Consider the following 56,465-nt stretch of genomic DNA (forward strand, 5'->3'; position numbering starts at 1 on the left):
TTCGCGATGGCCTTCGGCCACCCTTGACCGACCGTCCCGCCACGGAATGCCAAAGACTGTCGGGAAGCCCCCAGGGAAACGGCCGGGAGGGAAGGGCAGGCAGGGGGGTTCATCAGGGATGCGCGAGCCCTCCCCGCCTGGCCAGACCCGACACACGGGCCCATGTCCATCGGTTTCCGGGCCGGGTGCCGCCAGACCACACGAAACGGCGACCAGACCGCCCGGCCATGACATCAGGACGGCACACGCGTCAGATCGCTACGCGCTTCACTCGGCAAAGCGTCCGACGACCGTCTGGGGCTGGACATAGGCCGCCCAAGACGGCCGGTTTGTCTGCTTGGCGTGCGACTGACGACCGGCAGAGCCCTCCAAGCACCCAGAAAGGCCACCAAGGGCCACCGAGGACCGCCGATGGGTCCCGAAGGACCGCCGATGGGCCCTGGTGGGCGCCGAAGAGGTCCCGAAGGGCCCCTTCGGGACCTTCCCGCACCCGAGAGACGTCCTGCCGGACTCTGAGGACGACTTTGTCGTCCTCAGAGTCCGGCAGGGCGCGCCAGCACCTCTTCAGGGCCCGTCCAGCGCCCCAAATGGGACAAACAATCCGTGCTCGCTGGGACAGACAACCCGCGCTCGCGTGGGGGAGAGAGCCCCCTGGACCGTGGGCGGCTTATGTCCAGCCCCAGACGGCCGCCGGACGCCAAGCCGAGTGAAGCGCGTAGCGATCCGGCGCGTCTGCCGTCCCGAAGTCGTGGCTGGACGATCCGGTCGCCGTTTCGTGCGGTCTGGCACGGCCCGCGCCATAGGCCGACAGGCTTCTGGGGCCGGATTGGAGGTCTGGCCGGAGATGGGTCGCACATCTCTGATCCGCCCGCCCCTCCCTCACTTCCCCCGTGACCGTTCTTTTGGGGGTTTCCCGACAGTCTTTGGCATTCCGTGGCGGGACGGGCTGTCAAGGGTGGCCGAAGGCCATCGCGAAGCGACGCGACCGAAGGGAGCGCCCTTGACAGCCCGGCCCGACACGGAAGGACAGTGAGACTGACGGGAAACCCCCATACCCTCCCTGATCCGGGCCGAGTGGGACCCCTCACCCCCGCAGCAGGCGCCCCTTCGCCAGGGTGAACTCCTCCGGGGTCAGGAGGCCCTGGCGGGCCAGGTCGGAGAGTTGGGTCAGCTCGGCCACCAGGGTGGGCCCGACCGCGGGCGGGGGGTGCGGGGGTTCCGCCTCCGTCGGGGGCTCGGCCCGGCCCCCGCCCTCCGGCGCGCCGGGCCCTTCCGGCTCCCGATCCGCCCCCGCCTCGCCCCTGACCCCTTCCTCCAGCGCCGCCTCCAGTTCCTCCGCCACGCTCTCCTCCCCCAGGCCGTTCTCCCGCAAGCCGCCCTCCCCCGCGCCCTCCCCCGCGCCACCCTCCCCCGCGTCTTCCGCCGTCGCCCACTCCGCCGCGCCCGCCGCCCGGCGGAGCAGGCCGCGGAGGAGGGGGTGGCCCGGTGGGCGGGCCGCGGGGGAGACCGTCACGCCGACCGGTTGGATGAACATCACGCCACCTCCACCCGGTCCGCCGGGATCCGGACCGACCCCACGATCCGTCCGCCGGCCGCCCGTACGGCCACCGCCGCGTCCTGCGCCCACACGTGCTCCACCACCAGGAGCAGCGCGCAGCTGCCCCGGTCCAGGAGTTCCGCCGCCTCCCGTACGTCCTCCGGGCCGATCAGCCGTGCCACGTCGCGGCCCGCCAGGAGGCCCCGTAGCTCGACGAACTCGTCGAACTCCGCCGCCATCACCTCGCCCCCGGCCGTCTTCGTCGTGACGAGGCCGTCGATCAGCCGGACCACCCCGGTCTTGCGCAGCCCCATCACGGCCTCGACGGCCGGTACCCGCAGTTGTTCCTCCGGGAAGGCCAGGACGATGAATTCCACAGGTCCCATGCGCCGGGGCTCCCTACTCCTGACCGTTTATGACGACTCTTCGGCACACTATGACATAAGCGGACATACCAGCCCTACCCTTGCTATGTTTCCCCGTATGACCGCTCTGACGGCGAAGGTGACGGAGCCCGCTCCGCCCCCGCCCCCCGATGCCCGTGCCCCCAAGGGCCGGGGCATCGAGCTGACGCTGCTCGCCGGTGCGGTCCTGATCTCCGTGCTGGGCCACCTCTACGTCGGCCTCGCGGACACCGGCCACTTCCCCCGGCCCGGCGGCCGTTACGCCGCGGGCCTCGGCGGCGCCGCCCTGCTCGCGCACCTCGCCGTCCGGTTCCGGGCCTCCTACGCCGATCCCCTCCTGCTCCCGATCGCCGTGCTGCTCAACGGCCTCGGCCTGGTCCTCATCCAGCGGCTCGACCTCGCGACGCCCGGCGAGAGCGGCGCGGGCGACCAGTTGCGCTGGTCGGCACTCGGGGTGGTGCTGTTCGTCCTCGTCGTCGCGGGGCTGCGCGACCACCGCGCGCTCCAGAAGTACGCCTACCTCTCGGTCGCCGCCGCGCTCGCCCTGATGCTCGTCCCCGTCCTCTTCCCGGCCGTCAACGGCGCCCACATCTGGATCCGCTTCGCGGGACTGTCCTTCCAGCCGGGGGAGTTCGCCAAGATCCTGCTCGCCGTCTTCTTCGCCGCCTACCTCGCCGCGAACCGCACCGCGCTCGCCCTGACCGGCCGCCGGATCTTCTGGAAGCTGCGCCTCCTGCCCGGCCGGGTCCTCGGTCCCATTCTGGCGATCTGGCTGCTCAGCGTGGGCGTGCTGGTCCTGGAGCGGGACCTCGGCACCTCGCTCCTCTTCTTCGGCCTCTTCGTGATCATGCTGTTCACCGCCACCGGACGGATCGGCTGGATCGCCATCGGGCTGGTCCTCGCGGCCCTCGGCGCCTATGCCGTCGGGACCCTGGAACCGCACGTGCACAGCCGCGTCGACGACTGGCTGAATCCTTTCGCCTCCATCGAGCGGGGCGAGGGCCCCGGCCAGCTCGCGCAGTCCCTCTTCTCCTTCGCCGCCGGCGGCCTCCTCGGCGCCGGCCTCGGCCACGGCCAGTCCTTCCTCATCGGCTTCGCCGCCAAGTCGGACTTCGTCCTCGCCACCGCCGGCGAGGAGCTCGGCCTCGTCGGTCTCACCGCGATCCTGCTGCTCTACGGGCTCCTCGTATCCCGGGGCTTCCGCGCCGGACTCGCCCTGCGCGACCCCTTCGGGCGGCTGCTCGCCACCGGGCTGGCCTCGATCGTCGCCCTCCAGGTCTTCGTCATCGCGGGCGGCGTGACCGGCCTGATCCCGCTGACCGGCATGGCCATGCCCTTCCTGGCCCAGGGCGGCTCCTCCGTCGTCACCAACTGGATCATCGTCGCGCTGCTGGTCCGGCTCAGCGACAACGCCCGCCGCCCCCGCCCCGCCGAGTCCGAGCGGGAGGGACCCGGATGATCCGCTACATCCGCTGGTGCGCGTACTTCTGCGCCCTGCTGCTCGCCGCCCTGCTGGTCAACGTCGCCCGGGTGCAGGTCTGGGAGGCCGCCGCCTACGGTGCGAACCCGGCCAACAAGCGGCCCGCCGTCCAGCGCTACGCCGAACCGCGCGGGCGGATCCTGGTCGACGGCAAGCCCGTCACCGGCTCCCGCGACAGCGGCCAGCTCCTGCGCTACGAGCGCACGTACGCCGACGGCCCGCTCTACGCCCCCGTCACCGGCTTCTCCTCCCAGACGTACGGCACCAGCTTCGTCGAGCGCGCCGAGGACGCCGTGCTGTCCGGCACCGATCCGGCACTGTCCGCCTTCCCCCTCTGGTACGAGCTCTCGCGCGGGCGCCCCGGCGGCGGCGACGCCGCCACCACCCTGCGCGCCGCCGTACAGGGGGCCGCGTACCGGGGGCTGGGCGGCAAGCGGGGCGCGGTGGCGGCCGTGGAACCGGCGACGGGCCGGATCCTGGCGCTGGTGAGCAGCCCCTCCTACGACCCCGGCCTGCTCTCCGGTACCGGTGCGAAGGTCAAGGCGGCGTGGCGGCGGCTGAACGCGGACCCGGCCAAGCCCATGCTGAACCGGGCGCTGCGCGAGACCTACCCGCCCGGCTCCACCTTCAAGATCGTGACGGCGGCCGCGGCCCTGGACTCCGGCGTGGTCACCGACGTGGACGCGCCCACCGAGACCCCCGACCCGTATCCCCTCCCCGGTACGAACACCCTGCTCCCGAACGCCGGCACGGGCTGCCAGGACGCCTCGATGGCGGAGGCGGTGCAGTTCTCCTGCAACACGGTGATGGCCAAGATCGGGGTGCGGGTGGGCCTGCGCCGCATGGCGGAGGCGGCGGACCGGTTCGGGTTCAACGACGACGGGCTGCGGGTCCCCTCCTGGGTCTCGCGGTCGAACTTCGACACCGACATGAGCCCGGACCAGCTGGCGCTCTCCTCGATCGGGCAGTTCAACACCAAGGCCACCCCGCTCCAGATGGCGATGGTCGCGGCGGCGGTCGCCAACGGCGGCGAGATCAAGACCCCTTACCTGGTGGACCGCACCACCCGGCACGACGGCTCGCAGGTACGGGGCACCGCCCAGCACGTCCTGAGCCGCGCGATGAGCCCGGCCACGGCGCTGCGGATGCAGGAGCTGATGGTGAAGGTCGTCGAGAACGGCACGGGGCGCAACGCCGCCATCAAGGGCGCGCAGGTCGGGGGCAAGACCGGCACGGCGCAGCACGGCGTCGGCAACGCCGGTACCCCGTACGCCTGGTTCATCTCGTGGGCGCGGGCGAAGGGCGCTCCGCAGCCGGCGGTGGCGGTGGCCGTGGTGGTCGAAGACGCCTCGGCGGTCCGGGGGGACATCAGCGGCAACGGCGCCGCGGCGCCGATCGCGCGGGCGGTGATGGAGGCCGCCCTGTCCACCCGCTGAAACACCGTGGCGGCGCGCGGGGCCGGGCTGCTAGCCCTGGGGCATGACCTACGACCTCGGCGGCAACGCCGCCCACGAGCTGGCCCAGGTGAACATATCCCGTCTCAAGTACCCCTTGGACTCACCGGAACTGAAGGACTTCGTCGACGGGCTCGAACCCGTCAACGCCGCGGCGGAGGCCGCCGACGGCTTCGTGTGGCGGCTCCAGGGGGAGGAGGGCGACGCGACGGAGGTACGGATCTTCGGCGACGAGTGGATCATCGTCAACATGTCCGTGTGGCGGAACACCGACGCCCTCACCGCCTTCATGTACCAGGGACGGCACCGGGAGCTGATGTCCCGCAGGCGGGAGTGGTTCGAGCACGTCACGGAGGCCATGACGGCCCTGTGGTGGGTCCCGGCGGGGCAGCGCCCCACGGTCGCGGACGCCGAGGAGCGACTGCTGAGCCTGCGCGAACACGGGGCGACTCCGTACGCGTTCACCCTGCGCACGTCCTTCCCGCGCCCGGACGCGGTCTAGTGCTGTGGCCGGAAGGGTTCACCGGGTCACGGCACTAGCCGACGGCGCTCTCGCCGCCCTCCCGGATGGCGGCCGTCACCTCCGCCACGCGCTCCCGTTCCTCGGCCGCGAAGCGTTCGCGGTCGAGGGACTCGGCCAGCTCCTCGTCCTGGCTCATCAGCAGGTCCAGATTGGAATCGCCCATGTCGAAGACCCCCATGTCCAGGTAGGCCTTCTGGAGCCGCTCGCCCCACAGTCCGATGTCCTTGACGCAGGGCACGATCCGGCTGAACAGCAGTTTGCGGAACAGGTGCAGGAACTCCGACCGCTCGCTGTACTCCTCCGCCTCCCGCCTGGGTATGCCGAAGTTCTCCAGGACCTCCACCCCGCGCAGGCGGTCGCGCATCAGGTAGCAGCCCTCGATCACGAACTCCTCGCGCTCGCGCAGTTCGGCGTCGGTCAGCTGCCGGTAGTAGTCGCGCAGGGCCATCCGCCCGAAGGCCACGTGGCGGGCCTCGTCCTGCATCACGTAGGCCAGGATCTGTTTGGGCAGCGGCTTGTCGGTGGTGTCGCGGATCATGCCGAACGCGGCCAGTGCCAGGCCCTCGATGAGCACCTGCATGCCCAGGTAGGGCATGTCCCAGCGGGAGTCGCGCAGGGTGTCCCCGAGCAGCCCCTGGAGGCTGTCGTTGACCGGGTAGAGCATTCCGACCTTCTCGTGCAGGAAGCGCCCGAAGATCTCGGCGTGCCGGGCCTCGTCCATGGTCTGGGTGGCCGAGTAGAACTTCGCGTCCAGGTCCGGCACCGATTCCACGATGCGCGCCGCGCACACCATGGCGCCCTGCTCGCCGTGCAGGAACTGGCTGAAGTTCCACGCGCTGTAGTGCCGGCGCAGTTCGCCCTTGTCCCGGTCGGTCATCCTGGCCCAGTGGCGGGTGCCGTAGAGGGTCAGCACCTCGTCGGGGGTGCCGAGGGGGTCGTGCGGGTCCACCTCGATGCCCCAGTCGATGCGCTTGGCGCCGTCCCACTGCTTGTCCTTGCCCTTCTGGTAGAGCGCGAGGAGGCGTTCGCGGCCCCCGTCGTACTCCCAGCTGAAGCGGGCCGAACCGGTGGCGGGGACCTGCCAGACGCCCTCGCCCGGGGCTTTGGTGTAGAGCTCGTGCGTCGACACTGACGCCTCCTCGACTGCCGTACCGGATGCGGTGGTTGGCAGCGTCACACGTTGGTAGACGCGCGGTCAACAAGTCGTGCGCGGGGGATTGACGCCCTTGCTGACAGGCAGTCTCATAAGAGGTGACCGCAGGTAACCCGACCGCGAGGTGCCCGAAGCCATGACGACAGTGACGGAACGAGCCGCGCTGAGGGACGCCCTCGGCCTGCTCAAGGACCGCGAGCAGATCGCCGAAAGACTGCTCGAATCCTCCGCGAAGCACTCCTTCGACCCGGACCGCGAACTCGACTGGGACGCCCCGCCGATCGAGGGCAAGTACTACTGGCCCCCCGAGCTGCTCTCCCTCTACGACACCCCGCTGTGGAAGAAGATGGGCGAGGAGCAGCGCATCGACCTCTCCCGCCACGAGGCCGCCGCCCTCGGCTCCCTCGGCATCTGGTTCGAGATCATCCTCATGCAGCTGCTGGTCCGCCACATCTACGACAAGTCCCTGACCAGCAACCACGTCCGCTACGCACTCACCGAGATCGCCGACGAGTGCCGCCACTCCATGATGTTCGCCCGCATGATCCGCGAGAGCGGCACCCCGGCCTACCCCGTATCCCGGGTCAACCACAACCTCGCCCGCATCCTCAAGACGGTGTCCACCACGCCCGGTTCCTTCGCCTGCACCCTCCTCGGCGAGGAGATCCTCGACTGGATGCAGCGCCTCACCTTCCCCGACGAGCGGATCCAGCCCCTGGTGCGCGGAGTCACCCGGATCCACGTCATCGAGGAGGCCCGCCACGTCCGCTACGCCCGCGAGGAACTGCGCCGCCAGATGCTGACCGCCCCGCGCTGGGAGCAGGAACTCACCCGGATCAGCTGCGGAGAGGCCGCCCGCGTCTTCTCCCTGGCCTTCGTCAACCCCCAGGTCTACGACAACATCGGCCTGGACCGGCGCGAAGCCGTCGCCCAGGTCAAGGCCAGCGGACACCGCCGGGAGGTCATGCAGACCGGCGCCAAGCGGCTCACCGACTTCCTCGACGACATCGGCGTCCTGCGCGGGGTCGGCCGCCGGCTGTGGAAGAGCTCCGGCCTCCTGGCCTGAGGGGTGTCGTCGTCTACCCTGCGTGCATGACCGTACGCGCGTACCGCAGGCTGAGCGTCGAGGAGCGGCGGGCCCAACTCCTCGACGCGGCCCTGTCGCTGTTCGCGCACCGGGCACCGGAAGAGGTCTCCCTCGACGACGTCGCCGAAGCCGCCGGGGTCTCCCGGCCGCTGGTCTACCGGTACTTCCCGGGCGGCAAGCAGCAGCTCTACGAGGCCGCCCTGCGCTCCGCCGCCGACGTCCTCGAACTCTGCTTCGCGGAACCCCAGCAGGGCCCCCTCACCCAGCGGCTCTCCCGCGCCCTCGACCGCTACCTCGCCTTCGTCGACGAACACCACACCGGCTTCTCCGCCCTCCTCCAGGGCGGCAGCGTCGTCGAGACCTCCCGCACCAGTGCCACCGTCGACGGCATCCGCCGCGCGGCCGCCGACCAGATCCTCGTCCACCTCGGCGCACCCGCCCCCGGGCCGCGGCTGCGGATGATGGTCCGCACGTGGATCACCGCCGTCGAGGCGGCCTCGCTGATCTGGATCGACGAGGGCCGGCAGCCGGACGCTGGCGAGCTGCGCGACTGGCTCCTGGACCAGTTCATCGCCCTCCTGACGGCCACCGCCGCCACCGACCCCGAAACCGCGGCGGCGGCCCGGGCCGCCCTGGCCCTGGAGTCGTCCGACGGGCCCGTCGGGGTCCTCGCCCGCCGCGTGATCCCGGTGGTCTCCGAGGCGGCCCACCTGCTGTGACACTGGTGGGGTGAGAAGCGAACCGACCCCCTTCGAGGGCGGCCCGATGGACGGCCGGGTCCTCCCGATCCTCCTCGGCCCGACCGGCCACCCCCCGAAGTGGTACGAGATCCCGGTCCCCGCCCCGGACGGCGGCCCCCCGACGGTCCTGCTGTACGAACGGGTCCCGTCGGGCTACACGAAGCGGCTGGGCCTCCAGAAGGGCTGGAAGTACGCCTTCGCCCCGACGGGCCGCAAACCGAAGCTCCGCTGGCCCTGGACCAAAACCCCGAAGCCGTAACCCTGCGGGGCTGCAGGTGTGCGGGCCGGCCCCCGGCGCCCGTCCACCGGCGGGACCGCAAGCCCCTGGGGCTCCGCCCCGGACCCCGCGCCTCAATCGCCGGCGGGGCGGGATTGTGCCGGCGGTGGCCATCCGCCTGCGGGCCGGTTGCCGGGGGCCAGCCCCCGGACCCCCGCGCCTCAAACGCCGGCGGGGCTGAGTTTTGGCTGCGGAGGCTGGATTTGCCGACCGCAGCCGTTCGGGTGCAAGCCCGTTGCCGGGGGCCGGCCCCCGGACCCCACGCCTCGAACGCCGGCGAGGCTGAGTTTGCCTGCGAGGGCTGGACTTGGCTGCGAGGCCTGGGTTCGGCTGCGAGCGCTGGATCTCGCAGCCGGGCTGAGTGCGGCTGCACGGCCGGCAGACACGCACGAGGCGGGCGGCGAAGCGGCCGGGGGCGGGGACGGGGTGGGGTGTTGGCCGGGACGTAAAACGTGATTTGTTGGCGCGCGGTGCCCATACGCACCGCAGCTCCGGACAGGGCGCCATAAATCATGCAGTCCCGGACGACACCCCACCCCGGCACCGACCCCGGCCACCCCCGACCCCGGCCCCCCGGTACCCGCCCGGCCAGGGCTACGGCAACCTCAGTACCGCCAGCGCCCCGCCCCCCTCCGCCCCCCGGAACTCCAGCCCCGCGCCGATCGCCTCCGCCTGCCCCACCGCGATCGTCAGCCCCAGACCGTGCCCCTTCCCCCCGCTCCGGAACCGCTGCGGCCCGTGCGCGAGCAGGTAGTCCGGATACCCGTCCCCGTGGTCCCGTACGGTCACCACCGGCCCGTCCACCGTCACCACCACCGGCCCCCGCCCGTGCTTGTGCGCGTTCACGACCAGGTTCCCCAGCACCCGCTCCAGCCGCCGCCGGTCCGTCTCCACGTGCGCGTCCCTGACGACGACGACCTCCGTGTCCGTCCCCGACGCCCGCACCACCCTCCGCGCCAGCCGCGCCAGCTGGTGCAGGTCCGTGTCCACCCGCTCGCTCCCCGAGTCCAGCCTGGAGATCTCCAGCAGGTCCTCGGTCAGCTGCCGCATCGTCCGCACCCGCTCCCGCACCAGCTGCGTCGGCCGCCCCTCCGGCAGCAGCTCCGACGCTGCCTGCAGCCCGGTCAGCGGCGTACGCAGCTCGTGCGCGACATCGGCCGTGAACCGCTGCTCGCTCAGCAGCTTCGCCTGGAGCGTGCCCGCCATCGTGTCCAGCGCCCCGGCCACCGTGGAGACCTCGTCCTGATGGCGCGAGGGGTCGGTCGTGCGCCGGTCGCCGACCCGCGCGTCCAGGTCGCCGCCGGTGATCCGCCGGGCGACCGTCGCCGTCTGGTGCAACCTGCGCGTGACCCGGGTCACGGCGAAGGCCCCCACCAGCAGCGTTCCGCCGATGGCCAGCATCGAAGAGCCGATGATGGCGTTGTCCAGCCCCCGGATCGTCCGTGCGCTCTGCCCGTAGTCGATCGAGGTGGCCAGCGCCCGCCCGTCCGCCGGGGCGGCGGCCCACATCACGGGCTCCCCCAGGCGGTCCGCGACGACGGTCGCCCGCTGCCCGCTCACCGCCAGGGCCCGCAGCTCCGGCGGCAGCCCCCGCGGATCGATCCCCGCATCGGGTGGCAGGGCCTCGCCCGCCTCGTAGGCGCGGGCGGCGTCGTGCAGCTTGGCCAGCGCCTTGTCCCGGGCGGTCGCGACGGTCTGCCGGGTCACCTCGGCGTGCACGAGCAGTCCCAGCACGGCCGCCAGCGAGCAGCACATCACCACGATGAAGCACGTCGACTTCCAGGTGAGCGTGGCCGTCCAGGCGGGCAGCAGCCGCCTCACGGCGTGCCCCCGGGGCCCGTACCGGCCCCCGTACCCGCCGTCGCGGACGGCCGGGGCGACGGCGCCGCGGCCACCCGTACGATCTGCTCCCGCGTCGGCAGCATCGTCTTCTGCTTCTCGTCCCAGGACCAGGCGGTGATCAGCTCGTACCCCGGGTTGCCGCTCGGCGCCCGCAGGATCACGTCGCGTCCGGCCAGTTCGACGGCGATGACGGTCTGGGTGGTCGCCATGATGCGGTTGAGCCGGCCGTCGGGGTCGGCCGTGTAGACGCGTACGGACATCATCTTGTCCGGGAACTCGATGCCCACCACGACCTCGTCCTTGCCGTTCCCCGTGAGGTCCCGGTAGTACGGCCGGCGCACCGGACACCGACCCGGCTCCTGGCCCGGGGTCCCGCACGCCCTGATCGCCGCGGCGGTCTCCGCGGGCATCCCGTCGGCCCCGGTCACCGTCCCCGGCCGCGCCCGCAGCTCCGCCTGGACCAGAGCCACCGGGTCGACGGCGCGCACGTCCTGGTCGACGACCCGCGGCAGGCCCTGTACGTACTCCGGCGGCGCGCCCCCGGGATCGGCGGGCGGCACCGCGGCGCCCACCCGCTCCGGCCACAGGTGTACGGGTCCGCTCGCCGTCGGGGTGGGCCCGGCGGCCGCGAGCCCACCGGTGTTCCCGCAGCCCGCGAGCAGCGGCAGCGGCAGCAGGAGCCCGCACAGGGCGGCACCCGCGCGCGACGGCGGTATTCGCACGGTGACGGGCCCTCCTCTGCGTTGCGTACGATCGACTGCGGTCGAAGCAACCTTATGCAGAGGTACGTCCCTTTTGCCGCCCTGTCCGCGGTACGGACTCCCCGGCGGCCGCACCCGGCGACACCGCGTCGGCCACCCGTCGGCCGCGATCAGCGGTGACCGGCGGTGACCGGCGGCGACCGGTGGAACCCGGTGGAACCCGGTGGTCCGGCCCCGCTCAGCCGTCCGTCCGCCCCCGCCGCAGCATCGCGAAGCCCAGCCCGGCCGCTCCCACGGCCGCGATCCCGCCGCCCGCGGCGAGCAGCAGCGCGCCGTCGCCGGGCCCGTCGGCCAGCGTGTTCAGCCGCAGGGTCTGCGCGGTCCCGGTGCCCGTGCCGGTACCCGTACCGCCCCTCCCGTCGCCGTCCTCGACGGAGGCGGGCAGCACCCGGCCGGCACCCCCACCGCTCCCGTGCCGGGTCCCGGTCTTGTGCCCGTCGCCGGCCACCGCGTGGGAGCCGTCCTGCGGGCGGGTCTCGCCGACCCAGGAGGACAGCCGCCCGTCGGGCAGCAGCGCGGCGTGCAGCTCGCCGGACCCGCCGACGCCGGTGGTTCCGTCCCGGCTGGTCAGCGTGGCCACCGTGGTGCCCGAGCGCATGATGTCGGCCTGGTACGCGTCCTTGGCGAGGCGGTACACCTTCGCGGTCGAGCGGCCGTCCGCCAGGGAGATGCTCTTGACCAGCGTCCGCTGCGCCCCGGACGCGGCCGGCCTTCCCTCGGCGAGCGCCGTGGCCGCGGGCAGCGCCAGCAGACCGGCGACACATGCGGTCACGGCGGCGGCGCGAACGGTCGAGCGGCGGCTGACGGTGCTCACGGGGATCCTTCGGCGTCGGTCAGGGAGGCCCGGAGGGTCCGGGCGCCATAAAAATAGGCGCCGGCCGTTGCGGGGGAGCGCTGTTCTTGTAACAGGCAGGCCGCAAGGAGCCGACGGAGCTGTTACACAACGGAGGGATTGCCGTGGGCCGCCCCGGCTGCTCCCATGGACGGCGGGGGTGAGGCCGATGAGCGGACTCAAGGTGCTTCCGAGCGGCCGGCCCGGCCGCGGCCGGCTCTACGTCAACGGTTCCGACGGCCACGCGGTGGCCTGGTACGACCGGCGGACCAACCGGATCAGCGTCCTCGCGGACGACCAGCGCGCGGCGGTCCTGGCCGCCCTGCGCCCGTACTTGAGCGGCGACTGGACCATCGGGCCGCCGCCGGTCCCCACTCCTGCCGAACTGCTCCGGCTCACCCTCCCGCCCGACCGGGACCTGGCTCCGAACCGCCCCGGCGAGACCCTGCTCGGCGAGCTCGCGTACGGATCGCCCGGCAGCCGGGCCCGGCACCGGATGCGGCAGGAACTCCAGGCGCGGCAGCGGATCGGGGCGGAGTTCGACGCCCTGGAGGAAGAGGACTGGCGGGCCCTGCACGACGTCCCGCTGCAGGGCCTCGGGATGCTGGACCACCTGCTCATCGGGCCCCCGGGCGTGTTCGCCGTCCGCACGGTCCCCGGGCGCCGCCAGCGCGCCCAAGTCGGCGACCTGCTGCTGACGGTGGGCCGCGCCGAGCCGCGTCCGGACCCCCGCTGGATCCGCAGGGCGGCGGCCCGCGCGGCCCGGGCGCTGACCGCCCAGGTCACTCCCGTCCTGGCCCTCGCGGACGCCTCCCGGGTCGACGTGGCCCCGACGGTCCGGGACATCCTCGTCCTCCAGCCCGCCACCGCGGCCGCCGTCCTGACGGCCGCCCCCGCCACCCTCAAACTCCCGGACGTGGAGGCCCTCTTCACCCTGGCCCGCACCCACCCGACCTGGTCCACCCCTTAGGCCGGGCCTCCCTAGGCCGGGCCTCCCGAGTCCGGGCCTCCCGAGTCCGGGCCTCGCGAGTCCGGGCCTCGCGAGTCCGGGCCTCGCGGGCCGACCTCCTCAGGCCGGGCCTCGCGGGCCGGGCTCCTCGGGCCGGACTCCTCGGGCCGGACCTCTGGGGCCGACCTCCTCAGGCCGGACCTCTCGGGCCTCCTCGGGCCGGACCCCTCAGGCCGAACTCCGCTTGCGGGGCGCCGCCTTCTTCGCGGCGGCGCCCGCGCCCGTGCCGGAGGCCGAAGCCCTGCCGGTCCCGGCCGACTTGGCGGCCGAAGCCGATTTCGTGGCCGAAGCCGATTTCGCGGTGGAGGTGGACTTGGCCGTCCGGGTCCGGGATCCGGACCCCGCGCCACCCCCGGACCCGGCCGCGGCGGCGCCCTTGGCCGTGGCGGTGCTCTTTTTCCCCCCGCCCCCGGACTTCGCCCCGGCCGCCGTCCTCTTCGCCGCGCCCGTCGACGCCGTCGACTTCTTCCCGCCCACCGCCTTGGGCGCGGGAGCGCTCGCCGCCGGCGCCCTGCGGCCGCGGATCGGCGTCACCTCCGCCGGAGCCCCGGACTCCGCGGACTCCGCGGAGTCCCCGGAGCCCCCGGCCCGGGAGGCCCTGGCCGCCCGTACGCTGCTCTCCAGCGCCGCCATCAGGTCGATGACCTGGCCGCCGGCCGGCTCCACCACCGCCTCCGTCGGCTCGAACCCCTCGCCCGTCTTCGCCGCGAGCATGGCCTCCACGGCCTCGCGGTAGTCGTCGTGCAGCGAGGCGATCTCGACCTCGCCCAGGGTGGCCATCAGGGCGTCGGCCAGGTCGAGTTCGGCCTCCCGTACGGTCACCGACGCCTCGGGGGCCACACCCTCCGGCTGCCGGATCTCGTCCGGCCACAGCAGCCCGTGCATGGCGATCACTTCGTCGACGACCCGCAGCATGCCGAGCCGCTCCCGCCCCCGCAGCGCGTACTTCGCGATCGCCACCTTCCGGCTCCGCTTCAGCGCCTCCCGCAGCAGCGTGTACGGCTTCGCCGCCGTGGCGCCGTTCGCCGCGAGGTAGTAGGCGGCGTCCATCTGCAACGGATCGATCTCCTCGGCCGGCACGAACGACACGATCTCGATCGTCTTCGCGGTCGGGATCGGCAGCCGCGCCAGGTCCTCGTCCGTGATCGGCACGATCGACCCGTCGGCCTCCTCGTAGCCCTTGCCGATCTCGGCGGCCGGCACCTCCTCGCCGTCGAGTTCGCACACCTTGCGGTAGCGGACCCGGCCCCCGTCGCTCACATGGATCTGACGGAAGGAGATCGAGTGGCTCTCGGTGGCGTTGACGAGCTTGATCGGAATGCTGACCAAGCCGAAGGAGATCGCCCCGTTCCAAATGGATCGCACGGTTCCTCCTGATTCGTGGCAGTCTCATCGTATGACGCCGATCACCATGGTGGAGGGGCGTCGCATCGCGCTCAGCAACCTGGACAAGGTCCTGTACCCGCGGACCGGCTTCACCAAGGGCGAGGTGCTGCACTACTACGCCACGGTCGCGGACTCCCTCCTCGCGCACATCCGCGACCGCCCGGTCTCCTTCCTGCGCTATCCCGACGGTCCGGACGGACAGCTCTTCTTCACCAAGAACCCGCCGCCCGGTACGCCCGCCTGGGTGAGGACCACCCCCGTGCCCCGCTCCGAGGACGAACGGGCCGAGCAGGTGGTCGTCCGGGACCTGCCCACCCTCATGTGGGCCGCCAACCTCGTCGTGGAGTTCCACACCCCCCAGTGGACGGCCGGCCGGCCCGCCGTCGCCGACCGGATCGTCTTCGACCTCGACCCCGGCCCGCCCGCCACCGTCGTCGAGTGCTGCGCCGCCGCCCGCTGGCTGCGCGGGCGCCTCGCCGCCGACGGGCTCGACGCCTACGCCAAGACCTCCGGCTCCAAGGGCCTGCACCTGGCCGTCCCGATCGAGCCGACCCCGTCCGCGCGCGTGTCCGCGTACGCCAAGACCCTCGCCCAGGAGGCCGAGGCGGCCCTCCCCGGCCTGGTCGTGCACCGGATGGCCAAGGCCCTGCGCCCCGGGAAGGTGTTCGTCGACCACAGCCAGAACGCCGCCGCCAAGACCACCGCCGCCCCCTACACCCTGCGCGCGCGGGAGCTGCCCACCGTCTCGGCACCCGTCTCCTGGGAGGAGGTCGAGGGCTGCCGGAACGCCCCCGACCTGGTGTTCCTCGCCGACGACATGGCCCCCCGGCTGGCCCGCGACGGCGACCTGCTGGCCCCCCTGACCGATCCCGCCCGTGCCGGGAGGCTGCCGTGATCCGGGTGGCGCTGGCCGCGGCCGTACGGACCCTGCCGCGCGGGGCCGGACTGGCGTACGAGCCGAAGTTCGACGGTCACCGCCTCGTCGTCGTGCGCACGGCGCAGGACGTGGTCCTCCAGGCCCGCTCCGGCCGGATCGTGACCGCCGCCTTCCCCGACCTGGCCGCCGCCGCCCGGCAACTGCCCGCCGGGACCGTACTGGACGGGGAGGTCGTGGTGTGGCACGCGGGCCGTACGGACTTCGCGCTGGTCCAGCGGCGCGCCGCGGCCCCGAGCGCGGCCCGCGCGGCGGTGCTCGCGCAACGCCTGCCGGCCTCGTACGCGGCCTTCGACGTACTGGAACTGGCCGGGCTCGACGTCCGCGCCCGCCCCTACGAACGCCGCCGGGCGCTCCTGGTCGACCTGCTCCTGCCCCTGGGCCCGCCGCTCCAGCCGGTGCCGATGACCACCGACCCCGAGCTCGCCGAGACCTGGTACGCGACCCTGCCCGCCAGCGGCATCGAGGGCCTGGTCGTGAAGCGGCTCGACGAGGCCTACCCCGCCGGCCGCCGCTCCTGGCGCAAGCTGCGCCACACCGACGTCGCGGACGCGGCCGTGATCGGCTTCACCGGCACCCCGCGCCGTCCGCTGGCCCTCGTCCTGGTGCTGCCGGGGGAGGACGACGAGGCGCCGCTGGTGTCGAGCCCGCTCTCCGCCGGGCTGCGTACGGAGATGGCGGCGGCCGTCGCGACCCTCGGGGAGGTGGCCCCGGCCACGGCCACGGTCACCGCGATCGGGCTCGGCGACGTACCGTTCCGCCCGCTGGACCCGCCCCTGGCCGCCGAGGTCCGGCGCAGCTCGGCCCGGCACCCGCCGCCGGAGGTGCTCCGGCTCCGGACGGACCTCTGACCCGCGTGGCCGCGGGTCAGAGGCCGGGGTGCAGAGGGGGCCGGGCGTGGGTCGGGCGGGCGCGGGCGGTCCGGCTGGCGCGGGCGGGCCGGCTCAGGCGTGGGCGCCGCGCCCCGCGTTCGGCGGGGAGCCGGGCTGCACGTGCGGTCCGGGCCCCTTGGGGATTTCGTAGTCGGCTTCCCGCTGGGCGCGGGCGTCGTCCGGATGGCTGTGGGGGCGGGAGCCGAAGTTGCCGTACCCCTGCATCTCGTGGGGGCGCAGGCCGCCTTCGGGGATCTCGACGTAGTCCCGCTCCTCGCGCACCTCGTACACCGCACCGCCGTCGGGCAGGTGGGGCTGGCTCTCGGGGGTGGGGGGCGGCGGCTCGTGGTCGCGCACCCTGCGGCCCAGTGCGAAGCCGCCGAGCAGGACTCCGACGACGCCGAGCCCGACGAACAGGAACCACGCGATGTGGGCCAGCGTCACGTCCGCCGCGAGGGGGATCAGGGTCGTATTCATACGTCCTATTTTCCCGCGTTTGGTCGGATTTCATGCAATCGGCCCAAAGAAACTTCGAACCGCGGGGCCGACCCCGCCGTACCCGTGCCCGTCCCACCCGGCCCCGCCGTGCCCGTCCCACCCGGCCCCGTCCCACCCGCACCCGCACCCGTCCGCCCCCACCCCCTCGACGGACCCGTCACCTCAACGGTCCGTCGGAATCCCGCAGCCCCTGCGCCTCCCGCCCGCCGAGCACCCCCAGGATCTCGGCGCAGATCGCCAGGGCCGTCTCCGCCGGGGTCTTGGCGCCCAGGTCGAGCCCGATGGGCCCGTGCACCCGGGCCAGTTCCGCCTCCCGGACCCCGGCCGCGACCAGCCCCTCCCGGCGCCGCGCGGTGGTCCGCCGCGACCCGAGCGCACCGACGTACGGGATCCGCAGCGCGAGCGCCGTCCGCAGCGCCGGCACGTCGAAGTCGGGCTCGTGGCTGAGCAGCACCAGGCAGGCGGCGTCCCGGTGGGCCGTCAGCACCTTCTCCGCCTCGGCCGCACCCTCCACGCACACCGCCTCCCAGCCCAGCAGCGCCGCCTGGGCCGCGATGACGTCGGCCAGCTCACCGGCCCCGCCGATCACCACGTGCGGCGCCGACGGGTACGCCTCCACGAGCACCAGCCCGGAGCCCCCGTACAGCGCGTCCCGGCCGGGCCGGCGCGTACCGAGCAGCTCCCCGGCCCGGCGCTCGGCGTCGTCCCCGGGCGCCCCGCCGGCCCGCACGACCCGGCTCTCCGCCCGGTCGGCGTCCTCGTTCAGCCGGGTCACCAGCGCCACCCCGGCCCCCGTCCCGAGCAGCTCCCACCACTCGGCCGGGATCGCCGCGAGCGGCTGCAGCAGTACCTCGGCCTGCCCGCCGCACGTCAGCCGGGCCTCCACGGCCTCACCCGCCCCGACGGACAGCTCGCACACCCGGGCCCCCTCCGCGCCCGAGGCCGCGCCCAGCGCCGCCGCCTCGGCGACGAGCTCGGCGTCGAACACCCCGCGGTACAGGGCCCCCGCGCACTCGCCCCGCGCGTCCACGAGCACGGCCCCGGCCGGATCGCGCGGCCCGAACCCCTGCTCGGTCACCGGCCGCGCCAGGAACGCGACCCGCCCCTCCGCCACCCACTGCCGTGCGGTCTCCGCCAGCTCACGCATCCTCGTCGCCCCATCCTCCACACGCTGCCTTCCCGCAAATGCCCTGGTCAGCGGCACAATGCGGCCTGTCCAACCACCCTACGCACGCCCCCGCCCCGCACCCACCCCCCAAACCCACCAACCCCGCCCCACCCCCCTCGTACGGACCACCGGAAGTGGCCGGAACACCGTCACGAGAAAGAATCGAGTGGGCGGAACCACCGTGTTCCCAGGTGTGCCGCCGAGCCCGTGCGGCGCCGTGGAAGGGGAACAGCCGAACCGTGGAGACCCTGAGACGCACCTTCCAGTCCCTCTCGGTGCGCAACTTCCGGCTGTTCGTCCTCGGACAGCTCCTCTCCGTCACGTGCACCTGGATGATGGTCATCGCCCAGGACTGGCTGGTCCTGGAGCTGTCCGGCGACTCGGGCACCGCCCTGGGGGTGGTGACGGCCCTGCAGTTCACCCCCGTCCTCCTGCTGACCCTGTACGGGGGCCGACTCGCCGACCGCCACAGCAAACGCAGCCTCCTGATGCTCGCCAACGGCGCGTTCGGGGTGCTCGCGCTGGCGCTGGGCCTGTGGATCCTCCTCGGCGAGGTGCGGCTCTGGCACATCTGGCTCTTCGCCCTGGCCCTGGGCACCGTCAACGCGGTGGAGGCGCCCACCCGGATCTCGTTCGTCGGCGAGATGGTCGGCGGCGAGCTCCTGCCGAACGCCTCGGCGATGAGCGCGGCCTACTTCAACGTCGCCCGCGTGGTGGGCCCGGCGATCGCGGGCTTCCTCATCGCCCGCCTCGACGTCGCGGCCGTCGTCCTGATCAACGCCGTCAGCTACCTCGGCACGGTCACCAGCGTCGCCCTGATGCGCCCCGCGGAACTGCACGTCCCGGCGGCGCGGCCGGCCACGCCCAAGGTCGCGGACGGACTGCGCTACGTCGGCCGGCGCCCCGACCTGGTACTGCCGCTGGCGCTGCTCGGCGTGGTGGGCCTGGCCGGGTTCAACTTCCAGCTGACCCTGCCCCTGCTGGCCAAGACGGAGTTCCACACCGACTCCACCGCCTTCGGCCTGCTCAGCAGCTCCCTCGCGGCGGGCTCCCTGCTGGCCGCCTTCGCCACCACCGCACGCCGCGGCCGCCCGTCGGCCCTCGTGGTGACCGGCTCGGCACTGGCCTTCGGCGCGACGGAGGCCCTCGCGGGCCTGGCCCCGACCCTGACCACGGCCTGCCTGCTCCTGACCCTGACCGGCTTCACGATGATGTACTTCGCCCAGGCCTCGAACCACCGCGTCCAACTGGGCACCGACCCGGCCTACCGGGGCCGCGTGATGGCCCTCTACACACTGATCTTCCAGGGCGGCACCCCGCTGGGCGCCCTCCTCACGGGCCTGCTCGCAGAACACCGCGGCCCCCGCTGGGCCCTCACCACAGGCGGCCTGATCACCCTCACCACAGCCACCCTCGCCCTGACGGCCTTCCCCCGCCCGACATCCCCCACCACGGAGTCCCCCTGAACCCACCCGGCCCCCTGTCGTCCGCAGGGCGGAGCGGAACTCGTCGAGCCGTCCCTGTCGGGGCTGGACGCCACCGTCACCCGGGAGTTCGTCCGCAGTGCCGCGAAGGAGGTCGGTCTGGCCCAGGAGTTCAACATGGCGGGCAGCGGTTCGGTCAAGCACTACGAGCTGGGCAACGGCGCGGCAGCGCCCGCGCCCGACGATCCCGGACGGGCCGGTCGCCACGCCCGCGACGGCGCCGGGGAGATCGACCGATGAGCGCTCCGATGGCTCCCTCCGGGCCCGAGAAGCCCCCGGGGAACCACTGGACAGGGGCGGCCCGGGACTCTCGTGTTCCCGGGCTTGACCGGGCAGTTGTGGCGGGCTCCGGGCTGCGAGTACCCCGCAGGGGCTGTCGCGTGGCCGCACATACGCGAAGACCCCGTCTCAGCGTTGCCGCTGATGGCGGGGTCTTTGGGCACTTCCTGCGAAGTGCCCCCGGCAGGATTCGAACCTGCGCACACGGCTCCGGAGGCCGTTGCTCTATCCCCTGAGCTACGGGGGCGTGTCGTTCGCGTTGCGGCGACGGGTTGAACACTACCAGCTTCCACGGGGTGATCAGGAACCGATTTGGGCGGGAGAGGGAGGTCGGTCGCCCGGAGGGGGTGGAAGTGGCGAAAAGCCGGACGCGGGGGCTTAGGGCGACCTACTCTCGAGTTGTGCCAGGCGCCTCGGGCCGGGTGCTTGTTGTCGACGACAACAAGGTCATCCGGCAGCTGATCAAGGTCAATCTCGAGCTGGAGGGCTTCGAGGTCGTGACCGCGAGCGATGGTGCCGAGTGTCTGGACATCGTTCACCGGGTGCAGCCCGATGCGATCACCCTTGATGTGGTCATGCCCCGGCTGGACGGGTTCGGGGCGGCCGCGCAGTTGCGGGCCGATCCGCGGACGCGGCACCTGCCCGTCGCCATCGTGAGTGCCTGTACCCAGCACGAGGTCGAGGCCGGGATCGCCGCCGGGGTGGACGCGTTCCTCGCCAAGCCCTTCGAGCCCGCCGAGCTGGTGCGCATCGTGCGCAGGCTCGTCGAGCGCAAGGACCGCCGTGGGCGGAAGGGCGCGTCGGCCGGCAGAGGGGCCTGAGGGTTCCGCGGTTCGGGTGGCCGGACGGGGGCGGTTCGGGTGGCTGGTCCGGGTCCGTTCCGGGGCCTGGTCCGGGGTTCGTTCCGGGGTCCGTTCACATGGGTGTTCACATGGCGAAACCCGATGCGGGCCGACGGGGCTTCTCCCCTAGGCTGGGTGACGTGATCCCCGCCGACCTCTCTCGTGCCGTCGTACGCGCCGTACGCCGTGCCGTCGAGAGCGGCGAGCTGGGCGGTGGGTGCGTGCCCGAGCGGGTCGTCGTCGAGCGGACGCGGCCCGGCGGGGTGGGGGAGTACGCCACGCCCGTCGCCTTCCAGGTGGCCAAGGGGGCAGAAGACCGTAGCCCCCGCGACGTGGCGGACGCGCTGGCCCGGCTGCTCGCCGAGGAACCCGGGATCGCACGCGTCGACGTCACCGGAGCCGGGTTCCTGAACTTCACCCTCGCCGCGCGCTCCGAGGCCGCCCTCGTACGGGAGGTCCTGAGCGCCGGAATCCGGTACGGGTACGCGGACGGCGGTGCCGAGGCCGACCCCTTCTGCTGGGCTCCCCACGTCGGGCCGCGCGAGCGGGCCGTCCGTGAGGCCGTCGGGCGGATCATGAGGTCCCAGGGGCAGGGGCAGGGCTCCGCGGTCACCCCCCTGGCACCCGTCGCCCGGCGGGACGGCGACGTGATCGCCGCCTACGGGCAGGACGCCGCCCGCTGGGCCATGCTCTGCGTCCCGGCCCGGGAGACCCCCGCCTTCGCGCCCGGCCTCCTCGTCCAGGACGAGTCCAACGAGCTCTTCCGGGTGCGGTACGCCCACTCCCGCGCCCGTGCCCTGAGCCGCAACGCCGACCGGCTCGGGTTCCGCGCCGAGGCGGGGGAGGGCGAGGCGGGTCGCGAGCTGGTGCGGGTGATCGCCGAGTACCCGCTCGTCCTCGAAGCCGCCGCGCACCACCGGGCCCCCGAGCGCCTCGTCCGGCACCTCGTCACCGTCGCCGACGTGCTCCTCGACCACCAGCACCACGTCCTGCCCCGAGGGGACGAGAAACCCTCGGCCGCCCACCGCGCCCGGCTGGCCCTCGCCGAAGCCGCCGGCACGGTGCTGGCCGGCGGCCTGGCCCTGCTCGGCGTAGACGCCCCCGACTTCCTGTGACCCCCGAAGAGAGATTCCGATGAGCCGTTCCGCGCACCCCGCCGGACCCCGCCACGCCGACGTCCTGCCCGAGGGCCACTACGCCCCGCCGCCCGCCGACCTGAACGTGCTGGACGAGAAGGTCTGGGCGCGCACCGTCACCCGCGACGACGACGGGGTGGTCCGCGTCGGCGGAATCGAAGTGACCCGGCTCGCCGAGGAGTTCGGCACCCCCGCCTACTTCCTCGACGAGGAGGACTTCCGCGCCCGCTGCCGCGCCTGGGCCCACGCCTTCGGCAAGGACGCGGACGTCTTCTACGCCGGCAAGGCGTTCCTCTCCAAGGCCGTCGTGAAGTGGCTCAAGGAAGAGGGGCTGAACCTGGACGTGTGTTCCGGCGGGGAACTGGCGACCGCCCTCGCCGCCGGGATGCCCGCCGAGCGGATCGCCTTCCACGGCAACAACAAGTCGGAGAGCGAAATCCGCAGGGCCGTCACCGCCGGTGTCGGCCGCATCGTGCTCGACTCCTTCCAGGAGATCGCCCGCGTCGCGCACATCGCCCGTGAGCTGGGCGTGCGCCAGCCCGTGCAGATCCGCGTGACCGTGGGCGTGGAAGCGCACACGCACGAGTTCATCGCGACCGCGCACGAGGACCAGAAGTTCGGCATCGCCGTCGCCGACGGATCCGCCGCCGAGGCCGTGCGACGGGCGCTCGGGCACGAGAGCCTCGACCTGCTCGGGGTCCACTCCCACATCGGCTCCCAGATCTTCGACATGGCCGGCTTCGAGGTGTCCGCGAAGCGGGTCATCCAGCTGCTGGCCGCCGTACGCGACGAGCACGGCGTCGAGCTGCCCGAGATCGACCTCGGCGGCGGCCTCGGCATCGCCTACACCTCCGCCGACGACCCGCGCGAGCCGCACGAGATCGCCAAGGCCCTCACCGAGATCGTGGCGCGGGAGTGCGAGAGCGCCGGGCTCAAGGCGCCCCGCATCTCGGTCGAGCCCGGCCGCGCGATCGTCGGCCCGACGGCGTTCACCCTGTACGAGGTGGGCACGATCAAGCCCCTCGAAGGCCTGCGCACCTACGTCTCCGTCGACGGCGGCATGTCCGACAACATCCGCACCGCCCTCTACGACGCCGAGTACGGGGTCACCCTCGTCTCCCGCGTCTCCGACGCCGAGCCCATGCTGGTCCGCGTCGTCGGCAAGCACTGCGAGAGCGGCGACATCGTGGTGAAGGACGCCTTCCTGCCGGCCGACCTCGCGCCCGGGGACCTCCTCGCCGTGCCCGCCACCGGGGCGTACTGCCGCTCCATGGCCAGCAACTACAACCACGCCCTGCGCCCGCCCGTCGTCGCCGTGCGCGAGGGCGCGGCACGGGTGATCGTCCGGCGCGAGACGGAGGAAGATCTCCTGCGTCTCGACCTCGGGTGATTCCCATATTTCTGGGAAAAGCCCCCGGACCCCCAAAATAGGTATCTCAACGGTGTCTCACTCAATGGACCGAGGATGGAAAGTCCTGTCCATTGAGTGAGACTGGTTCAGGACCCGCGCGCAATCCGCGCACGGGTTACGGATGGAAGATCGAAAGGCGTAGGTCGAATGATGCGTACGCGTCCGCTGAAGGTGGCGCTGCTGGGCTGTGGAGTGGTCGGCTCAGAGGTGGCGCGCATCATGACGACGCACGCCGACGATCTGACAGCCAGGATCGGCGCGCCCGTCGAACTCGCCGGCGTGGCTGTGCGCCGTCCCTCCAAGGTGCGCGAGGGCATCGACCCGGCGCTGATCACCACCGACGCCACCGCCCTCCTCAAACGCGGTGACATCGACGTGGCCATCGAGGTCATCGGCGGCATCGAGCCCGCCCGCACGCTGATCACCACCGCCTTCGAGAACGGCATTTCCGTCGTCTCTGCGAACAAGGCGCTGCTCGCCCAGGACGGCGCCGCGCTGCACGCCGCGGCCGAGACGCACGGGCTCGACCTCTATTACGAGGCCGCCGTCGCCGGCGCCATCCCGCTGGTCCGCCCGATGCGCGAGTCCCTCGCGGGCGACAAGATCAACCGCGTGATGGGCATCGTCAACGGCACGACGAACTTCATCCTCGACAAGATGGACTCGACCGGCGCCGGCTACCAGGAGGCCCTCGACGAGGCCACCGCCCTGGGCTACGCCGAAGCCGACCCGACCGCCGACGTCGAGGGCTACGACGCGGCCGCCAAGGCCGCGATCCTGGCCGGCATCGCCTTCCACACCCGGGTCCGCCTCGACGACGTCTACCGCGAGGGGATGACCGAGGTCAGCGCCGCGGACTTCGCCTCCGCCAAGCGCATGGGCTGCACCATCAAGCTCCTCGCGATCCTGGAGCGCGCCGCGGACGGCCAGTCCGTCACCGCCCGCGTGCACCCGGCGATGATCCCGCTCAGCCACCCGCTCGCCTCCGTCCGCGAGGCGTACAACGCCGTATTCGTCGAGGCGGAGGCCGCCGGGCGGCTCATGTTCTACGGGCCCGGCGCGGGTGGCGCCCCGACCGCGTCCGCGGTCCTCGGCGACCTCGTCGCGGTCTGCCGCAACAAGCTCGCCCAGGCAACGGGGCCCGGCGAGTCGGCCTACACCCAGCTGCCGGTCAGCCCCATGGGGGACGTCGTCACCCGCTACCACATCAGCCTCGATGTGGCGGACAAGCCGGGCGTCCTCGCCCAGGTGGCGACCACCTTCGCGGAGCACGGTGTCTCGATCGACACCGTCCGTCAGCAGGGACGTCCGGAAATTGGCGGCGAGGCCTCCCTCGTCGTCGTCACTCACCGCGCACCCGACGCCGCCCTCTCCGGGACCGTCGAGGCGCTGCGGAAGCTGGACACCGTGCGCGGTGTCGCCAGCATCATGCGTGTTGAAGGGGAGTAAGGACCCATGAGCAGCAATCGCACCCACCAGTGGCGCGGCATCATCGAGGAGTACCGGGACCGCCTGCCGGTGACGGACACGACCCCGGTGGTCACGCTCCGCGAGGGTGGCACTCCCCTCGTCCCCGCCCAGGTGCTCTCCGAGCGCACGGGCTGTGAGGTGCACCTCAAGGTGGAGGGTGCCAACCCCACGGGGTCCTTCAAGGACCGCGGCATGACGATGGCCATCACCAAGGCCAAGGAGGACGGCGCCAAGGCCGTCATCTGCGCCTCCACGGGCAACACCTCCGCCTCCGCCGCCGCCTACGCGGTGCGCGCCGGCATGGTGTCCGCGGTGCTCGTGCCCCGCGGCAAGATCGCGCTGGGCAAGATGGGCCAGGCGCTCGTGCACGGCGCGAAGATCCTGCAGGTTGACGGCAACTTCGACGACTGCCTGGACCTGGCCCGCGCGCTGTCCGACAACTACCCGGTGGCGCTGGTCAATTCCGTCAACCCGGTCCGCATCGAGGGCCAGAAGACGGCCGCGTTCGAGATCGTGGACGCGCTCGGCGACGCCCCCGACATCCACGTCCTGCCGGTGGGCAACGCGGGCAACATCACCGCGTACTGGAAGGGCTTCAAGGAGTACAAGGCCGACGGACTGGCCTCCCGTACGCCCCGCGTGTGGGGTTTCCAGGCCTCGGGCTCCGCGCCGATCGTGCGCGGCGAGGTCGTCAAGGAGCCGCACACCATCGCCACGGCGATCCGCATCGGCAACCCGGCCTCCTGGGACTACGCCCTGCAGGCCCGGGACGAGTCGGGTGGCTTCATCGACGAGGTGACGGACCGACAGATCCTGGCCGCCTACCGCCTGTTGGCCGCGCAGGAGGGCGTCTTCGTCGAGCCCGCCTCGGCCGCGTCCGTGGCCGGCCTGCTGAAGGCCGCCGAGGCCGGTCTCGTCGACCCCGGCCAGAAGATCGTGTGCACCGTCACCGGAAACGGCCTGAAGGACCCCGACTGGGCCGTCGCCGGCGCTCCGCAGCCGGTCACCATTCCGGTGGACGCCGAGGCCGCGGCCGCCCGTCTCGGCCTGGTCTGACACACGGCGCGGGGAGGCCGGGGCCCCTGGCCCCGGCCTCCCGGCCCGTCGCCCCGTTGCCGGATTCCGGAAATCCGCGGAATCCGGCGACCCGGCCCGTACGGCACCGGAAGCCAAGGCGGAACCGGGGAAGACCGCGACACGCATCGTGCGCCTCCTGTGCGCCCTATGTCGCGAGAGAACCTTCCTTCGATACGCTGTACTTACATCCGCCACCGCGCATATGACGCGGTGCTGCCCCAAGGGCCTTCGGGTGTCGTACGTTCTCCAGTACATTCGCAGCGAAGATCCCGCACCGACACCAGATCTCGCACAGTCACAAGGAGTGTCATCGACCGATGGCAGGTCCAGCGTTCCGCGCCGCCGCCGTACGGGTGCGCGTCCCCGCCAGCAGTGCCAACCTCGGCCCCGGCTTCGATGCCCTCGGCCTGGCCCTGGGGCTCTACGACGACGTGGTCGTCCGGGTCGCCGACTCCGGCCTGAACATCGACATCGCGGGTGAGGGTGCCGACACCCTCCCGAGGGACGAGAGCCACCTCCTCGTACGTTCCATGCGCACGGCCTTCGACCTGCTGGGCGGGCAGCCGCGCGGCCTGGAGGTCGTCTGCGCCAACCGCATCCCGCACGGCCGCGGCCTCGGCTCCTCGTCCGCCGCTATCTGCGCCGGCATCGTCGCCGCCCGCGCCGTGACCATAGGCGGCGAGGCCAGGCTCGACGACGCGGCGCTGCTGGAGCTCGCCACCGAGATCGAGGGCCACCCCGACAACGTGGCCGCCTGTCTGCTCGGCGGCTTCACCCTGGCGTGGATGGACGGGGGCAGCGCCAAGGCGATCCGGATGGACCCCGCCGATTCCATCGTTCCGGTGGTCTTCGTGCCGTCCAAGCCGGTCCTGACCGAGACCGCGCGGGGACTGCTGCCGCGCACCGTGCCGCACGTGGACGCGGCCGTGAACGCGGGCCGTGCCGGGCTGCTCGTGGAGGCCATGACCAGGCGTCCCGAGTTCCTGCTGCCCGCCACCGAGGACCGGCTGCACCAGGACTACCGGTCCCCCGCGATGCCCGAGAGCGTGGCGCTCGTGGGCCGGCTGCGGGCGGACGGCATCCCCGCGGTCATCTCCGGCGCGGGCCCCACGGTCCTCGCGCTGGTCGACAACGACGCGGCCGACAAGGTCGCGCAGCTCGCGGGCGAAGGGTGGGCGGCCAACCGGCTCGCACTCGACGCCGCGGGCGCGAGCGTCCTTCCGCTGGGTGTCCAGGGCGGACAGTCCGTGTCGTGACGACACGGCCCGCCGGGGCGGGCGGCCGGGCAGGCCGCCCACCTGCGGAAGGGGCTATTGCCGGTGATTGAGAGGGGGAATAACTGTTGGATCCGGTAGTGTTAGTCTCAAGTGCGCATCCGAAGCCGCCATGGCTCGGTGCTCAGTGTCCCCATCCGGGACCACCTTTCTTCCGGGAGCCTCCCCGACTGCTTTGATCGCTGCCAGCAGTTTCGGGCACGCTCCGGAATCGGCGTGACATTCCCACGCTTCCAGCTCGGGGGCTTCTCGCCGGAACCACCCACGCACGTTTCTCTCCGCCGTACATCGATCGGCGGACCACCGCCCCGGCTGCGGTCCATGACCCATCAGGTCATGCTCCGTCGTCGGACAGCACAACCGGTCGCCGAGCCAGACAGGCCGACGTCCGCTCCAGGGAAGGACCCTTCGTGAGCGACACCACCGATCTGATGGGCGCTGCCGACACCAACGTCGACACCAGTGCCCCCGCCGCGGGCGCCGCACCCAAGCGCCGCCGCTCCGGCACCGGCCTTGAGGGCATGGTCCTGGCAGAGCTGCAGCAGGTCGCGTCGGGCCTCGGGATCAGGGGCACCGCGCGGATGCGCAAGAGCCAGCTGATCGAGGTCATCAAGGAGGCGCAGGGCGGCAGCGCCCCCAAGGCCGCGGCTCCCGCCGCCGACGCCGCCGAGGCCAAGCCGAAGCGCCGCGCCACCAGCAAGGCCCGTACGGGCGAGGCCGCCGCCGCGGCGCCCGCCGCCGAGAAGCCCGCCGTCCAGGCGCAGATCGACATCCCGGGTCAGCCCGCGGGTGGCCCCTCCCGCGCGAGCGAAGCCGAGCGCGGGGGAGAGGAAGCACCGGTCGGCGAGCGCCGCCGCCGTCGGGCGACCGCGCCCTCCGGCAGCCCGGAGTCCTCGGCACCCGCCGTCGTGGCGGTCGAGCAGAAGACCGAGGCCGCTCCGGCGGCCCCGGCCGAGCCCCAGGCCGAGGCGGCGACCGCCGTCACCGCCCAGGGCCAGGCGCAGGAGGCCGGCGAGGGCCGTACCCGCCGTGACCGCCGTGACCGCGGCGAGCGCGGTGAGCGCGGTGAGCGCGGCGACCGTGCCGAGCGCGGTGACCGTGCCGAGCGGGGCGAGCGCCAGCAGAGCCGCCGCGAGCGCGGCGCCAAGGCCGACGACCAGGGCCAGGGCGGTCAGGGTCAGGGCGGCCAGGGCCAGGGCCAGGGTCAGGGCCAGGGCGGCGGCCGGCAGGACCGCGCCGACCGTCAGCAGCAGCAGGGCGGCCGGGGCCAGGGCCAGCAGGGTCGTCAGGACCGTCAGGACAACGGCCCGCAGGACGACTTCGACGGTGAGGACGGCCGCCGTGGCCGTCGCGGCCGCTACCGCGACCGCCGTGGCCGTCGTGGCCGCGACGAGTTCGCGCCGAACGAGCCGCAGGTCGCCGACGACGACGTGCTGATCCCGGTCGCGGGCATCCTCGACATCCTCGACAACTACGCGTTCATCCGGACCTCGGGCTACCTGCCCGGCCCGAACGACGTGTACGTCTCCCTCGCCCAGGTCCGCAAGGCGGGTCTGCGCAAGGGCGACCACACCACCGGTGCGGTCCGTCAGCCCAAGGACGGCGAGCGCCGCGAGAAGTTCAACGCCCTCGTGCGTCTGGACTCCGTCAACGGCATGGCGCCCGAATCCGGCCGCGGCCGCCCGGAGTTCCAGAAGCTGACCCCGCTCTACCCGCAGGACCGGCTCCGTCTGGAGACCGACCCGGGGGTGCTGACCACCCGCATCATCGACCTCGTGTCGCCGATCGGCAAGGGCCAGCGAGGCCTGATCGTGGCCCCGCCGAAGACCGGCAAGACCATGATCATGCAGGCGATCGCCAACGCGATCACCACCAACAACCCCGAGTGCCACCTGATGGTCGTCCTGGTCGACGAGCGTCCGGAAGAGGTCACCGACATGCAGCGGTCGGTCAAGGGCGAGGTCATCTCCTCGACCTTCGACCGCCCGGCCGAGGACCACACCACCGTCGCCGAGCTGGCCATCGAGCGCGCCAAGCGTCTCGTCGAGCTGGGTCACGACGTGGTCGTCCTGCTGGACTCCATCACCCGTCTGGGCCGCGCGTACAACCTCGCGGCGCCCGCCTCCGGCCGCATCCTGTCCGGTGGTGTCGACTCGACCGCGCTGTACCCGCCGAAGCGCTTCTTCGGTGCCGCGCGCAACATCGAGGACGGCGGTTCGCTGACCATCCTGGCCACCGCGCTCGTCGACACCGGCTCGCGCATGGACGAGGTGATCTTCGAGGAGTTCAAGGGCACCGGCAACATGGAGCTCAAGCTCGACCGCAAGCTCGCCGACAAGCGCATCTTCCCGGCCGTCGACGTCGACCCGTCGGGCACCCGCAAGGAGGAGATCCTCCTCAACAGCGAGGAGCTCGCCATCGTCTGGAAGCTGCGCCGGGTGCTGCACGCGCTCGACTCGCAGCAGGCGATCGAGCTGCTTCTCGACAAGATGAAGCAGACGAAGTCGAACGCCGAGTTCCTGATGCAGATCGCGAAGACGACCCCGGCCGGCAAGAACGACGACTGACCGGGTCCGCCTCACCGAAGCCGCCCCCGCCGCACCCGCGGCGGGGGCGGCTTCGTGTCGTCACGCCCCACGGTTTCCCGGTTCGGGGCCTGTGCGACCTTCGCCACATTCATGCTGCGGAATGAACCTCTCCGCAGGCTCGTACGTTCCCTATCCGAACCCCGGGTGGCCGCGGTGTCACGCACCGTCCACCCCCGTCGGGGGGAGCCGCCCCCGGGGTTCCGTGCGCCCCTCGCGCCGTGGAACCCTGGAACGCATTCGTCCGTCTGAGTGAGAGATACGGCGGGCAACGCACGCAGGACTGAGGAGAGCATGAGCGAGGAAAGCAAGGGCCGCGGCCGCCGCGCCGTCACCCGGCGCCGCCGGAAACCGCCGCGTCGGCGCCGCGCCCTCACCATCGCCGCGTGGACCGCAGCGGGTGTGGTCCTGCTCGGAGGCGGTGGCCTCGGCTGGTTCTACTTCAAGCTCAACGGCAACCTGCACAGCGTCGACATCGACCAGGCCCTGGGCAAGGACCGCCCGCCGAACGTCGACAACGGCTCGATGGACATCCTGGTCCTCGGCTCGGACTCCCGCGACGGGGCGAACAGCGAGTACGGCGCGGACGACGGCGGCTCGGCCCGCTCCGACACGGCGATGATCATCCACCTCTACCAGGGCCACAAGCAGGCCAGCGTGGTGTCGATCCCGCGTGACACGATGCTCCCGCGGCCCGCCTGCCCCATGGCCAAGGGGAAGACCAGCGCCCCCAGGCAGCGCGCGCAGTTCAACGAGGCCTTCACCATCGGCGGGGCCGCCTGCGCCGTGAAGACCGTCGAGGCGATGTCGGGGATCCGCATGGACCACTACATCGAGGTCGACTTCACCGGCTTCAAGAACATCATCGACAACCTCGGCGGGGTCGAACTCACGACCACCAAGCCGATCAAGGACTACGGCAGCCACCTCGACCTGGCGGCCGGCTCCCACAAGCTCAACGGCGAGCAGTCCCTCGGCCTGGTCCGCACGCGCAAGAGCGTCGGCGACGGCGGCGACCTGGGCCGAATACAGCTCCAGCAGGCCTTCATCAAGGCGCTGATCAAGCAGGTCAAGGGCGTCGGGGTCTTCGACAGCCCGAAGAAGCTCTACGGTCTCGCCGACTCCGCCACCAAGGCGATCACCACCGACAAGGCGCTCGGCGACGTGAAGTCCCTCGCGAGCTTCGCGCAGGGGCTCCAGGGCATCACCGCCGAGAACATGCACATGATCACCGTCCCGGTGACCCAGGACCCGCTCGACAAGGACCGCGTCGCGCTCCTGCCCAAGGACTCGAAGATGGTCTGGGACGCCCTGCTGGCCGACCAGCCCATCCCCGCCGCGGCCACCGAACGCTCCAACGGGGACAAGAGCACCGCGGGCTCGATCGTCCAGTAGCCCTTCCTGCCGGGACACGGCAGGAATAGATGCCGGCGCCTCCCCGTTGAGGGGAGCGTCCTCAGAATTTTGACAGGCGGCCCGGTCCTGGCAGACTGGTCTGTCGGCCCCGGTTCACGCAGTGCGCAATTCGGCTCCTGCGACCCGGCGCCCTCCCGAATCTAGGAGACACCTTGAAGCGCGATGTTCACCCCGAGTACGTCGAGACCCAGGTCAGCTGCACCTGTGGCGCGTCGTTCACCACCCGTAGCACCCTGACCGAGGGCACCATCCGTGCCGAGGTCTGCTCCGAGTGCCACCCGTTCTACACGGGCAAGCAGAAGATCCTCGACACCGGTGGCCGTGTGGCCCGCTTCGAGGCCCGCTTCGGCAAGGGTGCGGCCAAGAAGTAGCGCGACCCAGGCGCCGGTCACCGGCCGCCCCCTGAATTCGCGGGGGCGGCCGGACCGGCGCCTTTGTCGTCGTTCAGCCGAACCAGCCCATTTTTGACTTTCACCACAGGAGCACCCGATGTTCGAAGCGGTCGAGGAACTGGTCGGCGAACACGCCGATCTTGAGACGAAGCTCGCCGACCCTTCGGTCCACTCGGATCAGGCCAACGCGCGCAAGCTCAACAAGCGCTACGCGGAACTGACCCCGATCGTCGCGACCTTCCGTGCGTGGAAGCAGTCGGCCGAGGACATCGAGACGGCCAAGGAGCTGGCGGCCGACGACCCGGACTTCGCCGCCGAGGTCAAGGAACTGAGCGCCCAGCGCGAAGAGCTCACCGAGAAGCTCCGCCTGCTGCTCGTCCCGCGCGACCCCAGTGACGACAAGGACGTGCTCCTGGAGGTCAAGGCCGGCGCCGGCGGCGACGAGTCCGCCCTGTTCGCGGGCGACCTGCTGCGCATGTACCTGCGCTACGCCGAGCGCGTGGGCTGGAAGACCGAGATCATCGACGCCACCGAGTCCGAGCTCGGCGGCTACAAGGACGTCCAGGTCTCCGTCCGCACCAAGGGCGGCAACGGCGCGACCGAGCCCGGCCAGGGCGTCTGGGCCCGCCTGAAGTACGAGGGCGGCGTGCACCGCGTGCAGCGCGTTCCGGCCACCGAGTCGCAGGGCCGCATCCACACCTCCGCCGCCGGCGTGCTCGTCACCCCGGAGGCCGAGGAGGTCGAGGTCGAGATCAACATGAACGACCTGCGCATCGACGTGTACCGCTCCTCCGGCCCCGGCGGCCAGTCCGTCAACACCACCGACTCGGCCGTGCGCATCACGCACCTCCCGACCGGTGTGGTCGCCTCCTGCCAGAACGAGAAGAGCCAGCTCCAGAACAAGGAGCAGGCCATGCGCATCCTGCGCTCGCGCCTGCTGGCCGCCGCGCAGGAGGCCGCCGAGCAGGAGGCCTCCGACGTGCGCCGCAGCCAGGTGCGCAGCGTGGACCGCTCGGAGAAGATCCGTACGTACAACTACCCGGAAAACCGGATCTCGGACCACCGGACCGGTTTCAAGGCGTACAACTTGGACCAGGTGCTCGACGGCGACCTCGACGCGGTCATCCAGGCCTGCGTCGACACGGACTCCGCGGCCAAGCTCGCCGCCGCGCACTGATCCGACCCCGTCCGACCCCCGCACCACCCCCCGTACGACAGCAGCCCGGAGGACCAGCGTGAACTTGCTGCTTGCCGAGGTGGCCCAGGCCACCCAGCGGCTGGCCGCCGCCGGCGTGCCCTCTCCGCGTTTCGACGCGGAGGAGCTGGCGGCCTTCGTGCACGGCGTCAAGCGGGGGGAACTGCACCACGTCAAGGACGCGGACTTCGACGCCCGCTACTGGGAGGCCGTCGCCCGGCGCGAGGCCCGCGAGCCGCTCCAGCACATCACCGGCCGCGCCTTCTTCCGCTACCTGGAGCTCCAGGTAGGCCCCGGGGTGTTCGTGCCCCGGCCCGAGACCGAGTCGGTCGTGGACTGGGCCATACAGGCCGTCCGGGCGATGGACGTCGTCGAACCCCTGATCGTGGACCTGTGCACCGGCTCCGGCGCCATCGCCCTCGCCATGGCCCAGGAGGTGCCGCGCTCGCGCGTGCACGCCGTGGAGCTGTCCGAGGACGCCCTGCGCTGGACCCGCAAGAACGCCGAGGGCTCCCGGGTCACCGTCCACCAGGGCGACGCGCTGAGCGCGCTGCCCGAGCTGGACGGTCAGGTCGACCTGGTGATCTCCAACCCGCCGTACATCCCGCTCACCGAGTGGGAGTACGTGGCACCGGAGGCCCGCGACCACGACCCCGAGATGGCGCTGTTCTCCGGTGAGGACGGCCTCGACACCATCCGCGGGATCGAACGCACCGCGCACCGGCTGCTGCGGCCCGGCGGCATCGTCGTCATCGAGCACGCCGACACCCAGGGCGGGCAGGTGCCGTGGATCTTCGCCGACGAGCGCGGGTGGGCGGACTCCGCCGACCACCCCGACCTGAACAACCGCCCGCGCTTCGCGACCGCCCGCAAGGCGATGCCGTGACCGGCGCGACCCCCCTTCCCGCCACCACCCCGCTGTACGAGGAGGCCCGCTGATGGCCCGGCGATACGACTGCAACGACGCGACGGACCGCAAGACCGGTCTGCGTGAAGCGGCATCCGCCGTACGCCGCGGCGAACTCGTCGTGCTGCCGACCGACACCCTCTACGGGATCGGCGCGGACGCCTTCAGCAAGGAGGCCGTCGGCGACCTGCTCGCCGCCAAAGGGCGGGGCCGCAACATGCCCACCCCCGTCCTCATCGGGTCCCCGAACACCCTGCACGGCCTCGTCACGGACTTCTCCGAGCAGGCCTGGGAGCTCGTCGACGCCTTCTGGCCGGGCGGGCTGACGCTCGTCGCCAAGCACCAGCCGTCGCTGGCCTGGGACCTGGGCGAGACCCGCGGGACCGTCGCCGTACGCATGCCCCTGCACCCCGTCGCGATCGAGCTGCTGACGGAGGTCGGTCCGATGGCGGTCTCGTCCGCCAACCTGTCCGGGCACCCGGCACCCGAGGACTGCGACGCGGCGCGCGCCATGCTGGGCGACTCCGTCTCCGTGTACCTGGACGGCGGCCCGACGCCCAGCACCCTGCCGTCGTCGATCGTCGACGTCACCGGGAAGGTTCCCGTCCTGCTGCGTGCGGGGGCGCTGACCGCCGAACAGCTGCGGGAGGTCGTACCCGACCTCGAGGTGGCCCCGTGAGCCCTGAGGGGCGTGGCATAGCCAGGGGGCACCTGCCGGCCGCGGCCGGGGGCGACTCCTTCCGCATACTCCACGTCAGCACCGGCAACGTGTGCCGCTCGCCCATCACCGAGCGGCTGACCCGGCACGCCCTGACGCACCGGCTGGGCGCCCTCGGTCTCGTGGCCGGCGACCTCATCGTCGAGAGCGCGGGCACCTGGGGCCACGAGGGGGCTCCGATGGAGGCGAACGCCGCCGCCGTCCTCGCGGACTTCGGCGCCGACGCCTCCGGCTTCACCGGGCGCGAGCTGCTGGACGAGCACGTCATACGCGCCGACCTGGTGCTGACGGCCACGCGGGACCACCGGGCGCAGGTCATCTCGATGGGCCACTCGGCGGGGCTGCGGACCTTCACGCTGAAGGAGTTCACCCGCCTCGTGCGGGCGATAGACCCGGCGACGCTGCCGCCGCTCGACGACGGCATGGCCGAACGCGCCCGTGCGCTGGTGCGGGCCGCCGCCGCGCTGCGGGGCTGGCTGCTGGCGCCTTCCGCCGACGCGGACGAGGTGTACGACCCGTACGGGGCGCCGATCACCTTCTTCCGTTCGATCGGCGACGAGATCAACCAGGCCCTGGACCCCGTGGTCACGGCGCTGACGGGCGTCACCGCCCCGCGCTGACCGGGCGAGGAGGGCCGCGACCGGGCCCTGGACCCCGTGGTCACGGCCCTGACGGGCGCCACCGGCCCCGCGTACGGCGGGCCACGCCGACGGCCGTGGCGCGGGCGGGCACGCGGAGGGGGCCGGGGCTATCGTGGCTGGTACCTGACGGGTCGCCCCTGGAGCCGCGCCATGAGCGTCATCACCCCGGCCACGGACCTGCTGCGGCAGCAGGATCCGCAGATGGCCGACGTCCTCGCGGGGGAGCGGCAGCGCCAGGCCGAGACCCTGCAGCTCAGCGCCGCCGAGAACTTCACCTCGCCCGCCGTGCTCGCCGCCCTCGGCTCCGCCCTCGCCAACAAGTACGCCGAGGGGTACCCGGGCGCCCGCCACCACGGCGGCTGCGAGTACGCCGACCTCGCCGAGCGGGTGGCCGTGGAACGGGCCAAAGCGCTGTTCGGGGTCGAGCACGCGAACGTGCAGCCGCATTCCGGTTCCTCCGCCGTCCTCGCCGCGTACGCCGCGCTGCTGCGCCCCGGCGACACGGTCCTGGCGATGGGGCTCGCGTACGGCGGGCACCTCACGCACGGCTCGCCCGCGAACTTCTCCGGCCGCTGGTTCGACTTCGTCGGGTACGGGGTCGACGCCGCCACCGGGCTCATCGACTACGCGCAGGTGCAGGAGCTCGCCCGTACGCACCGGCCGAAAGCCATCGTGTGCGGGTCGATCTCCTACCCCCGCCATCCCGAGTACTCGGCGTTCCGGGAGATCGCCGACGAGGTGGGGGCCTACCTCATCGCCGACGCCGCGCACCCGATCGGGCTGGTCGCGGGCGGGGCCGCGCCGAGCCCCGTCCCGTACGCGGACCTGGTGTGCGCGACCACGCACAAGGTGCTGCGCGGCCCGCGCGGCGGGATGGTCCTGTGCGGCGCGGAGTTCGCGGAGCGCGTCGACCGGGCGGTGTTCCCCTTCACCCAGGGCGGCGCGCAGATGCACACCATCGCGGCGAAGGCGGTGGCCTTCGGGGAGGCGGCCGGACCGGCCTACACGCGGTACGCGCACCAGGTCGTGGCCAATGCCCGCGCCCTGGCCCGGGCCCTGGAGGACCGCGGCTTCACGCTCACCACCGGCGGCACGGACACCCACCTGATCAGCGCCGATCCGGCGCGGTTCGGGATCGACGGGCCGACGGCCCGCGGCCGGCTCGCGGCCGCCGGGATCGTCCTGGACACCTGTGCGCTGCCGTACGGGGACCAGCGCGGGATCCGTCTCGGCACGGCGGCGGTGACCACGCAGGGGATGGGGGAGCCGGAGATGGTCCGGATCGCCGGGCTGTTCACGGCCGCGCTGCGCGGTGGGGCGGCCGCGCGGACCCGCAAGGAGGTCGCCGAGCTGACCGGTGGATTTCCTCCGTAACGGGGTTTAAAAGGGCATGCGGCGCTTACCGCAACCAGGAAGGGGTACCCGCGCGTCCTCTTGACCGGTGACATCGCGGCTAATGTGTGGGGCTGAGATGGCCGGCGATACATCTGGGGCAGCCAGTGCGTGAATATCTGCTGACGCTTTGCGTCACGGTCGCGGTGACCTACCTGCTGACCGGGCCCGTGCGGAAGTTCGCGATCGCGGCCGGCGCCATGCCGGAGATCCGCGCCCGCGACGTCCACCGCGAGCCGACGCCACGGCTCGGCGGTATCGCCATGTTCGGCGGTCTGTGCGCGGGACTGCTGGTCGCCGACCACCTGCGCAACCTCAACGGCGTCTTCGAGCTGTCGAACGAACCCCGGGCCCTGCTCTCCGGTGCCGCGCTGATCTGGCTGGTCGGCGTCCTGGACGACAAGTTCGAGATCGACGCGCTGATCAAGCTCGGCGCGCAGATGATCGCCGCGGGCGTGATGGTCATCCAGGGCCTGACGATCCTGTGGATCCCCGTCCCCGGCATCGGCACGGTCGCGCTCACCCAGTGGCAGGGGAACCTGCTCACCGTCGCCCTCGTCGTGATCACCATCAACGCGGTGAACTTCGTGGACGGTCTGGACGGCCTGGCGGCCGGCATGGTCTGCATCGCGTCCGCGGCGTTCTTCCTCTACGGCTACCGGATCTGGTTCGGCTACGGCATCGAGGCGGCCGCCCCCGCGACGCTCTTCGCCGCGATCCTGATGGGCATGTGCCTGGGCTTCCTGCCGCACAACATGCACCCGGCGCGGATCTTCATGGGCGATTCCGGCTCGATGCTGATCGGCCTGGTGCTGGCCGCGTCGACCATTTCCATCACCGGGCAGGTGGACCCCGACACGATGGCCCTCTTCGCGGGTGGTGAGCGCAATGCGACGCACGCGATGCTGCCCGTCTTCATCCCGCTGGTGCTGCCGCTGAGCATCGTCGCGATTCCGGTCGCGGACCTGGTGCTGGCGATCGTGCGGCGCACCTGGAAGGGCCAGTCGCCCTTCGCCGCGGACCGCGGTCATCTGCACCACCGGCTCCTGGAACTCGGGCATTCCCACAGCCGCGCCGTACTCATCATGTATTTCTGGTCGGGGCTGATCGCATTCGGAGCGGTGGCCTATTCCGTGCATTCCACGTCGATGTGGATCGTCCTCGGCATCGCCGCGCTGAGCGGGCTGGGACTCGTACTGCTCCTGCTGCCGCGGTTCACCCCGCGGGCGCCGCGCTGGGCGGAGGCGCTGGTTCCGCCGCGCTACCGGCACGCGGAGCGGGCGGCGGAGGCGGCCGTACGGGAGGACGCGGGTACGGAGCCGGAGCCGGCCCGGCCGATCGCGGCCGGAGTCTCGGGCGTCAACGGCGCTACCGCCATTGGCCCCCGTTCGCGCTTCCCCGACCGGCGGAAGGCCGGATCCACGCGCTGACGGGCGGGGGGCATGTCCGACATGGATGCCCTTTACCAGACAACCCGCTAGGGTGTCGCGCACACACGGGCAGGGTCACTCTCATGTGTGACAGTCAGCACACCGGACAGGTAAAGCTCTCATCAAATAGTTTGTGATACCGTTCACTAAACCCGGCGACAGAGCCGAAGGACCGTAGTGCGACGGTCCATTGGCCCGAGGCTCTCACTCGGACCGGGCTTACGCTCGTCCCGTACGAGTCCCGTGCCCCCACCACCACGCGGAGCAAACCGCCATGCGGTCAGATGACGTCCGATCCCTCCTGCAAACCGCCGTACCCACCGCTGTAGCCGGCGCTGTAGCCGCCGTGATCAGCGCGTTGGTCGTGGGCGGCAAGGGGGCCGTCGGGGCCATCGTGGCGACCGTGGTCGTGATTCTCTTCATGGGCATCGGATTCGTGGTTCTGCAGCGCACCGCGAAATCACTTCCGCACCTGTTCCAGGCCATGGGCCTCATGCTCTACGCGGCCCAGATCCTGCTGCTCTTCGTCTTTCTCGCCGTGTTCAAGAACACGACGCTGTTCAACCCCCGGGCGTTCGCGATCACGCTCGTCGCCACCACCCTCGTGTGGATCGGCGCACAGACGCGCGCTCACATGAAAGCCAAGATCCTCTACGTCGAGCCCGACTCGTCGAAGGCCGAAAAGCCCGAAAACCCGGGGTCGAAGTCGTGAGGGGTAGGGCCGGGATAAGGGCGCGTTCGAGATCCTGCTATCGTCCGGTTCCAACTGCGGCACTGCGGGCGCGGGCATCTGAGCTGACGCCTGTTCCATCGCGAGGCTCGATGCCTGACTGCCGCCCCCACATCCGTTACACCAGTCCAGTGCCGAACCGCGGCTGTGCGCCGCGCCGACACAACGAGGTTGCCGTACCTATGCGCCACGCTGAAGGAGCCCGCGGTGAGTGCTGACCCGACTCAGGTGCTCGCCTTCGAGACCGACTGTCACATCTTCGACGGATGTGGCTTCCCCGGCCCGGGCCTGCACTCGTTCCTCTTCGAGCCGCTCTGGGGCGAAGCCGGCACCACCAGTGCTTACTTCAACAAGCCGATGCTGCTGGCCCTGCTGGGCTCGATCATCATCGTGGGCTTCTTCTGGGCCGCCTTCGGCAAGCCGAAGATGGTCCCGGGCAAGCTCCAGATGGTCGCCGAGGCCGGCTACGACTTCGTCCGCCGCGGCATCGTCTACGAGACGCTCGGCAAGAAGGAGGGCGAGAAGTACGTCCCCTTCATGGTCTCGCTGTTCTTCTTCGTCTGGATCCTGAACGTCTGGTCGATCGTCCCCGTGGCCCAGTTCCCGGTGACCGCGATCATCGCGTACCCGGCCATCCTGGCCCTGATGGTCTACTTCGTGTGGATGTCGGTCACCTTCAAGCGCCACGGCTTCGTCGGCGGCCTGAAGAACCTCACCGGCTACGACAAGAGCCTCGGCGGCGTCCTGCCGCTCATCATGGTCATCGAGTTCTTCTCGAACGTCCTGGTGCGCCCGTTCACCCACGCGGTCCGACTGTTCGCGAACATGTTCGCCGGTCACACCCTGCTGCTGCTCTTCACGATCGCCAGCTGGTACCTGCTGAACGGCATCGGCATCGCCTACGCGGGTGTCTCGTTCGTGATGGTCATCGTGATGACCGCCTTCGAGCTCTTCATCCAGGCCGTCCAGGCGTACGTCTTCGTCCTCCTGGCCTGCAGCTTCATCCAGGGCGCGCTCGCCGAGCACCACTGAGCCAGGCCCGCCCCCGCTCAGCCCCCATTCGTCCGGTGGCCAACCCCCACCGGTCCGTGAAAGAGAAGGAAGAACTGGCATGTCCCAGACCCTTGCCGCCGTCACCGGCTCCCTCAGCTCCGTTGGTTACGGTCTCGCGGCCATCGGCCCCGGCGTCGGCGTCGGCATCATCTTCGGTAACGGCACCCAGGCCCTCGCCCGTCAGCCCGAGGCTGCCGGCCTGATCCGCGCCAACCAGATCCTCGGCTTCGCCTTCTGTGAGGCGCTCGCCCTCATCGGTCTGGTCATGCCGTTCGTCTACCCGAGCTCCTGATCTTCGGTCTCGACGAACAGTCCATTAGACGAAAGGCACTGATGTGAACCTCATGGTTCTGGCGGCCGAGGAGATGGAAAACCCCCTCATCCCGCCGATCCCCGAGCTCGTCATCGGTCTGATCGCCTTCGTCATCGTCTTCGGCTTCCTCGCGAAGAAGCTCCTCCCGAACATCAACAAGGTTCTGGACGAGCGCCGCGAGGCCATCGAGGGCGGTATCGAGAAGGCTGAAGCCGCTCAGACCGAGGCCCAGAGCGTGCTGGAGCAGTACAAGGCCCAGCTCGCCGAAGCCCGGCACGAAGCCGCGCGCCTGCGCCAGGACGCGCTGGAGCAGGGCACTGCGCTCAAGGAAGAACTGCGCGCAGAGGGCCAGCGGCAGCGTGAGGAGATCATCGCTGCCGGCCACGCCCAGATCGCCGCGGACCGCAAGGCCGCGTCTCAGGCGCTGCGTCAGGACGTGGGCAAGCTCGCCACCGACCTGGCCGGAAAGCTCGTCGGCGAGTCCCTCGAGGACCACGCCCGGCAGAGCCGCACGATCGACCGCTTCCTCAGCGAGCTCGAGGAGAAGGCCGAGGCGGCCCGATGAACGGAGCGAGCCGCGAGGCGCTGGCCTCCGCGCGCGAGCGTCTCGACGCGCTGACGGACAACACGTCCGTCGACGCGGCGAAGCTCGCCGGTGAGCTGGCAGCCGTCACCGCGCTGCTCGACCGTGAGGTCTCGCTGCGTCGGGTCATCACGGACCCGGCGCAGTCCGGCGAGGCCAAGGCCGAGCTGGTCGGCCGGCTGCTGTCCGGCCAGGTGGGCGGGGAGACCCTCGACCTGGTGTCCGGCATGGCGCGGTCGCGCTGGTCGCAGTCCCGCGACCTGGTGGACGCGCTGGAGGAGCTGGCGGCCACCGCCGACCTCACCGCGGCCCAGCAGGGCGGCGCGCTCGACAACGTCGAGGACGAGGTGTTCCGGTTCGGCCGGATCGTCGCCTCGAACACCGAGCTGCGCTCCGCGCTGACCGACCGCGCGGCCACCGTCTCCGCCAAGGGCGAGCTGCTGCGCAGCCTGCTCGGCGGAAAGGCGGACCCGGTCACCGAGCGCCTGGTCACCCGTCTTGTCACGCACCCGCGTGGACGTAGCCTGGAAGCGGGACTGGAGTCCCTTTCCAAGCTCGCCGCCGAGCGCCGGGATCGTATGGTCGCCACCGTGACCAGCGCGGTTCCGCTCAGCGACGTGCAGAAGCAGCGTCTCGGCGCGGTGCTGGCCAAGCTGTACGGCCGCCAGATGCACCTGAACCTGGACGTGGACCCCGAGGTCCTCGGCGGGATCTCGGTGCGCGTCGGCGACGAGGTCATCGACGGCACCATCGCGGACCGCCTCTCCGAGGCGACCCGTCGCATGGCCGGCTGACCTCAGCCAGCAACAGAACAAAAGCATTCCTAGCGGCCCGGTTGGGCCGTGCAGAACTTGCAGAAGATTCCTGGGGGTCGCCCCCAGACCCCTAAGAAGCTTCAGGCCCAACAAGGAGAGCAGGGAACCCAGATGGCGGAGCTCACGATCCGGCCGGAGGAGATCCGGGACGCACTGGAGAACTTTGTCCAGTCGTACCAGCCGGACGCGGCCTCGCGCGAGGAGGTCGGAACGGTCAGCGTTGCCGGCGACGGCATCGCGAAGGTGGAGGGCCTGCCCTCCGCCATGGCGAACGAGCTGCTGAAGTTCGAGGACGGCACCCTCGGTCTCGCCCTCAACCTCGAGGAGCGCGAGATCGGTGCGGTCGTCCTCGGCGAGTTCAGCGGTATCGAGGAGGGCCAGCCGGTGCAGCGCACCGGTGAGGTGCTCTCCGTCGGCGTCGGCGAGGGCTACCTCGGCCGTGTCGTCGACCCGCTCGGCAACCCGATCGACGGTCTCGGCGAGATCGCGACCGAAGGCCGTCGCGCCCTGGAGCTGCAGGCTCCGGGCGTCATGGTCCGCAAGTCGGTCCACGAGCCCATGCAGACCGGCTACAAGGCCATCGACGCCATGGTGCCCGTCGGCCGCGGCCAGCGTCAGCTGATCATCGGTGACCGTCAGACGGGTAAGACCGCTCTGGCCGTCGACACGATCATCAACCAGCGCGACAACTGGCGCTCGGGCGACGTGAACAAGCAGGTCCGCTGCATCTACGTCGCCATCGGCCAGAAGGGCTCGACCATCGCGTCCGTTCGCGGCGCCCTGGAAGACGCCGGTGCGCTCGAGTACACGACGATCGTCGCCGCCCCGGCGTCGGACCCGGCCGGCTTCAAGTACCTGGCGCCGTACACCGGTTCCGCCATCGGCCAGCACTGGATGTACGCCGGCAAGCACGTCCTGATCATCTTCGACGACCTGTCGAAGCAGGCCGACGCCTACCGCGCCGTGTCGCTGCTGCTGCGCCGCCCGCCGGGCCGCGAGGCCTACCCGGGTGACGTCTTCTACCTGCACTCCCGTCTGCTGGAGCGCTGCGCGAAGCTGTCCGACGACATGGGTGCCGGTTCGATGACCGGTCTGCCGATCGTCGAGACCAAGGCGAACGACGTGTCGGCGTTCATCCCGACCAACGTCATCTCCATCACCGACGGCCAGTGCTTCCTGGAGTCCGACCTGTTCAACGCGGGCCAGCGCCCGGCGCTGAACGTCGGTATCTCGGTCTCCCGCGTCGGTGGCTCCGCCCAGCACAAGGCGATGAAGCAGGTTTCCGGTCGTCTGCGCCTGGACCTGGCCCAGTACCGCGAGCTGGAGGCGTTCGCCGCCTTCGGTTCCGACCTGGACGCCGCGTCGAAGGCCTCGCTGGAGCGCGGCAAGCGTCTGGTCGAGCTGCTGAAGCAGGGCCAGTACCAGCCGATGCCCGTCGAGGAGCAGGTCGTCTCCGTCTGGGCCGGCACCACCGGCAAGATGGACGACGTCCCGGTCAACGACATCCGTCGCTTCGAGTCGGAGCTGCTGGAGCACCTGCGCCGCGAGCGCAAGGACCTCCTCACCTCCATCGCCGACGGCGGCAAGATGTCGGACGACACCCTGTCCTCCATCGCGGACGCCATCGCCGGCTTCAAGCAGCAGTTCGAGACCTCGGACGGCAAGCTCCTGGGCGAGGACGCGCCGGCCGTCAACGTCTCCAAGTGACGACGGAAGGGACCTGACTCATGGGAGCGCAGCTCCGGGTCTACAAGCGTCGCATCCGTGCCGTCACGGCGACCAAGAAGATCACCAAGGCGATGGAGATGATCGCCGCCTCGCGCATCGTCAAGGCGCAGCGCAAGGTGGCGGCATCGATGCCGTACGCGACCGAGCTCACCCGTGCGGTGACCGCGGTGGCAACCGGCTCGAACACCAAGCACGCCCTGACGACCGAGGTCGAGCAGCCGACCCGTGCCGCGATCCTGCTCATCACGAGCGACCGCGGTCTGGCCGGCGGCTACTCCTCGAACGCCATCAAGCAGGCGGAGCGGCTCACCGAGCGGCTGCGCGGCGAGGGCAAGGACGTCGACACGTACATCGTCGGCCGTAAGGGTCTGGCCTACTACGGCTTCCGCGAGCGCAAGGTCGCGGATTCGTGGACCGGCTTCACCGACAGCCCGGCCTACGCCGACGCCAAGCGCGTCGCCGGGCCGCTGATCGAGGCCATCCAGACGGAGACGGCCGAGGGCGGCGTCGACGAGCTGCACATCATCTACACGGAATTCGTGTCGATGATGACGCAGAACCCGGTCGACGGCCGGATGCTGCCGCTCAGCCTCGAAAAGGCTCAGGAGGAGGACGGTGCGAAGGGCGAGATCCTTCCGCTGTTCGAGTTCGAGCCGTCGGCGGAGGACGTCCTCGACGCCCTGCTGCCGCGCTACGTCGAGAGCCGTATCTACAACGCACTGCTGCAGTCGGCCGCTTCCGAGCACGCCGCCCGCCGCCGCGCGATGAAGGCGGCCACCGACAACGCCGGAGACCTCATCAAGAGCCTCTCCCGGCTTGCCAACGCGGCCCGCCAGGCCGAAATCACCCAGGAAATCAGCGAGATCGTCGGTGGCGCGAGCGCCATGGCTGACGCGACCGCGGGGAGTGACAAGTAATGACGACCACTGTTGAGACGGCCGCCGCCACGGGCCGCGTCGCCCGGGTCATCGGCCCGGTCGTCGACGTGGAGTTCCCCGTCGACGCCATGCCCGACATCTACAACGCGCTGAAGGTCCAGGTCGCCGACCCGGCCGAGGACGGCGCGCTCAAGACCCTGACCCTCGAGGTCGCGCAGCACCTGGGTGACGGCCTCGTCCGTACCATCTCGATGCAGCCGACCGACGGTCTGGTCCGCCAGGCCCCGGTGACCGACACGGGCGAGGGCATCACCGTCCCCGTCGGTGACTTCACCAAGGGCAAGGTGTTCAACACCCTGGGTGAGGTGCTCAACTACCCCGAGGCGAACGCCGAGGTCACCGAGCGCTGGCCGATCCACCGCAAGGCGCCTCGCTTCGACGAGCTCGAGTCGAAGACCGAGATGTTCGAGACCGGCGTCAAGGTCATCGACCTTCTCACCCCGTACGTCAAGGGTGGAAAGATCGGTCTGTTCGGTGGTGCCGGTGTCGGCAAGACCGTTCTGATCCAGGAAATGATCTACCGCGTCGCCAACAACCACGACGGTGTGTCGGTGTTCGCGGGCGTCGGTGAGCGTACCCGTGAGGGCAACGACCTCATCGAGGAAATGGCCGACTCGGGCGTCATCGACAAGACGGCCCTCGTCTTCGGTCAGATGGACGAGCCGCCGGGCACGCGTCTGCGCGTCGCCCTTGCCGGTCTGACCATGGCGGAGTACTTCCGCGATGTGCAGAAGCAGGACGTGCTCTTCTTCATCGACAACATCTTCCGGTACACCCAGGCGGGTTCCGAGGTGTCGACCCTGCTCGGCCGTATGCCCTCCGCGGTGGGTTACCAGCCGAACCTGGCCGACGAGATGGGTCTCCTCCAGGAGCGCATCACCTCGACCCGTGGTCACTCGATCACCTCGATGCAGGCGATCTACGTCCCCGCGGACGACCTGACCGACCCGGCGCCGGCGACCACCTTCGCCCACCTCGACGCGACGACGGTTCTTTCCCGTCCGATCTCCGAGAAGGGCATCTACCCGGCCGTGGACCCGCTGGACTCGACGTCCCGCATCCTCGACCCGCGGTACATCGCGGCGGACCACTACGCCACGGCGATGCGCGTCAAGGGGATCCTGCAGAAGTACAAGGACCTCCAGGACATCATCGCGATCCTCGGTATCGACGAGCTGGGCGAGGAGGACAAGCTCGTTGTCCACCGTGCCCGTCGTGTCGAGCGCTTCCTGTCGCAGAACACCCACGTCGCCAAGCAGTTCACCGGCGTGGACGGTTCGGACGTTCCGCTCGACGAGTCGATCACCGCGTTCAACGCCATCTGCGACGGTGACTACGACCACTTCCCCGAGCAGGCGTTCTTCCTGTGCGGTGGCATCGAGGACCTGAAGGCCAACGCCAAGGAGCTGGGCGTCTCCTAGTCGGCCGCGTTCTGCGGAACGCAGTCTTCGAAGAACGAAAAGGAGAGGGGCGGGGTACGTCCCGTCCCTCTCCCCACGCCCATTAGAATTTGACCCAACACCCGGCTGACCCGCCGGGTGGTGACCCGAGGAGCCACCTTGGCTGCTGAGCTGCACGTCGAGCTGGTCGCGGCGGACCGCAATGTCTGGTCCGGCGAGGCCACCCTTGTTGTCGCCCGCACCACGTCCGGCGACATCGGCGTCATGCCCGGTCACCAGCCGCTTCTCGGTGTGCTGGAATCGGGCCCGGTGACCATCCGTACCAGCGAGGGCAACACCGTTGTCGCCGCGGTGCACGGCGGATTCATCTCGTTCGCGGACAACAAGCTGTCCCTGCTGGCCGAGATCGCCGAGCTCGCGGACGAGATCGACGTCCAGCGGGCGGAGCGGGCACTGGAGCGCGCGAAGTCGGAGGCCGACGCGGCCGCCGAACGTCGCGCCGATGTCCGGCTGCGCGCGGTGACGGGGCACTGAGTCCCGTACCGAAGAGTTTGTGACCTCAGCCGCGGTCCGTGCTGGAATTTTCCAGACCGGGTCGCGGCTGAGGCGATGCGGATCCGTTTTGTGTCGTGCGGGATTTCGATGAGCGAGGAGGTCGGTGAAGATGCTCCTCGCTCTGCTTGTGAGCGGCCTGGTCGTAGCCCTGGTGGTGATCGGGCTGTTTGTCTTCGGCCTGCGCCGCAGACTCATCCAGCGTTCCGGCGGCACCTTCGACTGCAGCCTGCGCTGGGGCATGGCCGAGGAGCCCGATGTCTCCGGCAAGGGCTGGGTCTACGGGGTCGCCCGCTACAGCGGTGACCGGATCGAGTGGTTCCGGGTGTTCTCGTACTCCCCGCGCCCGCGCCGGCTGTTGGAGCGTTCCTCGATCGAGGTGCTCGCCCGCCGGGCGCCCGAGGGCGAGGAGGAGCTGGCGCTGCTGTCCGACGCGATCGTGCTCGGCTGCTCCCACCGCGGGACGCGCCTGGAGCTGGCGATGAGCGAGGACGCGCTGACCGGGTTCCTGGCCTGGCTGGAGGCGGCGCCTCCCGGCCAGCGGGTGAACGTCGCGTAGGACGGGCGTAGGACGCACGGAAGAAGCCGGGGGGACGGGGGCGGACCCGTCCCCCCGGCTTCGTCGTGTTCCGGGGGCCTTGGTTACTGCAGGCCGGTGTGGATGGCGCTCGCGAGCTCGCCGTTCGCGGTGTCGCCGCTGAACTCCCAGAAGAAGGCGCCCTTGAGGCCCTGCTGCTTGGCCCAGGTCATCTTCCCGGCGATGGTGGCGGGGGTGTCGTAGCTCCACCAGTTGCTTCCGCACTTGGCGTAGGCGGTGCCGGCGACGGTGCCGGTGGTGGGGCAGCTGCTCTTGAGGACCTTGTAGTCCTCGATGCCCTGTTCGTAGGTGCCGGGCGCGGGACCGGTGGCGGTGCCGCCGGGGGCGTCCTGGGTGACCCCGGTCCAGCCGCGGCCGTAGAAGCCGATGCCGAGGTTGAGCTTGGAGCCGGGGATGCCCTTGCCCTTGAGCTTGGTGATGGCGGCCTCGGAGTTGAAGCCGGCGATCGGGATGCCGGCGTAGGAGGTCAGCGGGGAGTGCGGGGCGGTCGGGCCCTTGGCGTCCCAGGCTCCGAAGAAGTCGTACGTCATGACGTTGTAGAAGTCGACGTACGGGGCGGCGCCGCCGTAGTCGGCGAGGTCGAGCTTGCCGCCGTTGGAGCCGTCGGCGGAGATCGCGGCGGTGACCAGGTTGGACCCGCCGAACTTGGTGCGCAGGGCCGACATCAGGTTCTTGAAGGAGGCGGCGCCGCTGGTGTCGCAGGACAGCCCGCAGGCGTTGGGGTACTCCCAGTCGATGTCGATCCCGTCGAAGACGTCCGCCCAGCGGGGGTCCTCGACCAGGTCGTAGCAGGACTGGGCGAAGGCGGCCGGGTTCTGGGCGGCCTGGCCGAAGCCGCCGGACCAGGTCCAGCCGCCGAAGGAGTAGATGACCTTGATGTTCGGGTACTTGGCCTTCAGCTTGCGCAGCTGGTTGAAGTTGCCGCGCAGGGGCTGGTCCCAGGTGTCGGCGACGCCGTCGACGCTCTGGTCTGCGGTGTAGGCCTTGTCGTAGTCGGCGTAGGAGTCACCGATGGTGCACTTGCCGTTCTGGACGTTGCCGAAGGCGTAGTTGATGTGGGTGATCTTGGCCGCCGTGCCGGAGGTGACCAGGTTCTTCACGTGGTAGTTGCGCTGGTAGACGCCCCAGTCGGTGAAGTAGCCGAGCTTGACCCTGGCGCCGGGGTCGCCCGGGTTGCCGGGGTCGGTGCCGCCGCCACCCGGGGTGGTGACGGAGAGGGTGCCGGAGGAGGGGCCGGTCTGGTCGGCGGTGTCACGGGCGGTGACCGCGTAGCCGTACGTGGTGCCCTTGGTCAGGCCGCTGTCGTTGAAGGTGGTCCCGGTGACGGTGGCGATCCTGGCGCCGCCCCGGTAGACGTCGTAGTTCTTGATGCCCTTGTCGTCGGTGGCCGCCGGCCAGGACAGGGTCAGCGCGGTCTCGGTGACGCCCGTGGCGGTGGGGGTGCCGGGGGCCGAGGGCGGGGTGTCGGTGGGGGTGGTGCCGCCCTCGCAGGAGCCGCCGTTGACCTTGCAGCCGGAGGGGGCGCCGGGGCCCGCCCCGTTGAAGCCGAAGCTGGCGGTGGCGCCGGGGGCGAGGGTGCCGTTCCAGCCGAGGTTCTTGGCCGTCCAGTGGGTGCCGGAGCCGGTGACGGTGGCGTCCCAGGCGGAGGTGACCGAGGTGCCGGAGGGGTAGTCCCACTCGACGGTCCAGCTGCTGAGCGTGGTGGTGCCGGTGTTCTTCACCGTCCACTTGCCCTCGAAGCCGGAGCCCCAGTCGGAGACCTTGGTGAAGGTGGCGGTCGCCGAGGCGGCGGCCTGCGCGGGGCCGGCCAGGCCGACGAGGCCGGCGACGGGCAGGGCGAGGGCGGCCGCCGTGGCGGCCAGCCTCCGGAACAGGCGGATGCGTCGTGGGGGTGCTGTGCTCAAGGGTGCTCCTCCGTAGGTCCGTAGCAGTCGCGGGGCCGACTGCTGCATGGGGGTGGGACCTGCGCCGCCCGTGAGCACGCGGTGTCGTGGGCCGGGGCCTTTGACATGGCACGCTCACCACAGTGTTGCGGTGAGAGTAGAAAGGTCTGGACCAAGCGTCAAGAGGTCCAGACCTCGGTTCAGGCGTCGGGCTGGAACCCCAACTCCCTTGCCAATACGGCTGCTTGGACCCGACTGCGCAGGCCTAGTTTGCTCAGGAGGCGGCTGACGTGTGTCTTCGCCGTCGCCTCCGCCATGGTCAGCCGGACGGCGATCTCCGCGTTCGACAGACCCGCACCCAGTGCACCGAGCACCTCCCGCTCGCGCCGCGTCAGCGACTCCACCGCCGCCGCCGTCTCCGGGCGCACGGCGTCGGGGACCGGCTGCGGCGTCGCGAACTCGGCGATCAGGCGGCGGGTCACCGCCGGGGCGATCAGCCCCTCGCCGCGCGCCACCGTCCGCACCGCCGTGATCAGCTCCGCCGCGTCCGTGTCCTTCAGCAGGAAGCCGCAGGCCCCCGCGCGCAGCGCCCCGAAGACGTACTCGTCCAGGTCGAAGGTGGTCAGGACGAGGACGTCTGCCAGCCCCTCCGCGACCACCCGGCGGGTGGCCGAAACCCCGTCCAGACGCGGCATCTGCACGTCCATGAGGACGAGGTCCGGCCGCAGCTCGCGGGCCAGGCGCACCGCCTCCTCGCCGTCGGCCGCCTCGCCCACCACCTCGACGTCCCCGGCGCTGCGCAGGATCAGCACGAGGCCGGCCCGTACCGCGCTCTGGTCCTCGGCCACCACGACCCTGATGCTCACTCCCGTACCGCCTTCTCCTCGGCGGGCAGGACGGCCCGCACCCGCCAGACGGGACCCGCCGGGCCCGCCGTGAACGTGCCGCCGAGCAGTTCCGTCCGCTCGCGCATGCCGATCAGCCCCGCCCCGGAGCCGGGGGCGCGGGGGCCGGACCGCTCTCCGTAGGGGGAGTCCACGCCCACCGTCAGCAGCATCCCGTCGTCCTCGTGGGCCACCCTGACCGCGACCGTGCCGGGTGCCGCGTGCTTGAGGGCGTTGGTCAGCGACTCCTGCACGATCCGGTACGCCGCCAGCTCCACCGGGGCCGGCGGCGCCGGACCGTCCGCCCGGACGTCGTCCAGCACGAAGTCCAGCCCGCTCGCCGCCCCGTTGGCGCGGGCCTGCCCGACCAGTGCGTCCAGTCCGTCCAGCGAGGGCACGGCCACCGCCTCCTGCCCGGCGCCCGCATCGCGCAGCAGACCGATCAAGCGGCGCATTTCGGCCAGTCCTTGGACGCTGTTCTCACGGATCACCCCGAGGGCCTCCCGGCTGGTGGCGGGGGAGTCGATGGACAGTGCGGCGGTGGAGTGGATGGCGATCGCCGAGAGGTGGTTGGCCACCATGTCGTGCAGCTCCCGGGCCATCCGGGCCCGCTCGCCCGCCACCGCCTGCGTACGGTCCATCTCGGCCAGCAGCGCCGTCTGCCCGGCGCGCAGCCTGGCGGCCTCGGCGGCCTCCCGCTGGTTGCGCAGGGTGGCGCCCGTCAGCGCGGGGGCGAAGCCGATGATGCCGACGACGATGCCGATCAGCAGGGCCTGCGGGGTGCGCAGCCAGGCGAGGGCGGCGACGGTGGCGACGACGGTGATCAGGCCGGTGCCGACCGGCAGCCGGCGGGCCATGGCGGGCTTGCCGTAGACGACGGCCGCGTACATCAGGTCGGTGAAGATCACGACGGTGGCCAGGCTGCCCACGGTGAACTGGTCCGCGATCACCCCGAGGGTGCCGACGGTCAGGGTGAGGTCCGGCCGCGTGCGGCGCACCAGTTCCAGGGAGCCGAGCACCAGCAGCGGGACCAGGGCCGCCCAGTCGGGCAGGAAGTGCCGGTAACCGGTGCTGTGGACCCCGAGCGACCACAGCAGCAGGCCGGTGAGCACGCTGGCGACCGCGAGCAGGACGTCGTCGCGGTGCGGGGGAGGGATCTTGGGGAGCACGGTCCCATCCAACAGGGCGGGCGGGGCCGGTGCCTCGCCGCGGGGGCGGAGGAGCCGCTACATCGAAGGATGCAGTGGGCTTTCGTCACGGGGGACGAGGTGGCGGCGCCCGTCGGCCGGGACGCTGGAGGGGAACCGTGATCCCACCCCACCCCATCCCACCCCACCGGAACGGAGCGTGCGCCGTGCTCGTCGCCCTGATCATCGCCTGCGAGGTCGGCTTCTGGGTGCTGCTCGCCGCCGGACTGGCGCTGCGCTACCTCGCCGGGATGCCCCGGCTGGGGGCCGCCGTCCTGCTGTGCGAGCCGTTGCTGGAGCTGACCCTGCTGGCCGCCTCCGTCGTCGACCTCGCCAACGGCGGCGAGCCGGGCTGGAGGCACGGCCTGGCCGCCCTCTACCTCGGCTACACCGTCGGCTACGGGCGCTACACCCTGAAGTGGCTCGACCGGCACGCCGCCCACCGCCTCGCCGGTGGCCCGAAACCGCCGGGCGCGACGTACGGCCGGGAGCGCGCGGTCCACGAGTGGAAGCTGTGGGCGCGGACCCTGGCGGGCGCCGCCGTCGCGCTCGCCCTGCTCCAGGCGGGCGTCTGGTACGTCGGCGACGCCGCCGACACCGGTGCCCTGCGGGCCTGGCAGCTCGTGGCCCTGCGGGTCCTGGGCATCCAGGCGCTGATCGCCGCGACCTACTCGATCTGGCCGCGCAAGGCCCCGGCGGGCGCGGACCCGGCCGCCGGTGAGGCGGGGGCCCTGGCCGGAAAGGACCGCTAGGCCCCGTCGCCTAGCGTTCGCCGCCGGGCACCCACAGCACGTCGCCGATCTCCTTGTTGGCCGTACGGGCCAGGATGAACAGGAGGTCGGAGAGGCGGTTGAGGTAGGTGGCCGTCAGCGGGTTCATCACCTCGCCGTGCTCCTCCAGCGCCGCCCACGTCGAGCGCTCGGCGCGCCGGACCACCGTGCAGGCCTGGTGCAGCAGGGCCGCGCCGGGGGTGCCGCCGGGCAGGATGAAGCTGCGCAGCTTCTCCAGTTCCTCGTTGAAGGCGTCGCAGTCGGCCTCCAGCTTGTCGACGTAGAACTGCTCCACGCGCAGCGGCGGGTACTGGGGGTCCTCGACCACCGGCGTGCACAGGTCGGCGCCGACGTCGAAGAGGTCGTTCTGGATCCGGACGAGCACCTTGACGACCGGGTCCGGCAGGGAACCCAGCGCGATGGCGGTGCCGATCGCGGCGTTGGCCTCGTTGGTGTCGGCGTACGCGGAGATGCGCAGGTCGGTCTTGCGCGTACGGCTCATGTCGCCGAGGGCGGTCGTGCCCTGGTCGCCGGTACGGGTGTAGATACGCGTCAGGTTCACCATGCGGCCAGCGTAGTGCGGGGCCGCCGGGGACCCGAACGGCAGCCGCCCGCCGGCGGCGTCGGGTGAACTGGGGGGCGGCGCACGGGTGCTGAGCCGTACCGGTGTGATGTCCGTCATCTGAGACGTGACGCGTGTTACTTCACGGTCACACCGTCCCTCCCGGGCGCTAGTCTCCGCCGGAGAGGCCATGAGACTGGCCCGCATGGGAAACGAGGGGTGTGCAGTGGCTGGGAAGCTCGCCGTCATCGGTGCCGGACTGATGGGTTCCGGGATCGCTCAGGTCTCCGCTCAGGCGGGTTGGGACGTCGTCCTGCGGGACGTCACCGACGCCGCGCTGACCCGTGGTACCGACGGGATCAAGGCCTCGTACGACCGGTTCGTCGCCAAGGGCAAGATGACGGCCGAGGACGCCGAGGCGGCCCTCGCCCGCATCACGACGACCACCGACTTCGACGCGGTCGCCGACGTGGACATCGTCGTCGAGGCCGTCTTCGAGAAGATCGAGGTCAAGCACGAGATCTTCCGGACCCTGGACGAGCTGGTCCGCGAGGACACGGTCCTCGCCTCCAACACCTCCGCCATCCCGATCACCAAGATCGCGGCCGTGACGAAGCGTCCGGAGCGGGTCGTCGGCGCGCACTTCTTCTCGCCCGTGCCGATGATGCAGCTCTGCGAGCTGGTGCGCGGCTACAAGACGAGCGACGAAACCCTCGCCACCACCCGCGCGTTCGCCGAGTCCGTCGGCAAGACCTGCATCGTCGTCAACCGCGACGTCGCCGGATTCGTGACGACCCGTCTGATCTCCGCGCTCGTCGTCGAGGCCGCGAAGCTCTACGAATCGGGCGTCGCCTCCGCCGAGGACATCGACATCGCCTGCAAGCTGGGCTTCGGCCACGCGATGGGGCCGCTGGCCACCGCCGACCTCACCGGCGTCGACATCCTGCTGCACGCCACCGGCAACATCTACACCGAGTCGCAGGACGAGAAGTTCGCGCCGCCGGAGCTGATGCGCCGCATGGTCGACGCGGGTGACATCGGCCGCAAGAGCGGACAGGGCTTCTACAAGCACTGAGAACTACCGTTCGAACCTCCGCACCCTACGGGGTGAATTAGGTATCGGTTCGCTCACGGTCGGCAACTTCCCCGCCCGCGGGGCAGTCAGTTGCAGTGAGAGTTGCCGACCACGGACCAGTCGGACCAGACGCACGCAGTACAGCCGGGGAGCACACATGCACATCAGGGGCGACCACGCCGAACTCGCTGTCGGGGGTCGCCTCGACGTGCGCAGCGCGGCGGACGCCCGTACGGCCCTGCACACCGCCCTGGACCACGGCCACGGCGACCTGGTGCTCGACCTGACCGGACTGGACTCCTGGGACGCGACCGGACTCGGCGTGATCATGGGAGCCCACCGGCGGGCCGGGCGCAGCGGCCGGCGCCTCGTCCTGCGCGGGGTGCCGGACCGGATGCAGCGCCTCCTGGTGGCGACCCGGCTGCACCGGATCCTGGCGATCGAGGGCGGGCTGGAAGCGGAATCCCTGCCCCGGGTCTGAGCGGCCGTCCGCCCTTCCACTTCCCTCCGCCGCGCCCCGGACACAACCGGAGGAAACGTAACGGTCCGGTGGTGAAGACACCCCTGCGGTTCCCGCGCGCCCGCCCACGGTCTAGGGTTCGGGCGGAAACCGGACGAGTAGCGACAGCGGCGCGAGCGAAGGCCGGGCGTAATGACGACGGCGGCGACGGCGGCGCGCGCGACGCGATCGGGGGACTTGGTCATGGACCGTACGGACCGTACACAGGGGCAGCCCGAGCCGGGCGGACCGGCCGCGCACCAGCCCGCGATCGGACCGGCCGGGTCGCCCCCGGCGCCCCTGGCACCCGCCCGGATCGTGACCCTGACCGCGGGGGACTTCACCCTCACCGTCAACCCCGTCGACGGCAGCGAGATCGAGCCCCTGCGCCCCACCGCGGCCCCCGCCGCCGGCCGGGGCCCCGCCAAGCGCGACGCGGCCTCCCGCGCCGCCCGGGACACGGCCGCCCGGCCCCCGGCGCTCCCGGGACCGCCCGTCCCCGCCGTCCCCCTCCTGGGCCGTGACGGGGAACGGGAACGGATCGTCCGGCTGCTGGGGCGCGGACGCTCCGTCCGGCTGACCGGGCCCGCCGGATCCGGCCGCTCCGCCCTCCTCGACGTGGTCGCCCGGGACTGCGCCGGCCTCGCCCCCGACGGCGTCGTCCGGCTGAGCGGGTACGGCCTCCAGCAGCCCGCCGAGCTGCTGTACGCCCTCTACGCCGCCGTGTACGAGGCCCCCGACCGGCGCCCCGACCGTACGGAACTCCTCGCGCGGGCCGGTGAGATCGGTGCCGTCGTCCTCCTCGACGACCTGGAGCTGGGCGGCGCCGCCCTCGACGAACTGCTGCGCGCCACGCCCGAATGCGCCTACCTTCTCGCCGCCGCCCCCGACACCAAGTCCCCCTCCGACGACGCGCACCTGGAGGAGGTCTTCCTCGGCGGCCTCGGCCGGGCCGACTGCGTGACCCTGCTGGAGACGGGCACCGGCAGGCCGCTGACCGACGAGGAGACCGCCTGGGCGGGCGACCTGCGCTTCGCCTCCGAAGGGCTGCCGCTGCGCTTCGTCCAGGCCGCCGCCCTGCTGCGGCAGCGCGACGAGATCAACCGGACGTCCGCCCGGGACGAGGACGAGGAGCCGGGCGTCTTCGAGGAACGCCCCCGCGACCCCGCCCACGTGCCGCTGCCCACCCTCGCGGAGGGCGCGGCCCCCGCCGAACTGCTGGCCTCCCGGGTCAGCGAGTCGGCACGGGCCGCCCTGCGGATCGCCTGCGCGCTGGGCGGCGAACTCCCGCACCACGCGCACCTGCCCGCGCTGGTCGGTGACACGCACGCCGACTCCGCCGTCGCCGAACTGCTGGGCTGCGGGCTGATCACCCCCGTCGGGCCGCGCCACCGCCTCGCCGAGGGGGTCGCCCGGCAGCTGGAGGAGGCCGGGTACGGGGACACCGCCGCCGAGGAGGCCCGTACCGCCGCGCGGCACTACGCCTGGTGGACCGGGCACGCCTCGGTGACCCCGGAGCGGGTGGCGGCCGAGGCCGACGCGGTGCTGGCCGCGCTGGCCGGGGCCGATGTGGTGGCGGCCGTACTCCTGGCCCGCACGGCGGCGCCGGCCTTCGCCGCCTCCCTGCACTGGGAGGCGTGGGAGCGGGTGCTGCGGGCGGGTGCGGAGGCCGCGAGGAAGGCGGGGGAGGTCGCCGAGCAGGCCTACTTCCACCACGAACTGGGCGTGCTCGCGCTGTGCGAGGGACGCCTGGACCGGGCCCGTGCGGAGCTGGAGGCCTCCATCGGGCTGCGCGGCGCGCTCGCGGACAAGCGGGGGACGGTCGCGGGCCGGCGGGCCCTGGCGCTGGTCACCGACCGGGAGGCGCTGGGGGTGGAGGTGTCGCCGCCGCTGCGGCTGGAGCCGCCGGTGAACCTCCCGGGAGCCGCTCCGGGGGCCTTCCCCGGGGCCGCGATACCGGCCCGGACGCAGGCTCCGGCCCTGGGTCCGGCGCCGACGGCCGTGACGGCGCCGACGGCGGTAACGGCGCCGACGGCGGTAACGGCCGTGACGGCGCCGACGGCGGTAACGGCTGTAACGGCCCCGACCGCTGTGACGTCGCCCGTCCCGATGGTCAAGCCCGACGCCGCCGCGGCCGCCGGGCCCGTGGCCCCCGAGGGCTCCGAGGCCGTCACCCGGATCACCCCGGTGATCGGGCGCCCGTCGTCGCCGACGACCACGCCGACGACCCTGTCGCAGGTGTTCGAGGACGCCTTCCCGAAGCTTCCGCAGCCCGCGCCGCCGACCGGCCCCGGCCGTCCGGAGCCCGAACCGGCGGGGCGGCGCAAGACGGTGCTGCTCGCCGCCGCCGGCGCGCTCACGGTGGTCGCGCTCGGCACCGTGGTCGGCCTGGCGCTGGCCTCCGGGGACCCGGATCAGCCGCAGGCCCCCGCCGTGTCCTCGACCCCGGACACCCCGCCGGTGGTCCCGCCGCAGGTTCCGGGTGGCGGAGGGAACGATCCCGCACCGGAGCCGGGCGTCTCCTCGTCCCCGCCGCAGTCGGCGCCCTCCGTGCCCGAGCCGGGCACGGGGGAGTCCGGGAAGCCGACCCCGCCCGCCCGTACGACCGGTCCGCAGCAGCCCCCGCAGACCACCCCGCCCGCGACGAAGCCGGCCCCGCCGACGAAGCCCCCGGCCTCCTCCGAGGCGCCGGTCACGCCGACCCCGACGAAGCCGACCGATCCCCCGACGCCCACCGCGCCCGTCACGCCCCCGGCCACCTCGACGGCGGCCCAGTCACCGACCACGCCCCTGTCCCCGTCCGCGGCGGCGACGGCCTGACACGACGACGGCCCCCCGAGCACGCGCTCGGGGGGCCGTCGCCCATGTCGCGAGGACCGGCTCGCAAGGACCGGCTCAGAAGAGGCGGAGCTTGTCGTCCTCGATGCCGCGCAGGGCGTTGTAGTCGAGGACCACGCAGTCCATGCCGCGGTCGTTGGCGAGCACCCGCGCCTGCGGCTTGATCTCCTGGGCCGCGAAGATCCCCCGGACCGGTGCCAGGTGCGGGTCGCGGTTGAGGAGCTCCAGGTACCGGGTGAGCTGCTCGACGCCGTCGATCTCCCCACGGCGCTTGATCTCCACCGCCACCGTCGCACCCGACGCGTCCCGGCACAGGATGTCCACGGGGCCGATCGCCGTCATGTACTCGCGCCGGATCAGGGTGTAGCCGTCGCCCAGGGTGTCGATGCGGTCGGCGAGCAGTTCCTGGAGGTGCGCCTCGACGCCGTCCTTGATGAGCCCGGGGTCGGTG

Annotated in this window: 54 protein-coding genes and 1 tRNA gene (1 of these 55 running past the window's edge); 40 read left to right on the forward strand and 15 right to left on the reverse strand. The window is 71.8% G+C overall.

Going from position 1 to position 56,465, the window contains the following annotated elements; translation table 11 throughout:
- Window positions 1-1,084 precede the first annotated feature (1,084 nt).
- Together ABZW32_RS01100 and ABZW32_RS01105 are read right to left on the reverse strand one after the other, a co-directional pair.
- Window positions 1,085-1,534, reverse strand: coding sequence for a hypothetical protein (locus ABZW32_RS01100; RefSeq protein ID WP_356209551.1), 450 nt, complete (start codon window positions 1,532-1,534; stop codon window positions 1,085-1,087).
- Window positions 1,534-1,923: a DUF6325 family protein gene (locus ABZW32_RS01105; RefSeq protein WP_030232533.1), complete on the reverse strand. Its 390-nt coding sequence runs from the start codon at window positions 1,921-1,923 to the stop codon at window positions 1,534-1,536. The genes ABZW32_RS01100 and ABZW32_RS01105 overlap by 1 nt, the downstream gene beginning before the upstream one ends.
- Window positions 1,924-2,020: 97 nt before the next feature.
- Between ABZW32_RS01105 and ABZW32_RS01110 the strand changes: the two genes are divergently transcribed.
- From ABZW32_RS01110 to ABZW32_RS01120, 3 genes are read left to right on the forward strand one after another with little or no spacing between them, the layout of a single operon-like run.
- Window positions 2,021-3,400, forward strand: a complete 1,380-nt coding sequence (locus tag ABZW32_RS01110; RefSeq protein ID WP_356209554.1) for an FtsW/RodA/SpoVE family cell cycle protein — start codon at window positions 2,021-2,023, stop codon at window positions 3,398-3,400.
- Window positions 3,397-4,857 carry a penicillin-binding transpeptidase domain-containing protein gene (locus ABZW32_RS01115; RefSeq protein ID WP_356209557.1) on the forward strand — a complete coding sequence of 487 codons (1,461 nt, stop codon included), beginning with the start codon at window positions 3,397-3,399 and terminating at the stop codon, window positions 4,855-4,857. The genes ABZW32_RS01110 and ABZW32_RS01115 overlap by 4 nt, the downstream gene beginning before the upstream one ends.
- Before the next feature lie 43 nt (window positions 4,858-4,900).
- Complete coding sequence (locus ABZW32_RS01120) at window positions 4,901-5,377, forward strand: DUF3291 domain-containing protein (RefSeq protein ID WP_356209560.1); 477 nt, start codon at window positions 4,901-4,903, stop codon at window positions 5,375-5,377.
- A gap of 34 nt (window positions 5,378-5,411) precedes the next feature.
- On the opposite strand, the gene ABZW32_RS01125 is transcribed toward ABZW32_RS01120, so the two are convergent.
- The gene (locus ABZW32_RS01125) at window positions 5,412-6,527 is read right to left on the reverse strand and encodes a ferritin-like domain-containing protein (RefSeq protein WP_356209563.1); all 1,116 of its coding nucleotides are present in this window, start codon (window positions 6,525-6,527) and stop codon (window positions 5,412-5,414) included.
- A gap of 160 nt (window positions 6,528-6,687) precedes the next feature.
- Between ABZW32_RS01125 and ABZW32_RS01130 the strand changes: the two genes are divergently transcribed.
- From ABZW32_RS01130 to ABZW32_RS01140, 3 genes are read left to right on the forward strand one after another with little or no spacing between them, the layout of a single operon-like run.
- Window positions 6,688-7,617 (forward strand): diiron oxygenase, encoded by a 930-nt coding sequence (locus tag ABZW32_RS01130; protein ID WP_266842279.1) that lies wholly within the window; start codon window positions 6,688-6,690, stop codon window positions 7,615-7,617.
- 26 nt (window positions 7,618-7,643) lie between these two features.
- Complete coding sequence (locus ABZW32_RS01135; RefSeq protein WP_356209566.1) at window positions 7,644-8,357, forward strand: helix-turn-helix domain-containing protein; 714 nt, start codon at window positions 7,644-7,646, stop codon at window positions 8,355-8,357.
- Window positions 8,358-8,367: 10 nt separating this feature from the next.
- Window positions 8,368-8,637, forward strand: a complete 270-nt coding sequence (locus ABZW32_RS01140; RefSeq protein WP_356209569.1) for a hypothetical protein — start codon at window positions 8,368-8,370, stop codon at window positions 8,635-8,637.
- A gap of 612 nt (window positions 8,638-9,249) precedes the next feature.
- On the opposite strand, the gene ABZW32_RS01145 is transcribed toward ABZW32_RS01140, so the two are convergent.
- The 3 genes from ABZW32_RS01145 to ABZW32_RS01155 form a co-directional block, all read right to left on the reverse strand.
- Window positions 9,250-10,476 (reverse strand): HAMP domain-containing sensor histidine kinase, encoded by a 1,227-nt coding sequence (locus tag ABZW32_RS01145; protein ID WP_356209571.1) that lies wholly within the window; start codon window positions 10,474-10,476, stop codon window positions 9,250-9,252.
- A complete protein-coding gene (locus tag ABZW32_RS01150; RefSeq protein ID WP_356209573.1) occupies window positions 10,473-11,219 on the reverse strand; it encodes a hypothetical protein in 747 nt (248 codons plus the stop codon). Before ABZW32_RS01150 ends, ABZW32_RS01145 begins: the two co-directional genes overlap by 4 nt.
- A gap of 217 nt (window positions 11,220-11,436) precedes the next feature.
- Window positions 11,437-12,072, reverse strand: coding sequence for a hypothetical protein (locus ABZW32_RS01155; protein ID WP_356209574.1), 636 nt, complete (start codon window positions 12,070-12,072; stop codon window positions 11,437-11,439).
- A gap of 187 nt (window positions 12,073-12,259) precedes the next feature.
- Here ABZW32_RS01155 and ABZW32_RS01160 point away from each other — a divergent pair, with 187 nt between their 5' ends.
- Complete coding sequence (locus tag ABZW32_RS01160) at window positions 12,260-13,060, forward strand: nuclease-related domain-containing protein (protein ID WP_356209577.1); 801 nt, start codon at window positions 12,260-12,262, stop codon at window positions 13,058-13,060.
- A 207-nt stretch (window positions 13,061-13,267) separates the two neighbouring features.
- Here the strand turns inward: ABZW32_RS01160 and ABZW32_RS01165 are convergent, their stop codons facing one another.
- Window positions 13,268-14,464: a Ku protein gene (locus ABZW32_RS01165; protein ID WP_356209579.1), complete on the reverse strand. Its 1,197-nt coding sequence runs from the start codon at window positions 14,462-14,464 to the stop codon at window positions 13,268-13,270.
- Between the two features lie 31 nt (window positions 14,465-14,495).
- On the opposite strand from ABZW32_RS01165, the gene ligD reads away from it, so the two are divergent.
- Window positions 14,496-15,380 (forward strand): non-homologous end-joining DNA ligase, encoded by an 885-nt coding sequence (gene ligD / locus ABZW32_RS01170; RefSeq protein ID WP_356209581.1) that lies wholly within the window; start codon window positions 14,496-14,498, stop codon window positions 15,378-15,380.
- Window positions 15,380-16,270 carry an ATP-dependent DNA ligase gene (locus tag ABZW32_RS01175; protein WP_356209953.1) on the forward strand — a complete coding sequence of 297 codons (891 nt, stop codon included), beginning with the start codon at window positions 15,380-15,382 and terminating at the stop codon, window positions 16,268-16,270. The genes ligD and ABZW32_RS01175 overlap by 1 nt, the downstream gene beginning before the upstream one ends.
- A gap of 93 nt (window positions 16,271-16,363) precedes the next feature.
- Here ABZW32_RS01175 and ABZW32_RS01180 read toward each other — a convergent pair whose 3' ends face one another.
- The gene (locus ABZW32_RS01180; RefSeq protein WP_356209583.1) at window positions 16,364-16,768 is read right to left on the reverse strand and encodes a DUF6479 family protein; all 405 of its coding nucleotides are present in this window, start codon (window positions 16,766-16,768) and stop codon (window positions 16,364-16,366) included.
- A gap of 178 nt (window positions 16,769-16,946) precedes the next feature.
- A complete protein-coding gene (locus ABZW32_RS01185; RefSeq protein WP_356209585.1) occupies window positions 16,947-17,936 on the reverse strand; it encodes an XdhC family protein in 990 nt (329 codons plus the stop codon).
- Between the two features lie 260 nt (window positions 17,937-18,196).
- On the opposite strand from ABZW32_RS01185, the gene ABZW32_RS01190 reads away from it, so the two are divergent.
- Complete coding sequence (locus ABZW32_RS01190; RefSeq protein WP_356209587.1) at window positions 18,197-19,423, forward strand: MFS transporter; 1,227 nt, start codon at window positions 18,197-18,199, stop codon at window positions 19,421-19,423.
- Between the two features lie 135 nt (window positions 19,424-19,558).
- Entirely contained in the window at window positions 19,559-19,681 is a 123-nt protein-coding gene (locus tag ABZW32_RS01195; RefSeq protein ID WP_356209589.1) for a hypothetical protein, read from the forward strand.
- A 214-nt stretch (window positions 19,682-19,895) separates the two neighbouring features.
- On the opposite strand, the gene ABZW32_RS01200 is transcribed toward ABZW32_RS01195, so the two are convergent.
- Window positions 19,896-19,967 (reverse strand) — tRNA-Arg (locus ABZW32_RS01200).
- A gap of 106 nt (window positions 19,968-20,073) precedes the next feature.
- Between ABZW32_RS01200 and ABZW32_RS01205 the strand changes: the two genes are divergently transcribed.
- The 25 genes from ABZW32_RS01205 to ABZW32_RS01325 all read left to right on the forward strand — a co-directional run bounded on the left by ABZW32_RS01205 (window position 20,074) and on the right by ABZW32_RS01325 (window position 46,277).
- Window positions 20,074-20,541: a response regulator gene (locus ABZW32_RS01205; protein WP_356209592.1), complete on the forward strand. Its 468-nt coding sequence runs from the start codon at window positions 20,074-20,076 to the stop codon at window positions 20,539-20,541.
- 161 nt (window positions 20,542-20,702) lie between these two features.
- Entirely contained in the window at window positions 20,703-21,677 is a 975-nt protein-coding gene (gene nrtL, locus ABZW32_RS01210) for an ArgS-related anticodon-binding protein NrtL (protein WP_356209595.1), read from the forward strand.
- A gap of 19 nt (window positions 21,678-21,696) precedes the next feature.
- Window positions 21,697-23,088 carry a diaminopimelate decarboxylase gene (gene lysA / locus ABZW32_RS01215; protein ID WP_356209598.1) on the forward strand — a complete coding sequence of 464 codons (1,392 nt, stop codon included), beginning with the start codon at window positions 21,697-21,699 and terminating at the stop codon, window positions 23,086-23,088.
- A gap of 168 nt (window positions 23,089-23,256) precedes the next feature.
- Complete coding sequence (locus tag ABZW32_RS01220) at window positions 23,257-24,558, forward strand: homoserine dehydrogenase (RefSeq protein ID WP_280916156.1); 1,302 nt, start codon at window positions 23,257-23,259, stop codon at window positions 24,556-24,558.
- Window positions 24,559-24,564: 6 nt separating this feature from the next.
- Window positions 24,565-25,635: a threonine synthase gene (gene thrC / locus ABZW32_RS01225; protein ID WP_356209601.1), complete on the forward strand. Its 1,071-nt coding sequence runs from the start codon at window positions 24,565-24,567 to the stop codon at window positions 25,633-25,635.
- Between the two features lie 338 nt (window positions 25,636-25,973).
- Complete coding sequence (gene thrB, locus ABZW32_RS01230) at window positions 25,974-26,912, forward strand: homoserine kinase (protein WP_356209604.1); 939 nt, start codon at window positions 25,974-25,976, stop codon at window positions 26,910-26,912.
- A 428-nt stretch (window positions 26,913-27,340) separates the two neighbouring features.
- Window positions 27,341-29,497, forward strand: a complete 2,157-nt coding sequence (gene rho, locus ABZW32_RS01235) for a transcription termination factor Rho (protein WP_356209607.1) — start codon at window positions 27,341-27,343, stop codon at window positions 29,495-29,497.
- A gap of 312 nt (window positions 29,498-29,809) precedes the next feature.
- Window positions 29,810-30,910 carry an LCP family protein gene (locus tag ABZW32_RS01240; protein WP_356209609.1) on the forward strand — a complete coding sequence of 367 codons (1,101 nt, stop codon included), beginning with the start codon at window positions 29,810-29,812 and terminating at the stop codon, window positions 30,908-30,910.
- A gap of 173 nt (window positions 30,911-31,083) precedes the next feature.
- Window positions 31,084-31,302, forward strand: a complete 219-nt coding sequence (rpmE, locus tag ABZW32_RS01245; protein WP_007266580.1) for a 50S ribosomal protein L31 — start codon at window positions 31,084-31,086, stop codon at window positions 31,300-31,302.
- 118 nt (window positions 31,303-31,420) lie between these two features.
- Window positions 31,421-32,500 (forward strand): peptide chain release factor 1, encoded by a 1,080-nt coding sequence (gene prfA / locus ABZW32_RS01250; RefSeq protein ID WP_356209612.1) that lies wholly within the window; start codon window positions 31,421-31,423, stop codon window positions 32,498-32,500.
- A gap of 58 nt (window positions 32,501-32,558) precedes the next feature.
- A complete protein-coding gene (gene prmC, locus ABZW32_RS01255; RefSeq protein WP_030235773.1) occupies window positions 32,559-33,404 on the forward strand; it encodes a peptide chain release factor N(5)-glutamine methyltransferase in 846 nt (281 codons plus the stop codon).
- A gap of 52 nt (window positions 33,405-33,456) precedes the next feature.
- Entirely contained in the window at window positions 33,457-34,104 is a 648-nt protein-coding gene (locus ABZW32_RS01260; protein ID WP_030235774.1) for an L-threonylcarbamoyladenylate synthase, read from the forward strand.
- The gene (locus ABZW32_RS01265; protein WP_266842329.1) at window positions 34,101-34,763 is read left to right on the forward strand and encodes a protein-tyrosine-phosphatase; all 663 of its coding nucleotides are present in this window, start codon (window positions 34,101-34,103) and stop codon (window positions 34,761-34,763) included. Before ABZW32_RS01260 ends, ABZW32_RS01265 begins: the two co-directional genes overlap by 4 nt.
- Window positions 34,764-34,934: 171 nt before the next feature.
- On the forward strand, window positions 34,935-36,158 hold the full coding sequence (gene glyA / locus ABZW32_RS01270) for a serine hydroxymethyltransferase (protein ID WP_356209615.1): 1,224 nt from the start codon (window positions 34,935-34,937) through the stop codon (window positions 36,156-36,158).
- A 113-nt stretch (window positions 36,159-36,271) separates the two neighbouring features.
- The gene (locus tag ABZW32_RS01275) at window positions 36,272-37,606 is read left to right on the forward strand and encodes an MraY family glycosyltransferase (RefSeq protein ID WP_356209955.1); all 1,335 of its coding nucleotides are present in this window, start codon (window positions 36,272-36,274) and stop codon (window positions 37,604-37,606) included.
- A 274-nt stretch (window positions 37,607-37,880) separates the two neighbouring features.
- Window positions 37,881-38,318 (forward strand): hypothetical protein, encoded by a 438-nt coding sequence (locus tag ABZW32_RS01280; RefSeq protein ID WP_356209617.1) that lies wholly within the window; start codon window positions 37,881-37,883, stop codon window positions 38,316-38,318.
- A 210-nt stretch (window positions 38,319-38,528) separates the two neighbouring features.
- Entirely contained in the window at window positions 38,529-39,368 is an 840-nt protein-coding gene (gene atpB / locus ABZW32_RS01285) for a F0F1 ATP synthase subunit A (protein ID WP_356209958.1), read from the forward strand.
- 79 nt (window positions 39,369-39,447) lie between these two features.
- Window positions 39,448-39,681, forward strand: a complete 234-nt coding sequence (gene atpE, locus ABZW32_RS01290; protein ID WP_007266589.1) for an ATP synthase F0 subunit C — start codon at window positions 39,448-39,450, stop codon at window positions 39,679-39,681.
- Between the two features lie 43 nt (window positions 39,682-39,724).
- Window positions 39,725-40,267: a F0F1 ATP synthase subunit B gene (locus ABZW32_RS01295; protein ID WP_051841244.1), complete on the forward strand. Its 543-nt coding sequence runs from the start codon at window positions 39,725-39,727 to the stop codon at window positions 40,265-40,267.
- On the forward strand, window positions 40,264-41,079 hold the full coding sequence (locus ABZW32_RS01300; protein ID WP_356209620.1) for a F0F1 ATP synthase subunit delta: 816 nt from the start codon (window positions 40,264-40,266) through the stop codon (window positions 41,077-41,079). Before ABZW32_RS01295 ends, ABZW32_RS01300 begins: the two co-directional genes overlap by 4 nt.
- A gap of 132 nt (window positions 41,080-41,211) precedes the next feature.
- On the forward strand, window positions 41,212-42,807 hold the full coding sequence (gene atpA / locus ABZW32_RS01305; protein ID WP_266625406.1) for a F0F1 ATP synthase subunit alpha: 1,596 nt from the start codon (window positions 41,212-41,214) through the stop codon (window positions 42,805-42,807).
- Between the two features lie 20 nt (window positions 42,808-42,827).
- Entirely contained in the window at window positions 42,828-43,745 is a 918-nt protein-coding gene (locus ABZW32_RS01310) for a F0F1 ATP synthase subunit gamma (RefSeq protein ID WP_356209623.1), read from the forward strand.
- Complete coding sequence (gene atpD, locus ABZW32_RS01315; RefSeq protein ID WP_356209626.1) at window positions 43,745-45,187, forward strand: F0F1 ATP synthase subunit beta; 1,443 nt, start codon at window positions 43,745-43,747, stop codon at window positions 45,185-45,187. The genes ABZW32_RS01310 and atpD overlap by 1 nt, the downstream gene beginning before the upstream one ends.
- A gap of 138 nt (window positions 45,188-45,325) precedes the next feature.
- Entirely contained in the window at window positions 45,326-45,700 is a 375-nt protein-coding gene (locus ABZW32_RS01320) for a F0F1 ATP synthase subunit epsilon (RefSeq protein WP_008738187.1), read from the forward strand.
- Between the two features lie 130 nt (window positions 45,701-45,830).
- Window positions 45,831-46,277, forward strand: coding sequence for a DUF2550 domain-containing protein (locus ABZW32_RS01325; RefSeq protein WP_266842335.1), 447 nt, complete (start codon window positions 45,831-45,833; stop codon window positions 46,275-46,277).
- 83 nt (window positions 46,278-46,360) lie between these two features.
- Here the strand turns inward: ABZW32_RS01325 and ABZW32_RS01330 are convergent, their stop codons facing one another.
- The 3 genes from ABZW32_RS01330 to ABZW32_RS01340 all read right to left on the reverse strand — a co-directional run bounded on the left by ABZW32_RS01330 (window position 46,361) and on the right by ABZW32_RS01340 (window position 50,252).
- On the reverse strand, window positions 46,361-48,268 hold the full coding sequence (locus ABZW32_RS01330) for a glycoside hydrolase family 18 chitinase (protein ID WP_356209629.1): 1,908 nt from the start codon (window positions 48,266-48,268) through the stop codon (window positions 46,361-46,363).
- Between the two features lie 131 nt (window positions 48,269-48,399).
- Window positions 48,400-49,065, reverse strand: a complete 666-nt coding sequence (locus tag ABZW32_RS01335) for a response regulator transcription factor (RefSeq protein WP_356209631.1) — start codon at window positions 49,063-49,065, stop codon at window positions 48,400-48,402.
- A complete protein-coding gene (locus tag ABZW32_RS01340) occupies window positions 49,062-50,252 on the reverse strand; it encodes a histidine kinase (protein ID WP_356209634.1) in 1,191 nt (396 codons plus the stop codon). The genes ABZW32_RS01335 and ABZW32_RS01340 overlap by 4 nt, the downstream gene beginning before the upstream one ends.
- A gap of 185 nt (window positions 50,253-50,437) precedes the next feature.
- Between ABZW32_RS01340 and ABZW32_RS01345 the strand changes: the two genes are divergently transcribed.
- The gene (locus ABZW32_RS01345; RefSeq protein WP_356209637.1) at window positions 50,438-51,022 is read left to right on the forward strand and encodes a hypothetical protein; all 585 of its coding nucleotides are present in this window, start codon (window positions 50,438-50,440) and stop codon (window positions 51,020-51,022) included.
- A gap of 10 nt (window positions 51,023-51,032) precedes the next feature.
- Here the strand turns inward: ABZW32_RS01345 and ABZW32_RS01350 are convergent, their stop codons facing one another.
- Window positions 51,033-51,605: a cob(I)yrinic acid a,c-diamide adenosyltransferase gene (locus ABZW32_RS01350; protein WP_266842340.1), complete on the reverse strand. Its 573-nt coding sequence runs from the start codon at window positions 51,603-51,605 to the stop codon at window positions 51,033-51,035.
- A 223-nt stretch (window positions 51,606-51,828) separates the two neighbouring features.
- Between ABZW32_RS01350 and ABZW32_RS01355 the strand changes: the two genes are divergently transcribed.
- From ABZW32_RS01355 to ABZW32_RS01365, 3 genes are all read left to right on the forward strand, one after another.
- A complete protein-coding gene (locus ABZW32_RS01355) occupies window positions 51,829-52,677 on the forward strand; it encodes a 3-hydroxyacyl-CoA dehydrogenase family protein (RefSeq protein ID WP_356209641.1) in 849 nt (282 codons plus the stop codon).
- 157 nt (window positions 52,678-52,834) lie between these two features.
- A complete protein-coding gene (locus ABZW32_RS01360) occupies window positions 52,835-53,158 on the forward strand; it encodes an STAS domain-containing protein (RefSeq protein WP_356209643.1) in 324 nt (107 codons plus the stop codon).
- A gap of 222 nt (window positions 53,159-53,380) precedes the next feature.
- Window positions 53,381-55,996 carry an ATP-binding protein gene (locus ABZW32_RS01365; protein ID WP_356209646.1) on the forward strand — a complete coding sequence of 872 codons (2,616 nt, stop codon included), beginning with the start codon at window positions 53,381-53,383 and terminating at the stop codon, window positions 55,994-55,996.
- Between the two features lie 75 nt (window positions 55,997-56,071).
- Here the strand turns inward: ABZW32_RS01365 and nucS are convergent, their stop codons facing one another.
- A protein-coding gene (nucS, locus tag ABZW32_RS01370) for an endonuclease NucS (RefSeq protein ID WP_030235827.1) crosses the window boundary here: on the reverse strand, window positions 56,072-56,465 show its 3' portion. The gene runs 278 nt beyond the window's last position; 394 of the gene's 672 nt are visible here — the last part of the coding sequence; the start codon falls outside the window, past its right edge — the gene reads right to left on this strand; its stop codon occupies window positions 56,072-56,074.

This window comes from Streptomyces sp. NPDC004667 (assembly GCF_040609475.1).
Taxonomy (GTDB): Bacteria; Actinomycetota; Actinomycetes; order Streptomycetales; family Streptomycetaceae; genus Streptomyces.

What these genes read in the sequence shown, in the direction of transcription:
- ABZW32_RS01100 (WP_356209551.1), bottom strand. Translation starts at nt 1,534, where the DNA reads ATGTTCATCCAACCGGTCGGCGTGACGGTCTCCCCCGCGGCCCGCCCA.
- ABZW32_RS01105 (WP_030232533.1), bottom strand. Translation starts at nt 1,923, where the DNA reads ATGGGACCTGTGGAATTCATCGTCCTGGCCTTCCCGGAGGAACAACTG.
- ABZW32_RS01110 (WP_356209554.1), top strand. Translation starts at nt 2,021, where the DNA reads ATGACCGCTCTGACGGCGAAGGTGACGGAGCCCGCTCCGCCCCCGCCC.
- ABZW32_RS01115 (WP_356209557.1), top strand. Translation starts at nt 3,397, where the DNA reads ATGATCCGCTACATCCGCTGGTGCGCGTACTTCTGCGCCCTGCTGCTC.
- ABZW32_RS01120 (WP_356209560.1), top strand. Translation starts at nt 4,901, where the DNA reads ATGACCTACGACCTCGGCGGCAACGCCGCCCACGAGCTGGCCCAGGTG.
- ABZW32_RS01130 (WP_266842279.1), top strand. Translation starts at nt 6,688, where the DNA reads ATGACGACAGTGACGGAACGAGCCGCGCTGAGGGACGCCCTCGGCCTG.
- ABZW32_RS01135 (WP_356209566.1), top strand. Translation starts at nt 7,644, where the DNA reads ATGACCGTACGCGCGTACCGCAGGCTGAGCGTCGAGGAGCGGCGGGCC.
- ABZW32_RS01160 (WP_356209577.1), top strand. Translation starts at nt 12,260, where the DNA reads ATGAGCGGACTCAAGGTGCTTCCGAGCGGCCGGCCCGGCCGCGGCCGG.
- ligD (WP_356209581.1), top strand. Translation starts at nt 14,496, where the DNA reads ATGACGCCGATCACCATGGTGGAGGGGCGTCGCATCGCGCTCAGCAAC.
- ABZW32_RS01180 (WP_356209583.1), bottom strand. Translation starts at nt 16,768, where the DNA reads ATGAATACGACCCTGATCCCCCTCGCGGCGGACGTGACGCTGGCCCAC.
- ABZW32_RS01185 (WP_356209585.1), bottom strand. Translation starts at nt 17,936, where the DNA reads ATGCGTGAGCTGGCGGAGACCGCACGGCAGTGGGTGGCGGAGGGGCGG.
- ABZW32_RS01195 (WP_356209589.1), top strand. Translation starts at nt 19,559, where the DNA reads ATGGCGGGCAGCGGTTCGGTCAAGCACTACGAGCTGGGCAACGGCGCG.
- lysA (WP_356209598.1), top strand. Translation starts at nt 21,697, where the DNA reads ATGAGCCGTTCCGCGCACCCCGCCGGACCCCGCCACGCCGACGTCCTG.
- ABZW32_RS01220 (WP_280916156.1), top strand. Translation starts at nt 23,257, where the DNA reads ATGATGCGTACGCGTCCGCTGAAGGTGGCGCTGCTGGGCTGTGGAGTG.
- thrC (WP_356209601.1), top strand. Translation starts at nt 24,565, where the DNA reads ATGAGCAGCAATCGCACCCACCAGTGGCGCGGCATCATCGAGGAGTAC.
- thrB (WP_356209604.1), top strand. Translation starts at nt 25,974, where the DNA reads ATGGCAGGTCCAGCGTTCCGCGCCGCCGCCGTACGGGTGCGCGTCCCC.
- ABZW32_RS01240 (WP_356209609.1), top strand. Translation starts at nt 29,810, where the DNA reads ATGAGCGAGGAAAGCAAGGGCCGCGGCCGCCGCGCCGTCACCCGGCGC.
- prfA (WP_356209612.1), top strand. Translation starts at nt 31,421, where the DNA reads ATGTTCGAAGCGGTCGAGGAACTGGTCGGCGAACACGCCGATCTTGAG.
- ABZW32_RS01260 (WP_030235774.1), top strand. Translation starts at nt 33,457, where the DNA reads ATGGCCCGGCGATACGACTGCAACGACGCGACGGACCGCAAGACCGGT.
- glyA (WP_356209615.1), top strand. Translation starts at nt 34,935, where the DNA reads ATGAGCGTCATCACCCCGGCCACGGACCTGCTGCGGCAGCAGGATCCG.
- ABZW32_RS01280 (WP_356209617.1), top strand. Translation starts at nt 37,881, where the DNA reads ATGCGGTCAGATGACGTCCGATCCCTCCTGCAAACCGCCGTACCCACC.
- atpE (WP_007266589.1), top strand. Translation starts at nt 39,448, where the DNA reads ATGTCCCAGACCCTTGCCGCCGTCACCGGCTCCCTCAGCTCCGTTGGT.
- ABZW32_RS01300 (WP_356209620.1), top strand. Translation starts at nt 40,264, where the DNA reads ATGAACGGAGCGAGCCGCGAGGCGCTGGCCTCCGCGCGCGAGCGTCTC.
- atpA (WP_266625406.1), top strand. Translation starts at nt 41,212, where the DNA reads ATGGCGGAGCTCACGATCCGGCCGGAGGAGATCCGGGACGCACTGGAG.
- ABZW32_RS01310 (WP_356209623.1), top strand. Translation starts at nt 42,828, where the DNA reads ATGGGAGCGCAGCTCCGGGTCTACAAGCGTCGCATCCGTGCCGTCACG.
- atpD (WP_356209626.1), top strand. Translation starts at nt 43,745, where the DNA reads ATGACGACCACTGTTGAGACGGCCGCCGCCACGGGCCGCGTCGCCCGG.
- ABZW32_RS01325 (WP_266842335.1), top strand. Translation starts at nt 45,831, where the DNA reads ATGCTCCTCGCTCTGCTTGTGAGCGGCCTGGTCGTAGCCCTGGTGGTG.
- ABZW32_RS01330 (WP_356209629.1), bottom strand. Translation starts at nt 48,268, where the DNA reads ATGCAGCAGTCGGCCCCGCGACTGCTACGGACCTACGGAGGAGCACCC.
- ABZW32_RS01350 (WP_266842340.1), bottom strand. Translation starts at nt 51,605, where the DNA reads ATGGTGAACCTGACGCGTATCTACACCCGTACCGGCGACCAGGGCACG.
- ABZW32_RS01360 (WP_356209643.1), top strand. Translation starts at nt 52,835, where the DNA reads ATGCACATCAGGGGCGACCACGCCGAACTCGCTGTCGGGGGTCGCCTC.
- ABZW32_RS01365 (WP_356209646.1), top strand. Translation starts at nt 53,381, where the DNA reads ATGGACCGTACGGACCGTACACAGGGGCAGCCCGAGCCGGGCGGACCG.